Below are 56,994 nucleotides of genomic sequence, written 5' to 3'. Positions count from 1 at the left end.
TCACCACCTATGACACCCAGGCGGATATCCTCGCCGCGGTCGAAGCTGGCGCAATGGGCTACCTCCTCAAGGACGCTCCTGAGGAAGCCCTGCATAACGCGGTCCTCGACACCGCTGCGGGAAAGCGCACGTTAGCCCCCGAGGTCACCAACCTCCTGGCGGAGCGCCTAGCCCAGCCGGAGACGGCACTCTCTGCCCGTGAATTGGAGATCCTTCAGGCCTTGTCCACGGGACAGTCCAATAAGCAGATTGCGCAGGAGCTGTTCATCTCTGAGGCCACGGTCAAGACCCACCTGATCCACGTCTACCAGAAGCTCGGAGTGGAGACCCGTACCGCTGCGGTGTCCGCTGCCCGCGAGCGCAAACTCATTTAAGCCAATGCATACCTATGACTGCATCGTCGTCGGTGGTGGCCAATCCGGCCTCGCCACCGGCTACTACTTGCGCAAAAAGAAGCTCGACTTTCTCATCCTCGACGCCAACCCCTCCCCCGGCGGTGCCTGGCAGCACGTGTGGGACTCGCTGACGCTGTTTAGCGATGCTGAGTCCTCCACTCTTCCCGGCTGGCCCATGCCGCACTACCCCGGGTTTCCGCCGGCAACCCATGTGGTCGACTACCTCACGCGCTACGAGGAGCGCTATGACCTGCCCGTTCGGCATGGGGTAAATGTCACCGATGTACTGTACGACGCTCCGTTCTTCCGCCTCACCACGAACCGCGGGGAGTTCCTAGCCCGCACCGTTGTGGCGGCCACGGGTACGTGGTCCGCGCCCTTTATCCCCTTCTACCCCGGCGCGTTTGCGGGCCGCCAATGGCACACGGCGAATTACCCCGGCCCCGCGCCGTTTCTCCCCGACGCACAGCACGATGCGGGGCGTGTCGCCGTCGTGGGCGCAGGCAACTCAGGTGCCCAAATCGCCGCCGAGCTTGCCCTGGAAGGCGTGGACACCACGTGGTTTACCACGCATCCGCCGCGGTGGATGCCGGATGACGTGGACGGCCGCGTGCTCTTTAGCCGCAACCGGCAGCGCATGCTCGCCTTGGCAAAGGGGGAGCCCGATCCCGGATCGGAGTCGGAACTGGGTGACATCGTCATGGTCCCGCCGGTGCTCAAGGCCCGGGATAGCGGGCTGTTAGGCGCTGCCCCGATGTTCGATTCCCTCGATGAACTCACCGAGCAGGGCTTTAGTGATCTCATCTGGGCTACCGGTTTTAGGCCCGCCCTGCGCCCTTTTACCGGGCTGCTCCGTAACGGAAAGCCCACGGTGGAAGGTTTCTTTCCCGTGGGCTACGGCTCGTGGACTGGTCCTGGTTCGGCCACGATTACCGGTGTTTCTCCTTATGCGCGACAGGTAGCGACCACCATCGCCGAACGCATAAGTTAGCAAACGCCTAGTTCAGCAGCATGGCTCCGATAAGCGCCACTGATGCCAGTGCTAGGAGAAAGCCAAGGCGTTGCAGGATCTTCATTCGTGCCTCACGGCTCAGCCGCGCCATAAGAAGTGCCCCCAGAACACTGCCCACGGTGTTGTAAAGGACATCATCAATATCGCTAAAGCCTAGGCAGAAGACGTACTGGGCAGTTTCAATCCCCAGGCTCACCATGAGACCTGCCAGTAGTGCTCCACCGAGACCCCAGCGAATCCGGCGCAGAGAGCGCCCCACCACGTACACGGCCGCACCGAAGGGCATAAAAAGAAGGATGTTGCCAAAGAGATCGCTCCACGCTCCATACCACACCGAGGCCGTCTCAAAACCGCCAAAGAGGTGCAGGTTCACCTTGCGTACCGCATGCGCAGAGCCATCCACGACTCCCGGGATCTCCATGAAGGGCTTGCCCAGCGTGGCTAGCCCCACGGTGACAAGGGCGAGGAGGGTGACTAGGAGGGCGTCGCGAAGCACATGCCGGTACGGATCCGGCACGGGCGCAAGCCGGTTTCGAGTGTGGCGTAGCTCTGTGGTGCTCATGGTGGCCACTGTAAGAGGAAAAGCTGACAAGTTCCTAGTGCATTTGCTGCCAAGAGGCTGCTTCACAGTGTCGGTAGGATAGTGCGCATGAGCACACTCATTGTCACCCGCACCGAGTCCGGCGTTTCCCAGGCTTTCCAGGACGAGCAGGTTCTGGCAGAAGGGGACACGCTGGTCAATGTTCAGTTTTCCTCCCTTAACTACAAAGACGCCATGGCTTTGGAGGGCGATAAGGGCGTCATGCGCATCGACCCACTCGTGCCCGGCATTGACGTCGTCGGCACCGTGGAAGAAACCACGGATGAGCGTTTGAAACCGGGCCAGCTCGTCGCAGCCTTCGGCGACGGCCTGGGCGAGTTCCGTCACGGCGGCTACACCACCCAGCAGCGCGTCAACGGTGAGGCCACCATTCCCGTTCCGGAGCGCTTCAGCGCCCACGATGCTGCTGCCATCGGCACCGCCGGCTACACCGCGGCTATCTGCGTGAACCAGCTGCGCACGCACGGCACGACGGAAGGTCACATCCTCGTCACCGGCGCGACAGGCGGCGTGGGCTCCATCGCCGTGCAGTTGCTCAAGTCTGCCGGCTACGAGGTCACCGCTGTGACTGGCCGCGTGGACTCCCAATCGGAGTACCTCACTCGGCTGGGTGCGGATCACATTTTGGACCGCGCTGCGCTCTCGGAAACTGGGCGTCCGCTGCAAAAGGCGCTTTACGACGGCGCCATCGACACCGCTGGCTCCACTGTTTTGGCTAACGTTCTGGCGCAGGTGCGCTGGGGTGGTGTTGTCGCAGCCACCGGCATGGCGGCCGGCCCAGACTTGCCGGCTTCGGTGCTGCCGTTCATCCTGCGTGGCATCGTGCTGGCGGGTGGCAACTCCGTCGATGCTCCGCGCGCGGTGCGTGAGGCTGCTTGGCAGCTTCTCGACGATCACCTGGACCTCGACCTGCTGCACTCCATTACGGAAACCGTGCCGCTCGACGCCGTCACCGCGGCCGCCAAGGAACTGCGTGCCGGCACCCGCCACGGACGCACAGTGGTGGAAATTTAACTGCGCTGATGAACGCGATGTGACAGGGCTTCGTCATCCGTACCGGGGGCGGAGCCCAGCTCGCCCGTAGTGTCATCGTCAGTGCGGGCTAGCCAGATGGAGGACACCACTAGTCCACCCCAGATGACGACGACGAAGAGGATAAAGAGCAGGATTGCGCTGGTAGTCATGGTCATTCTCCTTTCCTACTAGTTGTTATTTCTGGCCTGAAACGGGCACGGCATTGTGTCCGGGCGCGGCTGCGCTCTCGGTGCTCACTTCTGACACAGTGCCAGCAGCCAGCGGGTTTGGAGTACCTGCGGGGCGCCCGCCGACTGGGACGCCGTAATCCGAGGTCTCTATCCCGTCGAGGTACTTGTTGCCGCGGAAAGCTACGAGCGGCATAAGCAGACTTCCCAACAGGATGAGGCCGAGGGCTGCCCAACCAAAGAGCCCAATCTGGATAGAGGCATAGCCCTCATAACCTTCACGCGCGATGGTGAGAATCTCGTTGACAAGGAAGTACACCAGAAGCAGCGGCGTAGCCACGAAGGTGAGAATCTGCCAGAAGCCACCAACCTTGAACTGGGACACGGCGTTGAGGTGCTGCTGGATTTCACGGCGACGGCCGGTAATCCAGCCCACCACAATCAGCGCGCAGATAGAGCCAAAGACGATACCCAGGTTATTGGTGAACTTATCCATGATGTCCAGCGTGACCAGCCCGGAAGACGTGGAGAAGAGGAAGCAGGACAGAACCGCCATGACGCTGCCGACGAAAATCGCGGATACCCGGCGGGACACATCGAACTTATCGGCCACTGCGGAAACCACGACCTCCATGATGGAAATCAACGAGGTCACACCGGCCAAGAACAGTGAGCCAAAGAAGAGGACACCGAAGAATCCGCCCCACGGCATAAGGTTGATGATGGTCGGGAAGGCGATGAACGCCAAGCCGATACCGGAGGAGGCCACCTCATCCACGGCCACGCCCTGCTGCGCCGCCATGTAGCCCAAGGTGGCAAAGACACCAATTCCAGCGAGGACCTCGAAGGAGGAGTTCGCAAAGGCGGTAACCAGGCCGGTGTTCGTAAGGTTGGTACGCGGCTTGAGGTAAGACGCGTAGGTGATCATGATGCCGAAGCCGATGGACAGCGAGAAGAAAATCTGGCCGTAGGCCGCAATCCACACTGAGGGGTTGCTCAGTACGGACCAGTCCGGAGTAAAGAAGGCATTCAGGCCAACCGTGGCGCCTTCCAAGAAGAATGCGCGCACCACGAGGATGATGAACATAACCGCCAGAACCGGCAAGAAGATCGACGTCAGTTTGCCAATTCCCTCGTTAATGCTCGTGGCCAACGTCGCAATGCAGATGATCCACACGAGGATCATGACGATGAGGATGGAGGGAACCACGTCGCCGGAATAAGTGGTCTCTGGGTCTGCTTGGAGGAAATCACTCATGAAGTAGGTGGCAGGATCGTCACCCCACGCCTGCTTTACCGACTTCACGGTGTACAACGCCGCCCAGGCAATGATGGCGGCGTAGTAGATCGCAATGAAGAAGTTCACGCCGACCTTGAACCAGCCAACGCCTTCCCAGCTTTTACCAATGCGGCGGAAGGCCAGCGGTGCTGAACCACGGAAGCGGTGACCAATGGCCAGGTCAAACCAGAGAATCGGAATACCCGCGGTCAGCAGCGCCACCATGTACGGGATGAGGAAGGCGCCACCACCGTTGTCATAAGCAACGTAGGGGAAGCGCCAAATATTACCCAGGCCCACAGCGGAGCCAATAGCAGCCATAAGGAAGACGAAGCGGGTGTTAAACGTATCGCGCGTTGACGTAGTTTTTGTCGTGGTTGTTGAGGACATGAGAGCACCTTCTTGTAGAGCACATCCCGTCCGCATGAGCCTGAAAGTGGAACCTTCAGCATCCACATGCGGACGAGTATTAGCGAGGAGTTTATACTACCTGCCGACCAATAGGTACCCTTTTTTGAGAATTGTGTCTCATTTTTCGCCACCTTTAAGTTAGGTCGCTCTCCTATCCCGTCTCTGGGATGACGAAACGATAACCCAACCCAGATTCTGTGAGCAGGTACCGTGGGTGGGCGGGGTCATCCTCCAACTTGCGCCTCAACTGGGAGGTGTAAATGCGGAGGTAGTGACCCTGCCCCTCAAAGCCGGGACCCCAGATCTCAGAGAGCAGGTCCTCCTTGCGCACCAAGCCACCGTGGGCGCGAAGTAGCGTGGTGAGCACGCCCCACTCGGTGGGTGTCAGATGCAGCGGCTCGCCACCTTTGGTGATGGAATGGTGCGGAACGTCAATCACGATATCCCCGGCGCGAACCACAGCGATCTCAGTGCGCCTCACCGGACTCTGTGGGCTACCATGCCGCAACGCCACTCGCACACGGGCTAGAAGCTCCTCCATAGAGAAGGGCTTGGTCACGTAGTCGTCCGCGCCACGGTCGAGAGCTGCGGCGCTAAACAGTGGATCGGAGCGCGCCGTCAGGATGATGACCGGTACCGCAGACCACCCGCGGATTCCTTCCAACACGACGGTGCCATCCATATCCGGCAGCCCCATGTCCAAAATCACAACGTCTGGCTGCTGCTGCGACACCACCTGTAGTCCCTCTGCGCCTGTACGCGCCTGGTGAACCTCGTAGCCACGAGCCTTGAAGTTAATACTCAACGTATTAAGTAGGCGGGGGTCATCGTCCACAATGGCGATGCTGGTCTTTTTCGTCGTCATTTTTGTTCTCCTCCCGCGACGGGAAACCGCAAAATAAAGGTTGCGCCCGGGGTGGCAGCCACCTCGATGCTACCGCTCATGGCCTCTACAAAGCCTTGGACAACAGAAAGGCCAAGGCCTACACCGTTGTCGTTGCTGGTATCACCCAAACGCTGAAACGCTTGGAACAGTTCCTTCTGCTTCTCCGGTGGGATGCCCGGGCCTTCATCGACAACGATCAGTTCTACCTGTTCGGTGGTGGTCTGGGCGCTCAAGGTAACGTCGCCGGTTGGTGCATAGCGCAAGGAGTTATCGAAGAGATTGGCCAAGACGCGCTCCATGAGCGCCGTATCCGCGCAGCACGTAACTCCACGCACGCTAGGGTCAAGGTGAATGCGCCCAATTTGCTCTCGGGAATGCCCGAAGGCACAGGAAGCAATGGCGCGATTAGCCACTTCGGCTACGTCGACGATGTCTCGGCGGGCGGTTATGGCGCCGGCTGTGAGCCGGGAGTAATCCAGCAAATTGGTTACCAATCCGGTAAGTTCCTCGATGCTCGCCGCAGTTTCTGCCAAAAGCATGTCCTGGTCTTCGGGAGTGAATTCAATGTCAGCGTTGCGCAACGAGGACACCGCCAACTTGGCCGTGGCCAGCGGGGTACGCAGGTCGTGGCTCACACTAGACAGCAGCGCTCGGCGCAACTCGTCAGCAGCGGCTATCGCATCTGCGCGCGCGGCCTCAGCAGAGAGCTTTTCGCGGCGAACAATGCCTGCGAGATAGCCCGCTACCACGGTGACCAGACCTCGGTCACGAGCAGACAATGTCGGGCCCTCGAGACGCAGCTGAACCGTGCCATCTGCGCTCGCAACAACGGTGTCCACTTCCTGTTCATGGCGCACTTTTTCGGGAATATGAAGGTGTTTCGAAGTGCGTTCGGGGGTAGCTGCGCGCCAGGTGGCAAGAACGTCACCGTTTTCATCCAGCAGCTCTGCTCTACGACAATTAAAAGCCTCCCCCACCTTGCGCATCACGGCATCCTTCGGAGAAGAATCCGCGCGGCGATTCAAGGCGGCGCGGGAAAACACCGTGAGTAGCTCAGCATCACGCGCAGCAATAGCCGAGTTCGCACGCTCAATCTTGGCGCGGCGCACGAGCATGCCGACGGCCAGCGCAATAGCCACCATGACTACGGCGATCACGGCGTTAGCGGGATCAGCAATATCGAAGGTATGGATCGGCTCGGTGAAGAACCAGTTGACCGCTAGGCCGGAAGCCACCGCCACCACTACGGCCGGCCACAGGCCTCCCAGCAAACTGACAAGCAGGATGAGCGCAAAGTAGAACGCGGAACAAGTACCTGTTCCCAAATCCTGGCCGTCAGCTTGCACCAACAGCGCAGTGAGCCCCACGAAAGCCAACGCTGAGCTAAGCCACGCGATGGCGCGCTGCGGGAAAGGGCGGAAAGGATGCAGCATCCGTGTGAGCGGAAGTGGTTTTTCCGGGGGAAGGTTGACTATGTGACAGTCAATTGAGCCGGATTCACGCAGCACCGTTTCCGCTACCGTACCGTGCCAGTGCACGCCGAAACGACGCCGCGGCGAGACCCCCACTACGAGCTGGGTGGCGTTGACACTCCGGGCAAAATTAAGCAGGGCTTCTGGGACGCTGTCCCCGGTAACCTGGTGCAGTCGTGCGCCCACATCCTGGGCTAAGGACTGCAGCCGGGCGAGCTGTTGCGCTGATCCCCCCACCGAGGAGGAACGAGAGGTGAAGGAATCACCGAAAACAACGTGGACCACGTGCAATTCCGCCGAGGATTTTGTCGCGATGCGCCGTCCGCGGCGGATAAGAGTCTCAGCATGGGCAACGTTTTGGATGGCCACAACCACCCGCTCACGCGCTTCCCACGTTTCGGTGATTTTCTGATCCGAGCGATAAGTGATGAGTGCCTCATCAACCTGATCCGCTAGCCACAGCAGTGCCAACTCGCGCAGCGCGGTGAGATTTCCCACGCGGAAGTAGTTGTTGAGTGCAGGCTCAATGCGCGCCTCGCGGTACACGTGGCCGTCGCTCAGACGGGTGCGCAACAGCTGTGGGGAAACGTCAACAAGCTCGATCTCATCGGCAGCACGTACTACCTCGTCCGGCACCGTTTCCTGCGGCGCGATGCCCGTGATCTGCTTGATAACGTCATTGAGACTCTCCAGATGCTGGATATTGAGAGTCGACATGACATCAATTCCGGCGTCCAGGATCTGCTCAATGTCTTCCCACCGCTTCTCGTGAACCTCGCCGCGCGGATTAGAGTGCGCGAACTCATCGACGAGAACGATCTCCGGGTGCCGCTGGATAACCGCCGCGGTGTCCATTTCACCCGCGGAAATGCCCTCGACAGTGCGCCTCGGAACAATCTCCAGCCCCTCGCACAGGGCCTTGGTGTACGCGCGCCCGTGGTCTTCCACTACCCCAACGACAACGTCGCGGCCTTGGTCGACCAGCGTGTGCGCTTCGCTGAGCATGGCGCAGGTTTTGCCCGCGCCGGGAGCGGCGCCCAACAGAATCTTCAGGGTGCCGCGTTTGACCCGCGTCGGGGGTGTCGTCGGTTCGGTCAACATTGCTTCATCTTATGAGCTGATCTTTATGAGCAAGGGGTTGGCGTGGGCAATGCAATGTTGAGTGTGGTCACATTTACCGTGTCCTCGCCCAAGAAACCCAGGCTGGCATGCTCAGTATTGTCTGCAATCAGCTTCTTCACGTCTTCGATAGGCATACCCTGTTCCCGGGCCACACGCGGAGCCTGCAGCTCCGCGTACTCAGGACTGATGCCGGAATCCACGCCGGAACCGGAGCCGGTAACGGCATCGGCAGGCACGTGCTCCACTGATACGCCTTCGCGCTGAGCAATCTCCTCTCGGCGTTCCCGGATGGCCTTCTCTAGCTCCGTACTTGATGTGCCGTAGTTACTCATACCTTCCGCGCGGGCGAAGAAGTAGGGGCCATCTTCCAAGCCATCCTGAATCTGAGTGGAACCGACCAGGCATTCACCCTGGTAGATAAGGTTTCCATCGGCAGATTTCGGGGTGATGCGAGATATTCCCCACACCGCGGCCGGATAGATCATGCCCAGCGCGACGACGCATAAGAGCACGGCGACGAATCCGGCGATGAGATTACGCAGATAAACACGCATTATTGCTTCCTTTTTCTTTGCAGGTTTTCTTTATAGGCCTGGAAGGAGGGAGACGACATGGTCGATAACCCAGATGCCGATGAAGGGGGTAATAACACCGCCGAGACCCCAGATGCCGAGGTTTCGACGCAACAGTGAGGACGCAGAGGCCGGCTTGTAGGACACACCCTTGAGCGCCAAGGGGATGAGCGCGACGATGATGAGCGCGTTGAAGACAACTGCGGAAACAATGGCGGACTCAGGGGAATGCAGGTGCATGACGTTGAGGCGCTCCAAGTGCGGCAACTGCGTGGAGAAGAGCGCCGGCAGGATGGCAAAGTACTTCGCCAGGTCATTGGCCAAGGAGAAGGTAGTCAACGCGCCGCGGGTGATAAGCAGCTGCTTGCCAATTCGAACGACATCGATGAGCTTTGTCGGGTCAGAATCCAAGTCCACCATGTTGGCAGCTTCCTTCGCCGCGGAGGTACCAGTGTTCATGGCCACGCCCACGTCCGCCTGGGCCAGCGCTGGGGCGTCGTTAGTACCGTCACCGGTCATGGCCACCATGCGGCCTTGTGCTTGCTCCTCACGGATGCGGGCGAGCTTGTCCTCCGGAGTAGCTTCGGCGATGTAATCATCGACGCCGGCTTCCTTGGCAATGGCAGCTGCGGTCAGCGGGTTGTCACCGGTCACCATGATGGTCTTGATACCCATCTGACGCAGTTCAGCGAAGCGCTCGGCCATGCCAGGTTTGACGACGTCACTCAGTTGCACCACCGCAATAACCGTGCGGCTGCCATCGGATTCTTCCACAGCGACGGGCAGCGGGGTGCCACCGTCTTGTGCAATTCGGGTTACGGAATCCTCGATCTCTTGCGGCCAGGTGCCACCTGCTTCAGTAACCCACTTGCGTACGGCATCGCCAGCGCCCTTGCGCAGCTTGCGGTGAGCCAGGTCAAGGCCGGACATCCTCGTCGACGCGCTGAATGGAACGACCTCCGCACTCCGCGCTTCTGCATCTCCTTCGCTGGACAGAGAGTAGTTTTCAGTCAGCCAGGCCACAATGGAACGGCCTTCTGGGGTTTCATCCGCTAGGGAGGAAATGCGAGCAATCGCTGCAGCCTCGCGCTCATCAACGCCCGAAGCCACAATCAGGCCGGTGGCCTGGCGGTTTCCGTAAGTGATGGTGCCCGTCTTGTCCATGAGGAGCGTGGCGACGTCACCAGCCGCCTCCACCGCACGGCCGGAGGTGGCCAGAACGTTGTGACGAACGAGGCGGTTCATACCGGCGATACCAACTGCCGAAAGTAGGGCGGCAATGGTGGTAGGGATTAGGCAGACCAACAGAGCGATAAGGGATAGTGGCGAAAGCTCCGCGCCGGTGAATAGACCCATCGGGGCAAGCGCAGTGACGGCGACGAGGAAGAGGATGGTCAGCGTGGAGAGCAGGATGCTCAGCGCAATCTCGTTCGGAGTCTTGCGGCGTTCCGCGCCCTCCACCAAGGCGATCATGGTGTCAACGAAGGTGGAGCCCGGTTCGGAGGTGATTTTGACCTTGATGGAATCAGAGAGCACCACGGTGCCGCCGGTCACGGCACAGCGGTCACCGCCAGCTTCGCGGACCACAGGAGCCGACTCACCAGTAATAGCCGATTCATCCACGGTGGCAGCACCTTCGATGACGTCACCGTCACCCGGGATGGTCTCCCCTGCTTCTACACGCACGATGGCACCCTTGGTCAGCTCGGACGCGGGGACCACTTCAATGCCAGAGTCAGTAATGAGATTGGCAGTTGCATCATCGCGCACAGAGCGCAGACTGTCTGCTTGGGCCTTGCCACGGCCTTCGGCATATGCCTCGGCAAAGGCGGCAAAGGCAATGGTGAACCACAACCATACCGTCACGACCCATCCGTAAAAGCTGGGGTTGAGGATGGACCACACAGTGGTCAGTGCCGCGCCTACCCACACCACGAACATCACGGGGTTGCGTGCTTGGGCGAGCGGGGACATTTTGCTCGGCAGCGTTTTCAGCGCCGCAGCCGCGAGGCCACTGCTCTTCTCCGGAGCGTTGCGGTGAGGAGTCTTATCCGGCTCAGCGGTGATGGTTTGGGTTGTCATGATAGTGCCTCCGAAATGGGACCCAGGGTGAGGACAGGGAAGAAAGTGAGCGCTGCAACCAGCAGGATTACTCCGATAGTCAACAGCGAGAAGGTAATGCCGGAGGTGGGTAAGCTGCCTGCGGTGGTGGCCTGGCGCTTCTGTCCTGCCAGGCTTCCGGCTAGGTAAAGGGCGAAGACGATGGGCAGGAAGCGGCCCAACAGCATGGCCAAGCCCAAAGTGATCTGCCACCAGGGCTCAGTCACCGTCAGTCCGGCAAAAGCAGAACCGTTGTTATTCGCCGCCGAGGTAAAGGCGTAGAGAACTTCCGACAGGCTGTGGGCATTATCAGCCGTGCCCGGCGCACCGAAGTTGGTCGCTGAAGCTTCCACGAGTTTGCGCTGCGCCACGGAAGCGCCGACGCCCACGAGGACCAGAACCGGCATGGTGAGGATGTACAAGCTAACCGCTGAAATTTCCTTGCGGCCAATCTTGTTGCCCATAAATTCCGGTGTGCGGCCCACTAGGAGGCCACCGATGAACACCGCGAGGATGGCCACAACCAACAGGCCATAGAGGCCAGTACCCACACCACCCGGCGCGATTTCACCCAGCAGCATGTTGAGGATGAGCAGACCACCGCCCAGTGGCGAATAGCTATCGTGCATCGAATCCACCGCACCCGTCGAGGTACCCGTGGTAGACACGGCGAACAGTGCTGAGGCATCAATGCCTAGCCGCTGTTCGATACCTTCCATGTTGGTGCCTGCCAACTGAGACGCGCCGCCGACAAGGGTGTGCTGTGCCCAAGTCACCAGAACAACCATCACGGTCCACAAACCACCAGCCACGCTGAGCAGCGTCCACGCGTGCTTCTGCGACTTGAGCATCACACCATACGTGCGAATCATGCAGAAAGAGATGACAAGCAGGGAGAAGATCTCCACCAAGTTGGTAAAGCCGGTCGGGTTCTCAAACGGGTGCGCAGAGTTGGCACCGAAGATGCCACCGCCGTTGGTACCCAGGAGCTTAATGGCTTCCTGGCTGGCCACGGGAGCACGGGAAATATCTACACCGGACTCCGTAACCAGGTTCGAGCCAAAGGTTTGCATGGTTCCGCCGAGGACGAGCACGGTGGAGATGAATAGCGACAGGGGAAGCAGGATGCGGACGAGGCCGCGGGTGAGGTCCACCCAGAAGTTGCCGATGAGGTGCTGACCATTCTCGGTTGCCAACGTATCGCGGCTGTACCCCAAGTGACCGATGCCGCGGATCAAGGCGACAGCAACACACATGCCCACTGCGGCTGAGGCGAAGTTTTGCACGGTCAGGCCCAGCATCTGCGAAGCGTTCGTCAGAGTGTCTTCACCGGAATAGGACTGCCAGTTGGTGTTGGAGGTAAAGGAAGCCGCGGTGTTGAAGGCCATCCACGGCTCCACGGCTTCCTCGCGGGGGTTTCCAAAACTTGGCAACACCGCTTGGAGCCGCTGCACTGCGTAAAGGACGAGGACTGAAGCCAGGCTGAAGCCCAGCAGAGCGCGAGCGTAGTTCTTAGCGTTATGGCCCCGGTTAGGGTCAATACGCAAAATTCTGTACACAAGGCGCTCCACGGCCCAGTCTTTTTCAGAGGTATATGTGCGGGCCATCCAATTGCCCAGCGGCACGTAGGCCGCTGCTAGAAGTGCAAGGAGGGCAAGATACTGCGGCGCCACCGCCGCAATGCTAGCGATCATGCGAAACGCTCCGGGTCAATAAGGGAAATGATGAGATAAGCCACGAGCGCGACAACAATGATGAGCCCGATGACTGCTGTGATGGTGTTCATGTTCTACGCGTCTCCGTCCATAAACTCGTTGATGGAGGAAGGACCGCTGAACGCAAGGACCACGATCACTATGACCAGAATGTCCAACATGTGGGAGAGACCCCCTTGTGCGCGTGCAATGTTCTGCACTAGTCCGTGCTCAGTGAAGGTTGTCACCGAGCATCAGTGCCTCCTAATCGGCATCTGACATCTAGTGACGTTAGGAGCACACCCCGCCGTACTTACCTTTTCTTTGCGGCATCTTTACACCTTCAGCCTCGAATCTTTACGTCCTCTTTACGCCCCCATTTACCCCCAACTAACAAATGCCGAAACTCCATTGTTTCTGTACATCTTCCTGAATACTCCCCCTAACTGTTCTTTCATCGCGTAAAGTTTCTTTCCATGAACGAAACCTCCGTCATCATCGTGGGCACCGGCCTCGCCGGCATGGTCGCCGGCTACGAGGCCCTCAAAGGTGGCAAGCACGTCATCTTCCTTGAACAAGAAAACCGCAATAACCTCGGCGGGCAGGCTTTTTGGTCACTCGGCGGGCTGTTCTATGTCAATTCTCCCGAACAATCCATGATGCGGGTCAAGGACTCCGAAGAGTTGGCGTGGCGGGACTGGACCAACTCAGCCGATTATGACCCAGTGACCGAGGAGGACCGTCACGACTATTGGGGTGAGAAATGGGGACGCGAATACGTGCGCTTCGCCGCCAATGAAAAGCGCTCCTATCTCAAAGGCCTAGGCCTCAACGTCCTGCCCACCATCGGATGGGCAGAGCGCGGCTCCGGGGATGCCTCCGGCCACGGCAACTCCGTGCCGCGCTTCCACCTCACCTGGGGCACGGGCCCAGAGGTCGTGCGCGTCTTCCGTGAGCCGCTCCTTAATGCAGAAGAAAAAGGCCAGGTAGAGTTCCATTTCCGCCACCGCGTGGATGAGCTCGTCGTCGAGAACGACGAGGCGGGTCGTCCGCGTGTGGTGGGCGTGCGCGGCAGCGTCCTCTCCCCCACCAATCAGGTACGTGGCGAGGCCAGCCCGAGGGACGTCGTCAAGCACTTTGAACTGCGCGGCTCCGCCGTGGTGATTGCCACCGGCGGCATCGGCGGCAATCTGGAGAAGGTACGCAAGATGTGGCCCACTGAGCGCTGGGGCGAATGCCCGAAGGAGCTGGTCACGGGTGTTCCCGCGCATGTCGACGGCCGCGGCATCGACATCGCCCAGCAGGCCGGCGCCTCCGTGGTCAACACCGACCGCATGTGGGCCTACACCGAGGGCATGACCAACTGGAACTCCATTTGGCCCGGCCACGGCATCCGCATCATCCCTGGGCCCTCGGCGCTGTGGATCGACGCCGAAGGCAACCGCCTGCCCACCACCCTCTTCCCCGGCACCGATAACCTGGCCGCACTCGCCCACATTGGCCAGACCGGCCACGGCTATTCCTGGTTCGTGCTCAACAAGGCCATCGTGGACAAGGAATTCATCTTCTCCGGCTCGGAGCAGAACCCGGATCTGACGGATAAGGAATTCAAGAAGCTCGCCGGCAAGCTGGGCCCCGGCACGCACGTGGCCGTCAAGGCCTTCATGGACAACGGTATCGACTGGGTCGTAAAAGACAACCTGGAGGATCTCGTCGCCGGAATGAACGACATCTCTCCGGAGGGCTCCCCCACCATTGATGTGGCCCAACTTCGAAAAGTCCTGGAAGACCGCGATTCTCAGCTTGATAATCCCTTCAGCAAGGACACCCAAGTCAACTACCTGCGCGTGGCCCGCGGCTTCTTGGGTGACAAGCTCATCCGCGTGGCTCCCCCGCACCGCATCCTCGATGAATCCAAGGGCCCGCTCATCGCGGTGCGTTTGAAATTCCTGACCCGAAAGACGCTGGGTGGCCTGGAGACCAACCTCGATGGCCAGTGCCTCAACCCCGACGGCACGGTACTCCCCGGCCTTTACGCCTGCGGTGAGGCCTCCGGTTTCGGCGGTGGCGGCATGCACGGCAAGAATGCGCTGGAAGGCACCTTCCTCGGCGGATGCATCCACTCGGGCAAGCGCGTGGGCGAAGCGTTGGCGCGCGGCTAGCACGGTTTTCTAATACTGTCGGTCACTATGAACCTCGCTAGGAACGTCCGCATCGACGTGGAGAATCCCTTCTTCACCACGTCCCGCTTCGTCGCCGCCCCCGCGGAACTCACCGTGGGCGAGATGATGATCATCGTCCACGCCGCACTCGGCCTCGAGCCCTCTCATCCGGGAATCCTCGTCGGTGGGGACGATACGCCAATCGACGTCCTCAGCATCATTGACCAGGACTTTTTCGAGACTTTCCGGGAGGTAGCGCACTACCACCCCTCGGACGGCGCATGGAATATCAGCATCAGCGTGGCCGATAGCTCGCGCGTCGTCATGGGCCTTCCCGCGCTTATCGCCGGTGAGGGTCCCGATCTCATGAGTGAGCTCGGAAGTGCCGAGGCGATGTTCAAGGTGGTCCTCGACGTCCAGGCCACCATGGCCTACATGGCCGTGCCCACGGATAGTATGGAGCGCATCTTCGCGCTCTTCCCCAACTACACACTGGACCAAATCCACCAACGCCTCACCACGTTCTTCCCGCCAGCAGTGGCGCAGCGCCTGGCCACCATGGGCACGGAGGCCGCCAACCTCGAGGGCGGCACCAAGCCCGCGCTGCCTGGGGATCTCCCGCTCGATCCCTTCCGCTCCACCCCCTTCGAAGACATCCCCGTGCCCTCCCCGGAGCTGCTGGAGCAATGGCGCGCGGACATCCACGAGGCCTACCCGGAGCTGCGCCCCGACTATGAGCTGCCGGCGCTTGACGACGCCACCGCCGCCCACGTAGGCCAGCGCATACGCGAATACCTCGAGGTCATCGAGGAATTTCCGCGTCTCACCGGGGCCGGCTACCTCAAGCAGGCGGCCGTCGCGCGCCTCAAGGAGGGACTGAATAGCCCCAATGATTTTGATGAGGTCAAGCGCGAGGACTACCACCAGCCGTTGCTGAACTTGCGGGGTTTCTTGACGGACTTGGATTGGATCAAGACCACGACGACGGATATCAAGCTCACCAAATATGGCCGCAAGGCCATGAGCGATCCGCTCTGGGCAACGCAGGTCGTCCTGAACAACATCCCCTATGCCTACGCCGAACCGGAGGGCATTCCTCAACTGTCCTTCGAACTAGTCCATTTATTCCGCGGCGAGTGGGAGTTCAACCCGGAATACGACTACACGCACGCCATCACCCGCGACCTGCTGTTCACGCTGGGCGTCCTTGAGGATGATTCCACGTTTCCCATGATTACCGATGGCTGCGAGGGCTTCCTCGGCGCGATCATCACCAAGGTGCGCGAGGAGCTGAACCAAGAGCTGGATTAGCTCCAAGCCGCGACCATGTAGACGACACTCATAACACTGCTCCCTGGTGTTGTTCGGCGGTGAGGTGGGATTGTTGCGCACTAAATCCGCCTAGGTCAGGAAGGCGTCCTGCAAAAGGCATCTGGTAAAAGGCATCTTTGGGTCTAAAAACGCCATCTGCACTGAGTAAATGGCGTTTTTGGTCGCGAAAACGCCATTTGACTGATGCCTTTTGTAAGACGCCTTTTGTCAGTTGCCTCCTGCATGTCAATGGAGGCACGCAGACGTTGCGCGCTGCGAGGGGAGTGACGAAGGTACACGCCTAGGCGCAAAACTGCCCTAACTGACAATTTTCCCCACGATCCTTCGCTGGAAGGGCGCTGGTTTCGTCAACTAGGGCAGTTGCGGCCGCCATCTAACGGAGCCACGTTGGTTTTACTTCACCACCAGGTTGACCATGCGGCCCGGGACGTAAATCTCCTTGACCACGTTCTTGCCGGCGGTCAGCTCGGCGATGCGCTCATCGCTCTTTGCCACGCCCACGACGGTGGCTTGGTCGGCATCGGCGGGCACCATGACGCGGGCCTTGACCTTGCCGTTGATCTGTACCGGAACCTCAATCTCATCGTCGACGAGGTACTTCTCATCGAACTCCGGGAAGGACTCGTAAGTAATGGTCTCCTCGTGACCGAAGCGCTTCCACAGCTCCTCCGCAATGTGCGGGGCAACAGGGGAGACCAGCTGCGCTACCGGCTCAACGGCCGCGCGCGGCGCTCCCTTCGGGTAGGTCTTGGTCAGGTAGTTGACGTACTCGATGAGCTTGGCCACGACGGTGTTGAGGCGCAGGTTCTCATAGTCGTCACGCACGCCGGCGATGGTGCGGTTGAGCTGCTTCAGGTCATCGTCGGAAAGCGCGGCGTCCGTCGTGGACAGCTCGCCGGAGTTCTCATCGATAGCCAAGCGCCACAGGCGCTGCAGGAAGCGCTGCGCGCCCACCACGTCCTTGGTCGCCCACGGGCGGGAGGTATCCAGCGGGCCCATGGACATCTCGTACACGCGCAGGGTATCGGCACCATAGTCGTTGCAGATGTCATCCGGGGCCACGGCATTCTTCAGGGACTTGCCCATCTTGCCGTACTCCTGGTTGACCTTCTCATCCCCGTAGTAGAACGCGCCATCGCGTTCTACTACCTCGGCGGCCGGGACGTAGACACCGCGGGAATCCGTGTACGCGTAGGCCTGGATGTAGCCCTGGTTGTACAGGCGGCGGTAGGGCTCCTTGGAGCTTACAAAGCCCAGGTCAAAGAGCACCTTGTGCCAGAAGCGCGAGTAGAGCAGGTGCAGCACAGCGTGCTCAACGCCACCGACGTAGAGGTCAACGCCGCCCGGATCGTTGGCGCCGTGCTCTTCTGTACGCGGGCCCGTCCAGTAGCGCTCATTCTCCAGATCGCAGAAGACTTCATCGTTCGTCGGATCGATGTAGCGCAGCTGGTACCAGGACGAACCTGCCCACTGCGGCATGACGTTGGTGTCGCGGTAGTACGTCTTGGGGCCATCCCCAAGACCCAGGTCCAGCTCCACCTCAACCCACTCGCGGGCCTTGGCCAGCGGCGGCTGCGGGGAGGAATCGGCATCATCCGGATCGAAGGCCACCGGCTTGTAATCTTCCACCTCAGGCAGCTCGATGGGCAACATCGACTCCGGCAGCGGGTAGGCCTGGCCGGCCTCGTCGTAGACGATGGGGAAGGGCTCGCCCCAGTAGCGCTGGCGGGCAAACAGCCAGTCACGCAGCTTGTACTGGATCTTCTCGCGGCCTACTCCTTGTTCCTCCAGCCACGGAATGATGGCGGCGATGGCCTCATCCTTGGACATACCGTTGATGTCCAGGGAATCGTTGGCGGAGTTTACGGCCTTGCCGGACTCCGTGTACGCCTCCTTGGTGATGTCGCCGCCAGCAACCACTTCAGTAATCGGCAGCCCAAAGACCGTGGCGAACTCATAGTCACGCGTATCGTGCGCCGGGACCGCCATGATGGCGCCGGTGCCGTAGCCGGTCAGGACGTAGTCTGCGATGAAGATCGGCACCTGCTTGCCGTTGACCGGGTTGGTGGCATAGGTACCCAGGAAGACACCGGTCTTTTCCTTGTTCTCCTGGCGCTCCAGGTCGGACTTCGCGGCGATGGACGCGCGGTAGGCCTCCACGGCCTCCTTCGGATCATCATGACCGAAGGTCCAGCGCTCATCCACATCATCGTCATAAGGGATGGGGGAGAGGAGGGCGTCGACAAGCTCGTGCTCCGGGGCCAGCACCACGTACTCCGCACCGAAGAGAGTATCCGGGCGGGTGGTGAAGACGTCGATGTTGTAACCCTCGGCGTGGAAGCTGACCTCTGCACCACGGGAGCGGCCAATCCAGTTACGCTGCATGGACTTGACCTTCTCCGGCCAATCCAGAAGCTCCAGGTCATCGAGCAGGCGGTCGGAGTAGGCGGTAATGCGCATCATCCACTGACGCAGGTTTTTGCGGAAGACCGGGAAGTTTCCGCGCTCGGACTTGCCCTCCGCGGTGACCTCCTCATTAGCCAGCACCGTGCCCAGGCCCGGGCACCAGTTCACGGTGGAGTTGGACAGGTAAACAAGACGGAATTCGTCGAGCGCGTGGCGCTGCTCTTCCTTGGTGAGATCCGCGTAGTAGCGGCCGTCCTTGGTGGTGCGCTTGCCCACCTCAAGCTCCTTGATGAGCTCAGAGATCGGGCGCGCCTTCTGCTGCTCTTCATCAAACCAGGAGTTATAAATCTGCAGGAAGATCCACTGCGTCCACTTGAAGAAGGAGGGGTCGGTGGACTCCACGGAGCGGCGCGGATCGTGGCCTAAGCCCAGAATGCCCAGCTGGCGGCGCATGTTCTTGATATTCGCCTCCGTCGTGGTGCGCGGGTGCGTACCCGTCTGGATGGCGTACTGCTCCGCCGGCAGGCCGAAGGCGTCATAACCCAACGTGTGCAGGACGTTCTTGCCCAGCATGCGTTGATAACGCGCATAGGTATCCGTAGCGATATAGCCCAGCGGGTGGCCCACGTGAAGGCCTGCGCCCGAAGGGTAGGGGAACATGTCCTGGATGTTCAGCTTCTCCGCGGGAAGTTCCTTACCCTCCTCCGCGAGCGGACCGACTGGGTTCGGCGCGTTGAACGTGCCGTTGTCCTTCCAGTACTGCTGCCAGGCCTTTTCAATCTGCGCGGCGAGCTCCGGCGTGTAGCGGTGGGTGGTGTTATCGCTCGGGTTAGTCATGGTTAGACAGTGTAGTCACCGTACGGACATCACCCCAGTTAGACCCAGCTAGACCGCGTCCTTTCCCGCAGAGCGGCGGCACTTAGTTAGCCTGTGCCGTTGCTTCAATCCGTTCAAGGCGCTTGCGCAAATCCACGATGACATCGGTCTTGTTGTAGAAGATATCGACGACAGAGCCCTCTTCATCAAAGGGCGGCTGGAAAATTTCCTCGTAGGCCACGCCACCGTTGTGAACCAGCACGTCCACCAGCATCTTGATGAAGCGGATTTGGGCGGCGCTGAACGAAGTGTTGCTGAGAAGGTCCGCAAATTGCTCCTGGACTGCAGCTTCATCAAGACCTACCAAGCGGCGAATGAAGGCAGGAATACTGTCTCCACCCATGCGTTCCCGCAGCTTGTCAATGCTTTCCTCGAAGCCCACGCTTCCCCCGCCAGCCTGAGCCACCATGGCTTCCAACGCGGCAACATCCTCTGCGTTAAGCGCACGTGCACTACGCAACTTGATCATCGCGAGATCGTTGTCGTGTTCCTGCAGCACATCACGCAGCTGTTGTTCGGCCTGAGAGGGGTAAGAGCCTGTTCCGGGCAGCCGCCCAGGCATCTCATCATCGATCGTGAGTTCACCCATCTCATCTTGGATGTCGAGGGTCACGGCGTTGCGCTTTCCCTTGGGCACGAACTGGATGAGCGAACGCATGCCGATGCGGATGGTCTCGAGGTCCTCGACCGTAACGTTCTTCCACCACTCCGGATCCAGCGCGCGCTCGAGGAAGGACCGCCGCTCGGCCACCATGGGGATGGTGGAGCTCACGGCCATGAGATCATTCGCCATACCCTCCACGCGTTGGCGCATTGCCGCAAACTCGGGGCTGTGGTCGAGCAACCCCACTTGGAGCTTCAGAATCACCAGATCAAAGCGCTTAGCTGTCTCTGGTTCCTTCATTGTGTTCAGCGGCAGGTGTGCGAGATGGCGGCGCAGCTGCTCAGCCTTTTCCTCATTCACGTCGTCCCAGGCGGAGCGCTCGCGGTAGCGCATCAGGGTTTCTTTGTCGCCGGGCCGGACCATGATGTGGCCTAGCGGCACAGACGCCGTTGAGGCGTGGAGGGAGTCGGCAAGCTCGGCGCGCAGTTCTGGGGCATCGGAGTGCTTGTCCAGCTGCGCGAGCAATCCCACGCGGGCATCAAAAAGCTTTTCCGACAGCGATCGCGGGCGTCCCGTGGCCGAATCACGGGCTTCACCCTTGTAGAACTCATCCACGTTGCCGCAGAAGTCGAAGATGAGGAAGTGCGTCTTGTCCATCCCCGGCCCGAAGAGGTCCGGGCGCAATCGCGTCCCTCGGCCCACCATCTGCCAGAACTTGGTGGGGGAGTAGATGGGTTTGAAGAAGACGAGGTTAACCACCTCGGGTACGTCGACGCCAGTGTCCAGCATGTCCACGGAAATCGCGATGTTGACGTCCCCGTCCGGATTTGCAAACTCGTCTAAGGCCGACTGCGCATACTTTGTGTGCGTGGTGATCACGGAGGCACCAGTGCGCGAATACTCCGGGAACGTCGCGTCAAAGACTTCCTTGATAAGTTCCGCGTGGCGTTGGGTCCGGGCGAAGATGATGGTCTTTCCCAATTGGTCGCCGCCCACGCGAATCCCGTTCTCCACTACGGTTTTCAACACCTTGCGTATGGTGTCCTTGTTGAACAGGTAGCGGTTGATCTCCGCTGAAGAAATCTGTCCGGGCGGATCTAGGCGCCCACCGTCCTCGTCGGTACCCCAATCGGACGTGTCCCACGCCAGCTGCTCCTCGGGGGAAAGCTCGTCATAGGACATACCCCGGCGCAGGAAGAGTGAGTCCTGCCGAGCCGTCTTGAAGGGAACGAGGTTTCCGTCTGCCACAGCTTCATCGAGGCCGTACTCGAAGGACGGGGTTTTATCCTCCATCTCAAAGAGCGCATATGTGTCATGGTCGATTTCGCTCTTCGGCGTCGCCGTCAGCCCCACCACGTAGGCATCGAAGTACTCCAAGATGCGCTTGAAGCGGTTGTACACGGAGCGATGGGCCTCATCCACGATGATGAGGTCAAAGTCGAACGGCCCAAACTTGGCCGGCTTGTCTCCGTCATCCCCAATCAGGTTCATCATGGTGTTGTAGGTAGTGACGTACACATCACCTACCTGCTCAGGATTTTTGATGAGGTTCACGGGCGTGGACTCCGCGTACATGCTCACAAAGGCCTTGTGCGCCTGATTGACCAAGGCAGTGCGGTCCGCCAGGAACAGCACCTTGCCCACCCAGCCGGCCTGGCGCAACAGCTTGGCGGTGGCCACGGCCACACGCGTCTTACCAGTTCCCGTCGCCATGACCAGCAATGCTTGGCGACGCCTCCGCCTCTCCAACGTCTCCGTCACCGCACGGATGGCCTCGAGCTGATACGTGCGGGCGCCGCCGCCAGCAATCTCCGTATCGACCGCCGTCTCACTCAATAGGGCACGCATGGTGCGCCGCCCGATCATGCGTCGCAATTGCTGCGCGGTGGGGAAACCTTCGACCTCTCGGGCGGGATAGCCCACACCGGAGCCAGGAAGGTTAGCGGCATCATCGATCAGGTCAATGTGATAGCCGTTGGTACACAACATGACCGGCCGTGTGCCGTATTCGCGCTCGATGCAGTCCGCGTACAGCTTCACCTGTTGAGCGCCCACGCTCATAGACTCCATCGATTTCTTCGCTTCGATGACGGCCAGCGGTGTGCGGTCATCATCCCACAAGACATAATCTGCGTAGCCAACGCCGGAGGGATTGGGCATGCCGCGCAGCTCGAGCTCTCGAGTGATTGAATCATCACTAAACCCTGCTGCTTCGAGCATCGGGTCAATGAGCTGTCGGCGGGTCTCGGCCTCGCTGATCGCCAAAGGCGCAGCCGACGGTGCTGCCACCCCGGCGCGCTCTGCAGCGGCTGCTTGTTGCTCAGCCAACTGCTCCTGGAGGGCCTCAATCTTGGCAGCAAGTTCGTCTTTCACCTGCCGTGCAGCTTCGCGCTCCGCTTCGGCTTGCTCCTGGGCATCGGCGATCTCCGCCTTCGCCTTAATCTCCGTGCTCCGCCGCTTGAGCTCGAACTGGGCAGCCTCACGAAGGCGCTTCTCCTCCGCTTGACGTGCTGCTTCCTGGGCTTCGTTGAGCAGCAGCCGGTTCTTCTTTAGCTCCTCATCTTTCTGTTCCAGCTTTTTGAGGTACGCGGCGGTCTGCGCTTGGGAGCGCCCAGCAACGTGAATGCCTGAAGAGTCAGCTGTGGCTTGGCCCAGCAGGTTAGTATCAAAAGCCGCCTGCGGACCCGGTGCGGCCTGAGGGTTGGCCGAGTGGTACCGCACCGCCCAGGCCATGAGGTCATAGAGGTGCGCCGCCGCCTTCCGCGCCCTCTGCGGGGAGGTCGGCGCTTGCTTACCCTCCATGTCATCGGCGTGCGCGGCGTCATTACCGCTCTTACGCAAGATGGTCATCTTGCGCAGCATGGTCTCGTTCTTCACGCACTGAAGGAAACCACGGTCCCTGGTCATCTCCGCCAAGCTGAGATACCGAGTATCACCTAAGCTCCGGAATGCCCAGATGTGGTTCACCACCCGCTCTAGCACCTTGCGCGCATAGAAGCAGGAAATCACGGGGTCCGCATCGACGAACCGCTCTACCTTCAGGCATTCCTCATACGCCGTGGGCCAGACATAACGTACAAAGCTGAAGTTGCTGCGTGCAGGCCCACCTGGCACACCGTTGCGCCCAGCAGTCGGGGGAGTAGTGGTCACCATAGAGTTCTCCAGGGACAAGTTTTCACATCACCAGGGACGTGGTGTCATATCGAATACAGCTTGATTCCAGTAATTCTAAGTCACCGCCCTATACCTAGCTACCAGAATTACTCCGTTCCCGGGTCAATCTCTTCAGCCTCTCTCTTCCCTGACCTATCGCCGTCCTCCCTGGTTAATCACTGCATTCGCCCCTTGTCCTTGCCTAAATACGCCACTAAAATCACCGTTGTCCTGCAGTTCTACAGTTGGCTGTTCCAAGGTCCACCAATCAAAACAAGGACACCAATAAAGAAGGACAAAACACCCGTCCACCGGATGTTCAGACAAGGCAGCTAAAACGATGACCAGTATTTCTTTGCGCGAACTCACCCAGCGTTCTGAGCACATAGTGCGTGCAGTGGCCGCTACGGGTCACAACGTGATCATCACTGACCGCGATCAAGCCATCGTTCGAATTGTCCCCATCTCATCCCCAGATAGCCCCGTGAAGCAGTTAGTGGCTGCCGGAATTTTGAGCCACGCTCCAGAGCCTTATTCACAGCCAGCCGCCACAGCCCCGCAGCCAAGGCACACAGACAATCTGCGTCCTGGAACCGACATTATTTCGCTACTGGACCGTGACGACCGCTTGTGATGGCTTATGTGGATGGCTCGTTGCATGACCCCATCCAGATGCGCCGACAGACTATCCACGCCGAGCCTTCTGCGCCGCTTCCTTGCGGACGTTCTTAAAAATCTGCGTAATGTCAACAGCGCCGTCAGTTTTATCTAGAGTATCTACGTCATAGGCACCAGCACGCTGGGTCTCAGACGCCAGCTCTCGCAGTGCTTTGCGGCGTTCACTCCGCAGCCCATCCCGGTACCGCAATAGGTCAACGAGCCGAACTCTCCTATGCCTTCCACCGGTAGTGCACTCAAATGCTATCGATCCATCCTCAAGCTTCTTCACCAGAGTCGGCCTACTAATGCCCAGGAAATCTGCCGCTTGCTGCGTTGTGAGCAACTGGTCTACGGGCGCAACAGTCACGGTCTTTCCTTGCTGCATCGCGTGAACTGCGTCTAACAACACGCTCAATGCCTCCTCGGGCAGATCTACCGCCTGCCCGTCGGGCCCCACTAGCGCAGTAGGTCCCGACTGCTGCTCTAAAACCTGCTCAATTTCATGCTGCGGCATGCATCGTTTCTTCAAGGCAGCAAGCCAACAAACAAGCAAATCCATAAAAATAATTTTGATTACTAATAACCAAGACTTCAGACACAATCTTGGGCTATAACTACAAGGTCACTATTTCTCTTCTCTGAAAGTTGAACTCTCTCATGACATATTCTCGGCTCGGCCTTGGCGTATCCATTGCCGTTTCGCTCTCTTTGGTTTCTGTCCCTTCCGCTACTGCTCTCGATGCTCAGCTGGACACTCGCAACGGCAAAGAGATTTGTGTGGTCTCCCTCGACTCCGCGGAAAAGGAAATCTCTAAAAAGTACTTCGCTGCGAAACTCGAGGAACAAACCAAACTGCAGAACCGCATGCGCCAGGACTTCCCACAGTATGCGGACAGCTTTGCCCGCCTAGACTCCGCCCCTCAGACCCACAACATGCTAAGTTTCTGGTCTCTCAGCCGCTTTGCGCTCCCCACTGAGGCTGAGCTTGTGGCTCAGGGCTACGACCGCTTGGACGCTTCCTACCTCGTATTCACCAATTCTGACACTGAGGCCGAATACAAGGAATGGGCGGCCAACGGATATCCCTTCAATTGGGAAGTGGCGCGCAATTGGACTCCCAGCGAACTCGCTGAGTATCCCTACGGCGATCTCCCCGTAGTGAACTCACAGAACGGTGAAGTCGAGGATTCTGCCATGGATCTTCGGGCACAGGTGCCCTCGTACTCCACAGGTCTACAGGCTGGTTTCCCCACTACTTCTCAAAAGCTGACCAACCTCATGAAGCCAGGGGAGCTTCGTCTGCAACCTCTCGAGGATGAATTCGAAGCCGTAGCAGGCCTCGAAGTCATGGGCTTTACCTTGCCCTTCAGCTCCACTGTCACCCTTGCTGGTGCTTGCGAAAACGCCTACCTCGCGAAGGAACAGTCCGAAGCTGAGGCCTCTACTACGCCGCCGACCTCTGAACCAGTTCCGTCCACTAGCACAACCACGGCACCGACCACTTCCGTTGTGCCTCCTTCTTCGACGAAACCAACCACAACCCGTCCGGCTAAGACCACCCCGGCAGCTACTCCTACCGCACCCGCGAAGCCGACCACGGCAAAGCCAACTACAACCAAGCCCAAGCCGACCACGACCAAGTCCACCTCTGCGCCGACATCCACCGCGCCCGCAAAGCCGACCACAACCACTCCAGCACCGAAGCCCAACAAGACCAATGACAGCGGTTCCTCAACTGGCGGAATCATCGCCATCGTCTTGGCAATTCTTGCCGCCGCAGGTATTGGTGTTGTGGCCTTCCTGCCGCAACTAGGGTTCAAGCTCCCTTTCTAGAGATTGGCTTCTTAGGTCATCGCCATTAACTCTTTTAAGACAAAAGGGCGGAAATAGTTTCCCTGACCCGACTAATGACAGGCGCCCAGCTCCATTTCGTTGAGCTGGGCGCCTGTCCTTTTTTAAACGCAGCGAAAGGCTGTACTCGCTCCCGCAATCGCAAGAATCCGCCTCTATCTACTCGAAGTAATCCTCGTCCACCTCAACCAGTACCACAGTCCGCTTGACCTGCACGCCCACGCCGTAACGAATCATCAGTTCCGCCAACCTGTCCCCGTCGATTAAAACGACGCGTGACGACACCGCATCCGCATACTCCTGCGCCTTATCCGAAAACGTCGCTGTAGTCAGGAACACCCCTCGATCCGCCTGCGCACCCTGCAGCGCACCCACGAATCCCTGAATAGCCGGTCGGCCGATGCTCTTATCCAACGCATACCGCTTAGCCTGCACGTAAATCCGCGACAAGCCCAGCGCATCCTGGTCAATAATCCCGTCGATTCCACCATCATTGGATAACTGCGTACGCGTGGCCTTGCCCTGCGTTCCGCCATATCCCATAGCCATGAGCAAGTCCAGCACTGCCTGTTCAAAGAACGCCGGCTCATTCTCGTGCAACCGAGTCAGCAGCTCACCAGCCACGAATTCGTTGTTACGAGACACACCGGTTTCCACCTGCTCTACCGGGTCGAGCTCGCTCTCGGTCTCCGGTAAGACGTCTGATTTATCGACTACCTTCTCGTCAACAACCCTGTTTCTCCGACTCGGACCCCGCCAAGTTAATTCCGCTTCTGTACCTGCAATCTCGCCCCGCAGCTGCTTCTCCGTCATTCCCTCTGGATAACGCGCCAGTAGTTCACGGCCGAAATCAGTGATGTGGAAGCGTGCACGCGCCGGTGAGGTGATCGCGTTCGCCTTCTTGAGGAATGTCAACGCCCATCCAATACGGTTTTCATAGAGCGGCTGCCCCGATGCAATGGTCTCAAGGCGTTCCTCATCCGTGATGCCAACGCGCACCGCAGTAGCCTCGATGAGCACGCTACGCTTAAACACCTCCCCATCCACCGCCAACACCTGAAGCACAGGAACCATGTATCCGGGCCATTTCAAAATCGCCATTAGAGTCCTCCTTGGAATGCGCGAGTGGATAGGGAAAGCCTTAGGTCCTCCAAAAGCAATCGCTTTTGGTGAAGAAGCTCTCTCACCGAACCAAAAAGCATTAGGAGACTCGACAGCCTCGCTTGTTCACCAGTACTTAATTGCGGGACAAGAACCTGCAAGAAGGCCGATTGGGTAATGTTTTTCATACTTCCTCCACTCCCACTAGCCTTCGCACTGATGCGTGAGCGAACTACAGCGTTTTGGAGAATACCGACGATGACGGCAGCTTGAGCTCCCTGAGCCAAATTCAGCCGCCATAGTTTGTCAGGTAAATACAGGTTTTGCACTTCATCCACTACAAGAGCGGAGGCACCAACAAGTTCCGCTGTATTCGCCCGGCTCACCAAGACATCGCCTTTTTGGACTCGGTGCGCATCAGCTGGGGTGTAATCATCAGGTAGAGGCTTAGATTCGCCTGGTTCGAAGATTCCTGATGTCACTGCACTGATCTTTAAAACTCGATTGCACACTTCATCCGTAGAAGCCTCTTTCACGCTTTTTCCTGATTGAATAGAATCCACATATGTTTTGAGCGGAACCTGAGGACTGCGCCGAAGCACCTCATCCAACCGCGAATGTTGAACTTTCTGCAGAACCGACAATTCAGAGTCGACTTTTTCAATTAGAGCGCCCATTTCATCCAAAATCGCCGCGATGCGGCGCTGCTCTTCGAGGGGAGGGAGCGGAATTTGAATCGATTGAAATGCTTCTTTTGTCAATGAGCGTCTGCGAGCTGTCGTTCCTCGAAGACGAAGTTTGTACTGTGCGACTGCAGAATCAGATCGAAGGTATTTTCGCAGATACTCCATGTCGACACGCTGCTCATCCAAGAGTTTCCAGACACCATATGCTGGACTGACAATCCCAGCTTCACAAATTGTCTGAAAATCGATAACGGCTTCATCAATGGGGAAACCCACCACCAATTGACCTTTATCTATTATTTTATAGTTCGAAAGATCGGCCCCAGCTATTCGCTTTTTAAAGCGAGAAGATTGAAATACCAACCCATCATCACGAGTAATTGACAAAACAGGATACTTATCCTGCCCGGCGCGCTTAGATCTAACAGGCGCGATCAAACTACCCAACGGCACAAATCTAACCATGCTATTTCCCCTCGCTGAGCATGGCCTTGAGGTTGGCAAGGCCTTGGGTAATGTCGCGGTCGAGTTCTTCGATTTCGGCGATGATGTCCATGGGGTCACGGGTTTCTTGTACTTCGAGGACGATCTCCTTGTAGCGGTTCATGGAGAGGTCGTAGTCGGCTTGGGCGATCTCCTCCTTGGGCACGGTGAAGGAGTAGTCCGTGCGGGCGCGCTCACGCTCGGCGGTGGTGCGGGAGTGCCAACGGGCAACAACGTCTGGAAGGTTGTTGAGCTTCAGCTGCTCGTCGGTGAGGGTGACGGGAGTGGGGTCGTCGGCACGCGCGGGATCGCTTAAGTCCTGGATGTGGGAGGTAGGGGAGGGGCCGAGCAAGGGGCGCTCGAGAAGCGGAGTGCGCTTGTCATCCAGGGAGTAGCCATCCGCCGTGACGTCATAGAACCACACCTCGTCGGTGCCGCCGGAATCCGTCCGGGTGAAGCATAGGACCGCGGTGGACACGCCCGAGTAGGGCTTGAATACGCCGGAGGGAAGTTTGATGACAGCATCCAAGCGCTGATCCTCAACCAAGGTTTTGCGAAGGGCCTTGTGCGCCTTGGTGGAGCCGAAAAGGACGCCTTCGGGGACAATCACTGCGGCGCGGCCGCCCGGCTTGAGCAGCTGCAGGAAGCGGTGGACAAAGAGGATCTCCGTCTTCTTGGCCGTGGTCACGGACTTGAGCTTGGGATCGATGGAGTCCTTATCCAGGCTGCCCGCGAAAGGCGGGTTGGCCAGGACAAGGTCGAAATCGCCAAAACTCGTGGGTAGCTTCTGCAAGGAATCGTGGTGCGAAATGTTGGGCTCTTCAAAACCGTGCATGAACATGTTCATCGCCGCGATGCGCACCATGGTTTTGTCAAAGTCGAAGCCCGTCAGGCCCTCTTCGGTGAACTTAGTGCGCGTGTCCTTGTTGTAGAGGTCTTCGCGGTGATGCTGAGCAACCCAATCGTTGGCGGCCACCAGGAAGCCTGCGGTGCCACAGGCCGGGTCAATGATCCGCTGCGATGGCGTCGGCTCCATGAGCGCAACGAGGAGTTCGATGATGTGGCTCGGTGTGCGGAACTGACCATTCGTGCCCGAGGTAGACAGCTTGTCCAGCATGTACTCATACAAGTCGCCCTTCATGTCCTTGTTCGGAAAGCGCAACTGGTCAATGAGCTCCATGACTCGCGAGAGCGTGGCCTCAGATTCAATCTCGAAGGAGGCGTTAGCCATGTGCTCCTGGAAGCCGGTGCCGCCCATCTCCTTGAGGAAGGGGAAGACCTTGGTGATGATGGTGGCCTTCCGGCGGGCGATGTCACGGTCCTCGATGAGATTGCGCCACCGCAGATCCTGTTGGCTGGCATCAAAGATGTCTTCCGTCGCGGTGGGATCTCCTAACGCCCGGCGCTTATCAATCTGGACCTGACGCTCGTCCAAATCCTTGATGAAGAGCAGGTAGGTGAACTGCTCAATGACGGAAACGGGGTTAGAAATGCCGCCGGACCAGAAGGTGTCCCAGATGCGGTCGACATTATTTTTGAGTGCGCCGGTAATCATGTAATTCAGCGTAACTGCTGAGTCCGACATGCTGGCGATGAGGCCGCGGTGGGACGGATGCCGCACACCTTCGTGCCGGCCTTTAGCGGCTGCTGCGCGCCCTTGACCTTAAGGGTTTTGGTGATGGTGACCGTGTCGCCGTCAGCAAGCGCGTTGCCCACGGAGTCGACGATGGTCAGGGCAGCAGCGTTGTGCCTGCAGTATCAGTCATAAGGAACAGTCTATCCCGCGTGCCGCAAAAAGATGATCCTTCTCTCATTTCTTTGATTGATACCCCGGTGGGGTATAGGCTTGGGTCAACACAATCGGACCCATTCGGAAGACTTATGAAACGCCTCATTTCTCTTGCTGCTGCCTGCGCCGCAGCCATCACCCTGTCCTCTTGCTCTACTGACAGCCCCGTACCGAGTGAAGCCTCGAAGGGCGACGCTGCCGCCACTGACATCCAGCAGGTACCCGCCGAGGAGATCCTCGCCGAGTTCGATCTCGAAGGGTTGGATGGCCCGGAGATCATCGACAAACTGGACCACATGCCCAAGGAGGAGCGCAATAGCGATCTTCACGCATCCGTGCGCCCGAACGAGCTCATCCTCGCTACTGAACAGGGTCAGGCCTCCCTGCCGCTGCCGGAGGACAAGTTCTACCTCTCTATTGCGCCGTACCTCTCCCGTACGCACGACTGCTTCAACCACTCCCTGACCACCTGCACCGGTGAGCTCAGCCAGGAAGACATCCACGTCACCATCACGGATGACGAAGGAAATGAGCTAGTCAACGAAGACACCACGACGTTCGACAACGGCTTCATTGGCTACTGGCTGCCGGCCGACAAGAAGGGCACCATCACCATCGAGCAGGACGGCAAGACCGGCGAGGTTCCCCTGGATACCTCTGACGAAGGCGGTACCTGCGTGACCACGCTGCAGATGGCATAATCTGCCCATTCACTCACCACGGTGAATCCCACCTCCTGGGGTTCACCGTTTGTCGTTTTATGGTGTCCACGCAGTGCTTGCCGACGTCAACAGTGTTCTGGGCAAGTCCCCATACGGCCACTCCCTGAAGAATTCTCCGAGCAGGCAATTGACCACAACAAGTCCGCTGGTGTCGTCAACTCTGTTCCTTTTAGCCACGCCACCCCGTCGGCGCCGGCTTCTTGGGCGCAGGCGTTGTGGCTGCCCTGCTCGGCGCCATCGCCGCATTCCTGCAGTCTGTCGGCGTGGTCAAGGCTGACTTCTCCGCTCTGCAGAAGATGTTCCGCTAAGCACTACAGCACTATGCACTAAAGGATGCGCTGAGCATTCAGCCCCCCACGTCGGCCCTCCGCTTCGGAAGCGGAGGGCCGACTGCGCTTACTGGGAGGACTCCTCTAGGCAGTCATACAGGAAGTCCATCAAGGTCGTAGCGTCATCGGATCGGAACAGTTCATCGAGGGCAAGGTTGAATTCCAGCCTTCTCGCATTAGGGGTATTAAGTGCTGCGTAGCCATTGCTCATCAAGAGGCCTGACGCCACAAGCCGTGCGGTTCGCTTGTTTCCATCGAAGTAAAACTGGCTACGCGTGGCAGAGCAGAAATAGGCCAACGCTTGCTCGACTGGGTTTTCAAGCCCTTGGAGGGACACCAGCAAATCGGCATGGGCTTCACCCAATTCATCAGCAGGGTCGAAAGGGATGAACCCGCCATCCATGAGCCGCACTCCACCGCCATCTCCCTCCACGTGCCCTTCACCACGGAAAAGACCAGCGTCCAGGGCCTCGTTCCTTGCAAGCACGGCATGGAGTGCATCACTGATGCCTTTGTCCACCGCGAATTCTTGTTGGCTAACCAGCTCATGGAGCAAGTTGAAAGCCTCCGACAAGTCCAAGATCTGTTGCTGTTCAGCAAGTGCTTTCCCACCCACAGTGACGCCATCGAGCAACGTACGGACTTCTGGGAGGGTAAACGTGTTTCCTTCCAGCGCGGCAGCGTTCCACACCAAGTCAGGAAGTTGCTTGGTTAATCGAAATAACGCACGGTCAGTCCCTAACTCCGAAACATGCGGCCGCTCATGGTGCTCCCAGCTCACTCGGCTCGTTGCCCTTCTCATCACCTATGCCCCTCCGATGTAGTTTTCTGCGCACACATCAATGGCAAGCTGATGCGGTGATACGTAGTGTATTCCGGCTTCATTAGTTGCGCCGGTGAGCTCTTCACCAGCGACAGACACGAGGGTGATTCCTCCGGATACGGGCTCAGAACTGGCACGGATCCGAGTGGGCAATGAAGACACGATGTCTGCTGGATTTGTGCACCAGATCAATGTTGATTGAGGTTCTTCTTCACCTGCGATCTGCCCCGCGACTCGTTGCGCTGCAAAAGCACCCGACATCGCCCAAGTTTGCCCACTCGCATCAACCGCTGAAGCAATCGTTATGGGATTTGACGGTAAGAAGTGGAGAGCCCCGTGGCGACCATATGGGTTGGAGGCCCACGCGGCCCGTTCCATGAGAGCCTGGTAGCTGCCACCGACGGCCGCAGCGTCACCCCACTGCACAAAGCGGTCAATCCAGGCTTTAACGTCTGGTTCTTCGCTGCTGAGCTCCCCCAGGAGAACTCGGGCGGCTGTCGCGGCGGCGGCATCGCTCATGCGGTGCACCTGTACGGAAACCTCGTATCCGAGCACGCGCATTACCTTGTCCAACCCGGCCAAACTCGGTTGAGCTGCCCCACGCAACCACAGATTGAGCGTATTTCGTGACACTCCCGAGCGCCGCGAGATTTCACTAAGGCTCAGCGGGCTTTTCTTGAGGAGTTGTAGTGCGTCCATAGCCCCACTATAGCCATCTGTCCTATCTTTAGGACACCTGTCCTGCACATAGGACAACAAGGCCGTCTACCAGCAACATGGCAACCGCACCCCGCTGTGTCCTATGATGAGGCAAATGAGCGCGGAGATTTATTCACTTCCCACAACACCTGTGGTCACTACTGACATCGTCGAGCAGGGCCCCCGGATTTCACTGCGCCGGGGCAGCAACATCCTCATGCTGGAGCTGCCCGCTACCTACCCAGAGGCAGACCTGACGGATCCGCGGTGGGTGGTCAAGTCTCATTTCATCGACCGCCCGCACTCAGTGCGCGAATTCGCCACCGAAGAGCCGCTGGAAGTCGGCATCCCTGGGCCTTTTACCCGCATCGAAGTCACCCTGCGCGATGGCGACGAGGACCTCATCGAGACCGTCACCTTTACCGGCATCACCGATGAGGCGCCGTTTATCGTCTATGACCGCACCACGCTCATCGCGCCGCAGGGCACGCTGGAGGCCGCTGAGCCCCTCGGCATCTGGGCCGGCTGGGAAGCGGGCCCGCTGCCGGATCAGGTCAGGGTGCCGCAGAGGGAGCCGGTGGACGTCGCCAAGCACGGCGATTTCGAGTGGGACTTTGACGTCGCCATCCTGCCCAACGCCCGGGGCCTCGACAACGAGCCCGTGTTCACCAAGTCGCCGCGCGTGCACCTCATCGCGGAAGGGGAGTGGCGCATCGATCTCACTTACGCGCCTCTCGGCGGCGAGCAGGAGGAGATTTCGGAGCAGACCTTCGACGCGGGCATCGCCGAGCCTTTCCCGGGCGATCTCTACGAAGACCCGTGGGTGGGCCGGTACAAGGTGTCGCTGTGGCACGACGAGGAGCTTGTCGACGTCCGCTTCATCTCCCTCGCCGAGGGTCTCCACATGCGCGCCACCAACGACGGTCCGCGCGGCATGGACTTCCGCATCATCGACGCCCTCGGCGCGCACTCAGCCTTCAGCTATACGCTTGCCTCCCCGCCAAAGAAGCCCATCGCGCTGGAGAAGGGACTACGCACCCTCGAGGACACCGAGGTCTCTCGCCGCGAGGTCGTGGCCAGTGAAGCCGGCTATGAGCTGGAATTCGACGTCTGGCCCGAGGCTTTGTTCAGCCGCGTCAAGCGCATCGGCTTGGAGCCCACCGAGCACTCCGATAAGCCGGTGATTTTCGCGGGCCAGCTTGATCAAGATGACATGTTCACCGTCCACTCGCCGCGCCCACTCCCGCTGGCCAAGTTCGTCACCATCGATGGCAGGCAGAAGATCAAGGAGCTGGCCCGCACGTCGAAGACGACGCAAGCGGTCACCAGCCTCGCCGTGCCCAATGCCGCGCTGGCCAACGCCGTGCGCAAGCAGCCAACGGCGGAGCTTTTCCTCATGTGGTCCACGCTGTCCTATGAGGACTACCTGGACTCCCTTCCGGCGGAGGAGCGCGCGGCCCACCAGGCCCGCAGCTTGGAGCGGCGCATCGTGGAGTATGAAGCTTCCGCGTCCACCAGCCTGATTTACGCGGCGCTGGCAACCATCCGCAAGTCTCCCTTCGTCAGCCGCGGCCTCCTCGATGCCGATGCCAACATCGTTATCGAACAGAACGCTGAGCCGCCAGCAGAAGTAGTGGGTTGGGCCTGGCCATTGGCTGAACCAACAGTTGCACCGACCCAGCTCACCGCAACCGAGGACGGCTTCGAACTGCCCGCAGACCTCGCTGAGCAGGGCTCATTGCTTGTCGACGTCCGCGAGCTCCGCGCCGACTCTAACCTCGCCGCCCCCGCTCGCCCCTCCAGCGCCTCCATCGTGGTCACGCCGGAAGGCTCACCGGCCGCTCTGGCTTCGAAGGACTGGACCCCGGAGCAGCTCTGGGGCACCTTCCGCGCACTCCACGTGCTCTCCCAGCGCAGCCCCAACCCGAAACTGCAGGCGATGTTCGACAGCACCATCGACCGCCTGCGCGCCCAACCGGAGGCCGCGCTCCACGCCCTGGCGCGCACCGGCGTTAGCGTGAACCAGCAGGCCCGCTCGCTTGCGCGCACGCGCTTGTTCCACTCTCCGCTGGAGCCCACCGCCGAGTCGAGCGCCGATAACTACCTGGATCTTCTGCTCGATCCTTCCGCCAGCGAGAACGCGGAGCTGAACGCCGTGCGCGAATCCGGCGCCGATGGCCTAACCCGCCCGATGCTGCTGAATGCTGCGACCATTCACAGCCCCACACCGCCCGTCGATGACCTGATGGGGGAGGCCGCCCGCGTCGCCGCTCTGCGCGAGTGCTTTGCCAACAACGGCGCACTCGATGCGCTGGGCACCATCGAGCACCTGCGCAAGGACGCCACCGCACTCGCATCCCTGGTGCAAAACGCGGGCGTTGACATGTCCGTCAGCCATACCCTCATCGCGCTGGGCGCCTTTGCCAGCGGAAACACGGCTGATGAGCTCAATGCCGCTGCGTGGATGCCTTACATCTCCTATGCCTTCGCCCTGGCGTCTCGCGCCGCGGCGAACGACATCATCATGGAAAGCCCCCTTCTCAAGGAGGACATGCCCATGCTTGCCGACGTCCTCCCTCTCGCCCCCCGCCTCTTCTTCTACGACCTCGTGACCGCTGAAGCTCTCTTCCGCGATCGCGACGTGTAAGCGCGTGAGGTGTGCCACAATGAGTGAGCATGAAGGTTATCTCCACGAACGTCGCTGTCCGCCGCCCCGAGCCGCACGGGCGACACGAGTACACGGGCATCGATAAGCAGCCGCGCCCCTTCCTGGACTTGGAGGTCCCCGGGCCCGCCTACGGTGACGGCTCCGGCGTGGTGGGGGATTCCATCGGTGACCACGCCCACCACGGCGGCGCCGAGAAAGCCGTCTACGCCTATGCCCGCGAGGAGCTTGACTACTGGGAGGGCACGCTCAACCGCGTTCTGCGTGACGGCTACTTTGGGGAGAACCTCACCACCGAGGGTATTTCCTGGCCGAATATGCTCATCAACCAGCGCATTCAGGTGGGGGAGTGCGTGCTCGAGGTCTCTATCCCGCGCCAGCCTTGCGCTACCTTCTCCGGCTGGATGGACGAGCCCGGCTGGCTCAAGTCCTTCACAGAGCGCGGCGATTGCGGCTCTTACCTGCGCATCATCGAGCCGGGCCGCATCAATCCCGGCGATGAGATCACCCTCATCAGCCGCCCCGACCATGGCATCACCATGGGCATGGCCTTCGCCGCCAAGATGGGGGACAAGGACCTAGCCCGGCGCGTCGTCGACGCCGGCTGCCTCGCCCCCGTTCACCACGATCAGCTGGTTAAGCGTCTGCAGCCCCGCGGTTAGCTAGCCATTCATAGGTTGTCGCTTGTGAACCGCGCGTGCCATCCATACGCACGAATCGTGCCTTCACCAGTGACTTCAGCGCATATCGGACCTGCGCTCGAGTAAGGTTTGTGGCTGTTTCTATTTCGCCGATAGACAGCGGTTGTGCCGCCGTACGCAGCGCCTCCGCTACGCGCGGGGCGTTAACACCCAGGCGTTCCAAGGTCACTGGTGCATCCACTCGTCGTTCCGGGCCGGTGCCTGATTCCTCCTTGCGTAGTGGCTCCCAGATACGGGCCTCTCCACGAGTGTCCGGCCGCCACATTTTCACCGTAAATTGCACGCCAGAATCTATCAGGTCAGGCTCCGGTAGTCCTTGCTCTCGCGCGGCATCCAGCATGAGCTGCACGCCGCCGCCTTCGCCCTCAATAACAAAAGAGCCATCGTCTGCTTTGAGATATCGGCACAGTCTATAGAGCCGCTGGTTAATCTCCTGGCGCGCCAGATCTCTCGACTTGAGCTGTTCAACCGTCAGATCCCGTAGGCCTCCTGGACTGGAGATAACCATCTTGTCCGGTAATAGGCGGACATCAATCGATTTACCCGCACCCAACGTATTTGGCCCAAGATCACGGTGCACCAATGCATTAGCCACGGCCTCTCGAATGGCCGGAAGGGGAAGTTCAGGAACTTCCACCATTGATCCGTCCTCTCGATATCGCCGTACGGCGGCTAAACGTTGCCTTACCCATCCCATTACCGAGTTCAACAGCACCGGAACGGGCCCCTCAAAGGTCTCCAACCCCAACACTCGCCCGTGCTTCGAACCATTTGGTAGCCTTTGCGCCACCGTTACTGCTAAGGAGGGAAAATGCCCTTGGGGATAGAAACCCAGCGCATACAGGCCAGCAAGCGTCAGCTCTCCAGTCGCGGTCGTCACCGCTAGCGCCCGTAAGACGTCCTCATCTTGAGTAAGTCCCGATAGTCGCCGATTCTTTTTCCGCGCCTGAACCAAGAAATCTTGCACCACGTCGCTATCTAGGTCTGCAAGGCTCGTACCTTCCACAATCGTCGTGTCATAGGACACTGCCTCTTCGGCATGCAGCTTTGCCACGTCCATCATGCGCAGCTCCGAGGCACTCATACGGTAGTCCCCATCAGCCATTCGAAGATACGCTTCTCCCCTGTAGATAGCAGGCTTATCAATAATCGGAAGACCCGTAACCTCCGCAATCACGACATGCGTGCCATCTATTGCCACACTGTCGGTATGCACTGTGACTGGAGGGGTGATGGCATGACGCGCCTGCGAGGCCAGAGCAGCCTCCATCTCCGAAGGATTCTCAATGCCAGTGACAATGAATCCTTCCTTCTCATTGACACCGAGAATGATAAGGCCGCCACTCGGCATGTTTGCGAACGCGCACAATGTCTGCGGTAGAGAGTCCGGAATGCCCCCTTGAGCGGTTTTGACCTCGACTGTTGTTGAATCACCGCCGCGCAACTCAAGCTCAGCCAATAGCTCTCTCAGCTGATTCTCGGACCAATTGTTCACGATGAATACCCGCCCTCAATATTAACAATGACGGCTCAATGCTAACTTCATTCCTCTTCAATGACAAGAGTTCTCATTGATCTTCCCATTGAGGTGTCATTGACATTCTCATTGAGGCCAAATTATGGCCCTGAAACCCCGTATGTTTAAGCTTTATCTAGCGCATAAACCGCAATGAGTGGTTGGATAAGAGTTATCCAACCACTCATTTGCTGTCTGACGAATGGATAGCCTCTACAAGCCTCACTACGTTACCGAGAGCTGGATCCCCGAATCAGGCTCCGGCATTCCCCGGCGCGATAAGGCCGGAGGCCCTTTTTAGGTCTATGTCCCTGACCATCTTGTAAGTAAGGCATGGAGTTTTCCCCAGAGCTCACCAGCCGGGCAGCACGTATCGAGCGAGAGATCTTGGATCTCAACCGTCATGCTGCTTCTGGCCAGTTGGAATCTGTGGCCCGCTTACTCATGCGTTCTGAGGCGATTTCTTCCTCACGCATTGAAGGTATTGCGCCCAACGTCGACAAGGTTGTCCTCGCGGAACTCGCCCAAAAGGAGGAAGTCCGCGGCTTTAAGGAAAGCGCGGAAGAGGTTGCGCGTAACCTCACCGTTCTGTGTTCCATTGAGAAGAGCTTTGCCACCGAACCAACATCTCCATCGGCCTTCTTGAAAAGCTCCAAAGAGAGTTGATGGGGGAGAAGGGCTCTATCCCCACTGGTCTCCGCACTATTCAAAACTGGATTGGTGGAAGTAACCACACACTCTTTGGGGCCGAGTTCATCCCAGCGCCCCCACGTCTAGTCCATGACCTCGTAGACGACTTATGTCTTTACCTCGATGGCGCTTCGCGCGGTGCTCTCATCCAGGCCGCGATTGCTCACGCTCAATTCGAAACGATTCACCCATTTGCAGATGGCAACGGCCGTGTGGGCCGTGCTCTCATTCATGGGATTCTTCTGCGTCGCGGACTTACTGAATACACCATTCTGCCGGTATGCCTCGTCCTCGGTACGTGGTCCAAATCGAAAGCTACCTGCCTTTTCGCACCATCAAGCGTGGGAAAATCCTCACCATGAAGCGCACGTATAAGTGGGAGCATGTCGAGATTCCCCTCATCCGGAACTAGGCCGCAGTTCATTTTTTAAGAGCCGGTTTGACCGCTTCCGGAGTGCAATACGGCGATGGATACGAGGCCACGTGGGAGCGGCGCGCCACGGAGAACTGGGTGACTGAACGTGTGTCGGTGAACGTTGAAGGCGACGGATGGGGGCGAAGCCTCGAGCTGTTTAGGTCCGAGCAAGGCGTGTGGTCGGCGGAAACCAATGAAGAGGGCGCCCAGCCTGGAGATCTGCCCTCCCCCGGTATCGTCCAGTCAGCCGATCTGAAAGCCGCACTCGATTGCGATCTCGGTCTGTGCCCTCTCACCAACACAATGCCTATTCGTCGCTTGACGCTGCTTGAGACTCAGGTTCCGAAAACGCAGCTGATCATGGCTTGGATTGATATACCGTCCCTCCAGGTGATCGCATCAGACCAGTACTACAGCTCCATCGATTCTGAAACTGTCCGATACGAAAGCGGAACACGGGGAGTCGACGTCGAGTTGGAGGTCGACGGTGACGGAGTGGTCGTACACTACCCTGATCTCGCACGGCGGGTCTGATCCGGAAGCAACTCTAACTAAGCTGGGCGGTATGAACGACCTGACCATCGCGCCTGGCCCAGGGATCCCCGGGGGTCTGGTCATCGTCGCCGCCGACCTGACGGAGCGGTTCGCGAAGTCGTCGGGACCAGGTGGCCAAGGCGTCAATACTACGGACAGCAAAGTGCAGCTTTCCGTCGATATCGCTACGTGCTCATCGCTTTCCGACGCCCAGCGTCGCCGCGTCCTTCACAACCTCGAACACCGCCTGGACGGCACAGTGCTCACCGTGAGCGCGTCGACGCAGCGCTCGCAGGTCCGTAACCGCACCGAGGCGCGAGAGCGCATGGCCGCCCTCTTGCGTGAGGCGCTCGCTCCGCTTCCTCCCCCGCGGCGCAGGACCAAGCCGACGCAGAGCTCGGTGCGACGCCGTCTCGAAGCGAAAAAGCGGCGCTCGGAACTCAAGTCCACGCGACGGCAGCCCCAAATTTCCTAGTTCGAACCATCCGCGTGCATATCCTCACGCTGACGGACCTGGTTCGGGTAACCGCTACGCTGAGACAGCTTGGACCGGTTGAATCCGCTCGATTTCCGAGAGGATCTTGTCTTCCGCCACGTCCAAGTCATATTGAGCCTGTAACCCGAGCCAGAACTGGGGGCTCATTCCGAAGAACTTAGCCAAGCGAAGAGCAGTGTCCGCGGTTACAGCCCGCTTTCCGTGGACAATCTCGTTGATCCGGCGGGGCGGAACGCCAATGGAGACGGCGAGCTTGTGCTGGGTGATCCCCATTTCCTTGAGAAAGTCCTCCATGAGGATCTCACCGGGGTGAACCGGAGGGAGCTTGTCAGTGGTAGTCAACGATCTCAACCTCCTCTGGCCCCGCGGCGGACCACCGAAAACAGATCCGCCACTGGTCGTTGATTCGAATGCTGAACTGACCCCGCCGATCACGTCGCTCCCGCGTTGGGTGGCAGCCGAACCACAAAGGATCAGTCATCTGCTATCCCATCGACTAATTCCTGCAGGTCGCAGGACCTTCGCGGAACCGTCAGTTCAGTGCATTTTGAATAGTTCAACACACGTTGTATTGTTCAGCACATGCTGACTATTGCTTCGCGCCTCGACGTCATGAACCGGCTCGGCCGGGCCATGGCTGATCCGACGCGTTCCCGAATCCTGATGACCCTACTCGACGGTCCGGGCTACCCGGCCGAGATTTCGCAAAGCTTGGATCTGACCCGCTCGAACGTCTCGAACCACCTGTCCTGCCTACGCGATTGTGGCATCGTCGTCGCTGAGCCGGAGGGCCGTAAGACCCGCTACGAAATTGCCGATCCGCACCTCGCGGCGGCGCTCGAAGCGCTGGTCAACGCGACGCTGGCCGTCGACGAGAATGCCCCCTGCATCGACACCGAGTGCTCGGTGCCCGGCTGCGGCGAGAAAGGAACGGACGCATGAGTTCAGCATGTGGATGCGAACACGAACCCGCCACGGAGATCGAAGAGCTCGATCGGCCATGGTGGAAGGACCCCGAGCTACTGCTACCGATCTTCTCCGGCGTAGCCCTCATTACAGGACTGGCGCTGGACTGGTCCGACTTGGAGACGCCCGCAACGGTACTGTATTGGCTTGGCCTGCTGTTGGGCGCTTACACGTTCGCACCTGGAGCGATCCGGAACCTTGTCACGAAGCGCAAGCTCGGCATTGGCTTGCTTATGACGATCAGCGCGGTCGGCGCGGTGATCCTTGGTTTCGTCGGAGAGGCCGCGGCGCTGGCGTTCCTGTACTCGATCGCCGAGGCGCTTGAAGACAAGGCGATGGACCGGGCCCAAGGCGGACTGCGGGCACTGTTGAAGCTGGTACCGCAAACCGCGACCGTGCTGCGCGACGGTACGACGGCCGAGGTCGCTGCGAAGGACCTTGAGGTTGGCGAGCTAATGGTCGTACGCCCCGGGGAGCGGATCGCCACGGACGGCATCATTCGGTCCGGACGCTCCAGCCTTGACACCTCAGCGATCACCGGAGAATCCATTCCGGAGGAGGTTGCGCCCGGCGACGAGGTACCCGCGGGAGCGATCAACTCCGCCGGTGTGCTGGAGGTCGAGACGACCGCAGCTGGAACGGACAACTCGCTGACCACACTCGTCGACCTCGTCGAGCAGGCGCAGGCGGAGAAGGGTGACCGCGCCCGGATCGCCGACCGAATTGCCCAACCCCTAGTGCCCGGGGTGATGATCCTGGCGGTGCTGGTCGGCGTGATCGGCTCGCTGTTGGGCGACCCCGAGACTTGGATCACCCGTGCGCTGGTGGTCCTGGTCGCAGCGTCGCCGTGCGCGCTGGCAATCTCCGTGCCGCTGACGGTCGTGGCCGCGATCGGCGCGGCCAGCCAGTTCGGAGTAGTCATCAAGTCCGGCGCGGCGTTCGAGCGACTCGGCGGCATCCGTCACCTAGCGGTAGACAAGACCGGAACCCTTACCCGCAACCAGCCCGAGGTTACCGGAGTGGTCCCGGCAGACGGATTCGATCGGGCGCAGGTGCTTTCCTTCGCGGCGGCGGTTGAGCAGCAATCGACGCACCCCCTCGCCGCGGCGATCGTGGCAGCGGAGCCCGAAGCGCCCACCGCCTTGGATATCAGCGAGGAAGCCGGTCATGGCATCGGCGGCACCGTCGAAGGCCGACGGGTGCTGGTCGGCAGCCCCCGATGGATCGACGCCGGGCCACTGAAGGCGGACGTTGAGCGCATGGAGTCCGAAGGCCAGACCTGCGTCCTAGTCACCGTCGATGACGCTCTCGCCGGGGCGATCGGGGTGCGCGACGAGTTGCGGCCCGAGGTGCCCGATGCCGTGCAGTCCCTGCACGACAACGACGTGGAAGTGAGCATGCTCACCGGCGATAACACTCGCACCGCCCGGGCGCTGGCTGAAATCGCCGGAATCGACGACGTGCGCGCCGAGCTGCGACCGGAGGACAAGGCAAGCATCGTCGCCGAACTCTCCTCCAAGACGCCGACGGCGATGATCGGCGACGGCATCAACGACGCGCCGGCACTGGCGGGCGCAACGGTGGGCATTGCGATGGGAGCAACCGGCTCTGACGCCGCGATCGAGTCCGCTGACGTCGCCTTCACTGGCCACGACCTCCGGCTGATCCCGCAGGCGCTGCAGCACGCCCGCCGAGGCAGCAGGATCATCAACCAAAACATCGTGCTGTCTCTGGCCATCATCATCGTGTTGATGCCACTGGCGATCAGCGGTGTACTGGGCTTGGCCGCCGTCGTGTTGGTACACGAAGTCGCCGAAGTCATCGTGATCTTGAACGGCCTGCGGGCTGCACGAGCGAAACGCTGAGGCTGTGACCGGCAAGTCTTATAAGGGTTAAACCACGCGCCGAGCGCACACACGTTGGACCAGGCGAGTCATTCGAGTTCACCACCTGGTCCTTCTCGATGCGTGCAGGCACGGGAACTGTGGGGGAACCTAATAGTTCAACGGTTCGATACCGCTTGCAGATTCTTCACACGAGGTAGCGGAATGGACCGAGGCCGAACGAAAACCCGAGTTAGAGACAGCGCTCTTCAACCTACCCCCAATAACGCGAAACGTCATTAACGCCTCGCGTTACACGTTGAACTTGAACTCGACGGAGTGTCGTCGATAAATAACCATTTGATGCGCGCGTGCGGAATTAACAACGAAATACCGCTAAAACAGACAACATATGGGGTGCACAGAAACACATATAAGTTCTGCGGAAAACCTATAGGGTGCGTCGCTAAAAACCGCTGTGCGCGAAAAACATAAAGGGTTTACGGACCCGGTCCCAGACCCCTCAATACTCTGAGCCGGAAGAATGGAAAGTGGAAGGTTGATGTATCCCCACTATTTATTTTTTCCGTTTTTCGGAGTACATCGGGAGCTACAACTGCGGACCAGCTCTGTGTGAACTAGATGAGAAGGCGCAGCAGCGAATCATCGACGCTGGACAGTTGGTGCTGCGGGCACGCGAGCGGCACCCCCAGCGGTCACTCGCGGAGCACTACAACCCGTTATCGATGGACCCAATTCTGCTCAAGGCTCACAACAACTTGGACCGGGAAGTCGATAAGGCTTTCGATGTGGCACGCAAACTCACCAACGAGCGCCAGCGCCAGGAGCTACTGTTCGCCAGCTACGGGGAGTTGGCGAGGGGCTATGTCTCCTCGCTTTCATCAAAATCGAAACCACCAGCAGGGTCGTTCCCCGTGCGGGTGATTTTGATCGGTCCCGCTGCTGGGTGTAGAACCCTGTCGCTGGCAACGCCGGGAACTATGACTGTGCCCGACGAGAACACGTCACTGCCATAACGCGGCTCACGGTAGACGAACATGGGTCGTTCACTACTACTGGTGGATTTCGGTTTTGGTGGTGGGGGGATTACCGCCGCCGGCCTCGATTTTTCCGTTGAGGAGGTCGTTGACTACTTCCCGATGGTGAAATGGGCCGATGGTGAGGTAGAGAGGAACCAGTCACCTGGAAGAGATCGATCCAGTCGCTGGTGTGCAATCTGGGAGGTAGGGTCGCGGGGTCGATTCCTCGCGAGCGCAACCATGATTGTGTCTCTGAACGTGATGAAAACAACCCTGCCCTTCGGAGAATTTCCCCTATCCCGCGTCCCCGGGCAGTGAAAACGGTGTGCACCATCGCCTGAAAGGCTTTGCGCTGCTCTATCGGAATCTTCGGGTCACCCACCCGGCGGATCACTAAGATCCCCCCGTCAACGTTTGGCTGTGGCCGGAAAGCAGACCTTGGTACTCGGGAACCAAGGTGAAACGTGAACCATGGGGACCACTGAGCCGTCATCATCGTGCTTGCACCTACCCCGGCCCGGCGGCGAGCGACTTCCCACTGCATGAGGAGTACAGCGTCAGTCCATGCCGGCGCATGCAACAACTTTCGAAGAATGGCAGTGGTGAGGTGAAAGGGAATGTTTCCCACAATGACGCAGGGAGTGGCGGGTAACCGGAAGTTAAGGAAATCATCATGGACCACTTCGACCGCCGCCGAGGCGGTCTTTTTTGTGAGTTTGGCAGCTAGTTTTGCGTCTACCTCAACTGCCGTTATCGCCCTCCCCAAGTGGGCCATCGGGTGAGTGAGGGCACCGCTTCCTGGCCCGATCTCAATGATGGGGCCGGAGGTTTGTTTCACAAGATCGACGATGGAGTTGATGATCTTGTGGTCTGTGAGAAAATTTTGGCCATGCTCGTGACGGCCGTATCCGTATGCAGACATCAGGTGTGCTCCTTGGAGTTGAAACGGAGCCGGGCATGACAAATAGCCGCCCGGCTAAAGGACCGGAGCGGTTTCTAACCTGCGGGAGGGAGAAAACCGCCTTAGCGGCTGGTGAGCGGCCGCATGAAAACGGAACCTGAAATCAACATGGGCCTATCGTATCCAATTAATTTCGCAGGGTCCAATACGGTGAGAAAGAAGACAACCGCACCGCAACAGTGCAAGACCTCTCTGGATTGGAATTTGTCCTACCTTCGGCTCGTCGTACAGACGCCACTGGCGTATTTTGTCTCTGGGCAACGAGGGGGAGTTACCCCCACCTCCGGATGTTTTTAAGGTGCACCCCTTATTACGCTGTGGTGCGGGAGTAGTTTTGTCCGACTGATCGGACTACCCACCGACGTGGGGCGGGTAGTTCGAGGTCCCAGCAGATGATCGCGTCGATTTCGCCGCGTTCAAAGGATGCCACCATGGCGTCGTAGTCGGGGCGAGCCACATTCTTCTTTGACGCGGAAATGGACTGATCGACGTAGTTATGTCCTATGTCCAACGTCCAAGCCACGCTGCTTTGCAATGGCTTCACAGTCCTGACGCTGCCGATCGATGGTGAGGCCATCCACGTCAGCGTCTCGCGAGATACGAAGGTAAATAGGAGCGCGTGTTGCCAAACGCTTTTAATAAGGCCCTTAGCTAACATTGAACTTAAACTCGACCACGTTCCGTAGCCGAATAACCTTTGGAGCCGCGCCGTCAGTTAGCAGAGATGTGGCACCGCAGCGCCTAGGCAAGAGGAGGCAGATGAGTATCGACGATATCGCGGACCACGTCGATGTCGACGCCGAAATACTGGTGCACCAGGATGTTGCGGAAATCCCGAATCTGAGGCCAGACGATCTCAGGGTGCGCGCCGGTGATCTCATCGGGAAGATGGTTCACGGCTTCGCCGGACTGCGACTCACAGCGGCACCGCCTCGGCGAGCGTCGAAGCGGATACCGGGTGCCTGAGCAACTGGGCAGGAAACACGTCGATGCCATCGCGCCCGAACAGAGCGCGACTCTCCTCGAGCAGACCAGACGCACGCATCAGGAGACGTCCCTCCGCAGGGTCCATCCCGACGAGGATGTCGATGTCCGATCCTGCAGACGCGGTGCCGCGCGCGACGGACCCGAACAACTTCGGGTTGGTCGCGCCGTACCGATCGATGAGCACCTGGAACTAGTCAAGACGCGCAACGAGAATCCCGCGTAGGGCAAGCGTCTCAGGCGTCATGACGGTCTCAGACATGCTTCCGGGGGAAACGGGCCCGGCAGCACGTCGACATGGAGCTTTGACATTGAAGCGGAACTCCACCGCGTTCTTAAGGGCCGACGACATTCTCCCGTCTCACCGCCGCACCAGGCGGCACTGACGCGCTGCCACCACTTACAGCCGGTCGTCTCGCCCGCCCGCCATGACGCACTCAACGAACGAGCGATAGAGCAGGCTTACACGCGTCTCGCACTAAACGACCGGGCAGCAGCGTCACGGAGGTTCCGAAGTAGCGGCTATCGCAGTGCACCTAAGGGTTTGGTGAGGGAACCAGCCATTCGGCAGCGGTACGGAACGTAGCCCTCAGTTGCGGGTGCTCCCGCACGATCTCTCGCTGCCGCTCCGCCGGCAACCCGAGCTCGTGCAAGACGTTGAGGATTACGACCGCGGTCGTCACCTCGACGACGGCGATCAGCTCCTCGATGGAATGGTTGGGCGTTCTGCCCTCGTGCGCGAGGTCATTGCGGGCGCGCGTCGTCCACTTCGCCCAATGGTCGACATCCGGTAAGAGCTGTGCGATCGCTTCCTGATCGGGTCGCGCGGCGAGGGCATGGAGCCGATCACGGAGGGTCGGGTCGTTGCGGATCGCCCCCTTGAACCTGTTTCGGTGCTCATCGGGAACCTGCGCCAGCATCGCCTCTCGCATCGCCCTGAACTCCGCGTTGGGGAACGGTTTCTCGTCGATGCGGAGGTTGCGGTGCAACACCTCGGCAGCATCGACTGCCGTCAGAAGATTGTTCTCAACAAAACGGGCCGGTGCGTAGCGCAAGCCCAAGATCATGTTTGTCGCTGCCTCCAGGCGGCCATGGGCCTCGCACCATCGGGGCATGACCTCCTCAAATGGGATCGAGCCGCAGGTGAAGAACATTCGGTGGTGATCGACGACTTTCGCGTCGTGTTTTCCAAGCGCGGCCGGTGAGTAGAGCACATCGGCACGTCGGCGCGGCAGCGGGCGGCCATCAGGGAAGTGCGACTCGGTCCCGGCAACTTCCAGTCGGAGCCAGATCACTCCGGCCGCGCGATGCGTCGCCAGGGAGATCAGGTCCTGCACCAGGCTCGCCTCCTGCAGAGCAACACTCAGAGAGAATGGTTCGGCTGGCACGACGCAGATGGACACCGTGTCCCGCATACGTCCGACGCTTCCTCCCTTGCGCTGGTCGAAGAATGGAAGCGTGTGCGTGTGCTGAAGGCGATACTCAGTGTCGTCGACCACGACCGATTGCGCCTCGACCGGCTTCACCGAGATACGCCCGGTCCCATCGATCTTGCCGTCGGGAGCCCCGAGGGATCCTTCGAACACAGAAGACGCCGCCCAGAGACTCAGATCCTCGACTGAGACTTCTGCCCTAGCGAACGCCGGATCCGCGTCACCGCTGACATGCGCGCCGATGATGGCGACCGTCGCGGTCACGGTCTGCTTATCAGGGCTCGCCACTCGCGCACCCATGGTCCTTCTGGTGCTCCTAGGAACACAGCCAAGCAGTGTGATCTCCCTGAGCTCGGCCACACCGTGCATGACTTCCCAGGTGCGGGTTCCTTCGTGAACAGCAGTCCATCCAGACGAGTCCGTCGTCAAGATCCGATCCTCGAAGGTGCCGATCAGCGACAGAGAGAGACCATCTTCCGGGTCGTACCGTAGGACACCCGGGACCTTCTCGCTAGGGGCTTCCGGCAGCCACCACACGCCAGCCCACTCGCCGGCCTTGTCGAGGTTGAGAAGATCATTAGGCATCGTACTCCCGGTCCCGGGCTCCTTCCTGTCTTGCGGCCAGATGTCAGGTCGAAAATCTTTACTCCACCACATGCCCCCCACGTAGGACAATCTACAGCGAGATCATGGTCAACTGAGATCGGATGCGGCGACTGGCACACAATCGCAGTTCGACGCGACGGCACAGCCCTCGCAACTGGCAACAATCAGCGAGGGCAGACCGACGTCGCCCGGTGGACACACGTGTCCGGGGTCTTTGCCGGCTACCTACACACCGTCGGCTTACACGAAGACGGCACCGTCGTCGCCGTCAGCGACGACAGCAGAGGCCAGTGCGATGTCCAGTCATGGACCGGCATCACAGCGATCGCAGCCGGAGCGAGACACTCGCTCGGGCTGCGGGCGACCACACCGAGCAGCAATGCAATGTCAACGCCTGGGCCGCTCGACCACAGATGAACTGAAGTCCAGCGTGCCCGATAATCGGCGGTCGATCACACGTTGAATCTAAACTCCACGCAGACGACATCCTCAGCCTGCTAGACCTCGCAGACCGCCAGCTCGCCAGCAGCCGCTTTGACACGAAGCTCTCACCGCCTACCGGGCGCGCAGTTCCACGGGCACAGCCTTAAAGCTTGCGGATAAGCTCTGCATCAGCCACGAGGTTTTGCGTGAGCTTCTCAGCTTCAAGCCCACTCAAGTCACAGCTGTCGAAACGGGCCAGCCAGTCGGCCCGAACAGCGGGGGAGTCGAACCAGGTTGCGCGCTCGGCTTCAATATCCTCGATGCCGCTCAAGGTACGGCCGTCGCGGGTGCGGATCTCGAGGTCGTCGACAAGCGGGGCAATCGCTTGAAGCCCTGGGACGATGGCTTTAAAGCCCGACGTATGGGAAACCTCATTGGTCCAGCGCGGGTAGCGGCTCACACGCTGCGCCTCCAGGTAGCGCTGGACGACGCCCAGCCTTGAGACCTCCTGCGCCACCGCCAAGCCCACGACCTTCACGCGGAAACCCGCAGACCGAAACTTGGCTATCTCACCCGCGATGAATTCCGGGTTGGACAGCGTGTTCTCAATGATGAGGGAGTGCCCGTGCTGCCGACCATATTCAATCAGCGAGGACATCCAATAGGGCACCGGTCCATTGGTGAGCACGTCCATGCGCAGGGGGTCGCGCTCCATGATCTCGTCGAGGGCGGGGTGCAGCTTCCGAACCTCATCGGAATCAAGGACCGCGTGACCATTCTTTACAGATTCAATAGCCGTTGATTTGCCTGACGCTGGCTGCCCCGCCACATAAATGACCTCTGGAACAGCCGGACCATGAGCATTCGACCGACCAAAATAGCTAGTTTGCAGAGTCTTTAGCCGTTGCTCCATGACCTGCGGATCAACGGGGAAGTCAGCGGCGGAAAGCATAGGCTATGCCGCTTTGTGCTCGGAGGAGAGGGCTTCAAGCCGCTGCGCAAAGAGAGCCGCAGCGGCGCGGATGGCTTCAATGTCGGTTGAATCAACACCACTGACTATGTCCTCTACCAGCCAATTCTGACGAATCCACCATTGTGATTCAACATCGTTGCCTGCTTCAGCGGCCCGAGTGAGGTAGGCAGCTTTCAGCGAGGACGCAACCTCCTTCATGGCGTCGAAGGCTGCGTACTCGATCTCCGGGACTTTGGCGGTGCTCATGGCGCTAAGAATAGCAGCGCCATGGCGGTTTTAGCCGTTGATGATCTGCGGGTACGCCAGGCCCTTGAGGCCCTCGGTACCGAACTCCACACCGTAGCCGGAGGACTTGATGCCACCGAAAGGCACGCGCGGATCCACAGCACCGTGGGCATTGATCCAGGTAGTGCCTGCCTCCAGCTGCGCAGCGACGTCCAGAGCGCGCTCACGGTTGGAGGACCACACGGAGGAGCCCAAGCCCACGTCAAGCTTGTTGGCCTGCTCGATGGCCCATTCCAGGTCTGTGTACTTCACGATCGGCAGCGCAGGACCGAACTGCTCCTCGACGACCAGCGCGTTATCCGGGTCGATATCCGCCACCAGGGTGGTGGGGTAGAAGTAGCCCGGCGCGTCGTAGTCCGGGTCACCACCCAGCAGCACGCGGGCGCCGGAATCCTTGGCGGCGCTGACAAGCTTGTCCACGATGTCGAACTGCTGCTTGTTCTGCAGCGGGCCGAGCACGTTCTCTTCCTCGAGGCCCACGCCCATCGGGGAGGCCTTGGCTACCTCGACGAGGGCTTCGCAGACGGCGTCGTACAGCGACTCCGGCACATACACGCGCTTCATCGCCGCACAGGTCTGGCCGGTGTTGATGAACGCGCCCCAGAAGAGGTCGCCGGCGATCTCCTTCGGGTCAGCGTCATCCAGCACGATACCGGCGTCATTGCCGCCGAGCTCCAGCGTGAGGCGGGTGAGGTTGTCCGCGCTGGCCTCCACGATCTTCTTGCCGGTGGCGGTAGAACCGGTGAACATGATCTTGTCGACGCCCTCGTGGGTAGTCAGCGCCGCGCCAACCTCACCGGCACCGCTGACGACTTGGAGCACACCCTCCGGCAGCACGGAGTTGACCACCTTGAGCAGGCCCAATACGGAGAGCGGGGTGTACTCGGAGGGCTTGACGACGACCGCGTTGCCCATACGCAGCGCTGGCGCAATCTGCCAGATGGTGATCATCATCGGCCAGTTCCACGGGCCGATAGCACCGACGACGCCGAGCGGGCGGTAGTTGACGGTGGCGGTGATGTCATCATCGACGGCGGTGTAGTTGGGGTGCTCGAAGGAGGCGGTAGCATTCAGCCAGCCGGAGCAGGCACCGACCTCGAAGCGGGCGTTCGGGCCGTTGAGCGGCTTGCCCTGCTCACGGGAGAGAAGCTCAACGAGTGCCTCTGCATTAGCGTCGATGGCGGCGGCGGCCTTGGTGAGAAGCGCGCACCGTTCTTCGTCGCTAAGCTTGGCAAAGTCCTTCTGCGCTGCGCGTGCGGTCTCCACCGCAGCGTTAAGGTCCTCAACGGTGTTCTCTGGCGCGCGGCCAACAACCTCTCCGGTGGCGGGGTTGAGGATTTCGCGTCCGTTCTCGTCCGTGATGGCGTTGAGCAGATCAGCGTAGGTGGCGAACTGAGTCATGAGATCTCCTTGTGAAGAAGTCGTGGGCCCGCGAACAAAGCCCGAAGAAACTTTTATTCGGCATGTTACCTGCACCACATCAATCCGCTTGACTCTGCGTGCATACAATTTGTCCACAAATGTGTGAGCTCTCACGATATGATTCCAGCTATGTCTGCTTCAGCCGTTGAGCATTTCGATATCGCGTCATGGCGCACCGCGTCTTCCGATTCCTTTGGTCAACTCGACGTGGACACCGAAGACCCCGCTTCCTTTCACGCCACGCTGCGGTCAACGAAGGTGGGGGATATTTCCCTCTTCGATATGTGCACCTCGCCCCATACGGTGAACCGATACAAGGTTTCTACCGACGAGGCTCCCTTTTGCAAGCTCAGCCTGCAGATTTCTGGCTCATCAACCATGAGCCAGGACGGGCGAACGTGTGAATTGCATCCAGGGGACCTAGCTCTGTACGTGACCCAACGGCCCTACACGCTGCGCTATCCGGAGGAGCAAAACACACTCATCGTGCACTTCCCGCAGAGCTTCCTCGATATTTCACCAGCGCAGATCCAACGCCTCACAGCGAACCCCATCTCCCGCTCGCACGGCTTGGGTGCGGTGGCAGTTCCCCTCTTTGAGCAACTGGCCAAGAACCTGGACCTATTGAAGGGCCCGCACGCCACCGCCTTGGTCCGCTCCGCGCTCACCATGCTGGTTTCGGTCCTCGCCTCCGATGTGGCCGATGAACCCTCAGCGGGCACACTGTTGTTCAACCAGGCAACCGCCTACATCGAGAAGCACCTGGGCGACCCGGACCTAGGCCCCAGCACCATCGCCCAAGCACTCTTCGTGTCGGTGCGCCACCTCCACGCCAAGTTCTCCGAACAAGGCCTCTCGGTCGGCAGCTACATCAGAACCAGGCGCCTCGAGCACATCCGCCGCGAACTCGTGGACCCGCGGCACTCCGAAGAATCAATCAGCCACATCAGCGCCCGCTATGGCCTGCACGATCCCTCGCACCTCTCGCGCATCTTCAAGGCGGAGTATCACGAATCACCGAGTGCGTATCGTTCATACAATCAGGCGCAGTAACTTTTCCCATTTAAATTGGCCTTCATTAATGCAGCTACACTGCTATTTGCACCGAAGGCAATGCCCACATGTAGCCGCAAAGAGCCCTCACCCTAATAAGTATGTCGCGGCCTTTTCAGCGATCATGATAGAGGGCGCATTAGTGTTTCCCGTCGGCACGAGTGGCATTACAGAAGCATCGGCGATTCGGATCCCCTCAAGCCCATAGACCTTAAGAGTGCGCGGATCAACTACAGCCATCGAGTCAATTCCCATCTTGCAAGTTCCAACTTGGTGGTGATACGTGATAGCGGTGCTGCGAACATAGTCCTCAAGATCCTCGTCGGCTACATCTGGACCTGGGTAGACTTCCTCGGGCCCCCACTCGGCCAATGCCTGCTGGCGGCCAACTTCGCGGCACTGCTTTACGGAAGCTACCAATGCATCGACGTCTGCCTGCACCGACAAAGCGCCGAAATCAATAGCAATGGGATCCGAGGGATTTGGCCCCGTCAGGGTCAACTCACCGCGACTGGCAGGCCTAACAATGCCACCCATTAGCGTAAATCCATTATCTGGCCCCTCCATGCCTTCGTTGTACATGGGGATTGAGAAATATAGCGGCTGAGTATCAGGGACGGCAGCCTCAGGACGCGACTTTGAAAACACGTGTACCTCGGCTGGCAGAACTTCCGGGACGGGTACTTCCTTCTTCGTCGTAGTGAAGATAACAGGGGAGAGTAAGTGATCATGGAGATTCTTGCCTACGCCAGGAAGATCATGAGTCGAGGTAATCCCCAACGCCTCGAGTTCTTCTGCCGGCCCAATACCGGAACGCAGGAGGATTTCCGGCGAATTCAACGCACCCGCACAAAGAATCGTCTCATCAGCACGAAGCTCCTGAAGTTCACCAGCAACTTCGACATTAACGCCAAGGATGGCACCACTTTCAACGAGCAGTCCGTGGACGTGCGCGCTTGTGATAATGGTGAGATTGGGTGCATCCTCGACTGGTTTCAGGTACGCGTGCCAAGTGTTGAAGCGGTTTCCGTTGCGAACATTTGCCTGAATCTTGCCCACGCCTTCCACGTCACCGGAGTTGTAATCCTCGTTAAGTGGAATACCCGCTTCCTGAGCTGCTTGGAAAAAGTCATTTTGAAGCGGGTGACGAGTGTAATTCTCCATTACATCAAGCAATCCCTCGCTTCCACGGACCTCCGAAGCGCCACCATCGTAGTTTTCAATCGATTTGAAAACGGGCAGCACGTCCTCCCAGGACCAGCCGTCATTGCCTAAATAGGCCCATGTGTCGTAGTCCTGCTTAGCGCCACGGACCCAAATGGTGGCATTGAGCGCATGCGAGCCGCCCATTACCTTTCCGCGGGGAATGTGCAGGCTCCGGCCAGCTGCCCACGATTGAGGAACCGTACGATAGTTCCAGTCTTGAGGTGAACCCCAAAGGAGTCCCAAGGTGTGCACCTTCTCAATGTCGGGATTGACGTCATAATCGCCAGCTTCAAGAACTACGACATTCTTTCCCGCGTCAACAAGCCGACGGGCAATAACGCACCCGGCTGACCCAGCTCCTACAACGATGTAATCAAAGCTCTTGGTTTTTTCTTGAGACAAATTCAAACCTCCCTGGGTGCAGACGACTCCGCGTGAGCCGATGACTTGGAATATATTCTGCGACACATCAACAGGGCTTGAGTGATAGCGCACACACTTTGGCTAAATGTGCAGAATGCATACCAAGAAGAGATTGAAGAAAAAGAAAGCCGCCCCGTAGGGCGGCCTTCATCAGTATCGCGAAGCTATTGCACTAGTTATGCATTCGCATAAGGGTTAGGCATGGCAATGTACTGCAGCGACGTGTACTCTTCGATGCCCTCGGCACCGCCCTCGCGGCCCATGCCGGACTGCTTGACGCCACCGAACGGGGCGGCGGCGTTGGAGATGACGCCAGCGTTGAAGCCCATGAGGCCGAACTCGAGGCCGTCGCCAACGCGCCACATACGGTTGGAATCCTCGGTGAACACGTAGGAGGCCAGGCCGTACTCCGTGTCATTCGCAAGCGCGATGGCTTCCTTCTCATCGGAGAAGGTCAGAATCGGAGCGATCGGTCCGAAGATCTCCTCCTGGGCAACGCGGGCATCACGGGAGACGTTCGTGAGAACAGTAGGGGAGTAGAAGTAGCCCTTGCCCTCGCCCGGCTTGCCACCGATGAGGACCTTGGCACCCTTGGCCACGGCGTCGTCGACAAGCGCGGTGATGTTATCCAGTGCCTTCTTCTCCACAAGCGGACCGCAGGTAACGCCCTCATCAAGGCCATTGCCCACCTTGAGCTCACCGATGCGCTTGGCGAACTTCTCCGCAAACTCATCAGCGACGGACTCGTGAACGATGAAACGGTTAGCCGCGGTGCAGGCCTCACCGATGTTGCGCATCTTGGCGCCCATTGCACCCTCAACGGCCTGGTCGATGTCAGCGTCCTCAAAGACGATGAACGGAGCGTTGCCGCCCAGCTCCATCGAGGTGCGCAGGACGTTGTCAGCGGCTGCCTTGAGCAGGGTCTTGCCCACCGGGGTAGAGCCGGTGAAGGAAATCTTGCGCAGGCGGGAATCCGCCATGATCGGCTCAGAAATGGCAGAGGCCGACTTACCGGAGACCACGTTCACCACGCCTGCCGGAACGCCGGCATCAATCATGGTCTGTGCGAAGTACTGGGTGGTCAGCGGCGTCAGCTTGGCCGGCTTCACCACCATGGTGCAACCAGCGGCGATGGCCGGGGCAATCTTGCGAGTAGCCATAGCCAGCGGGAAGTTCCACGGGGTAATAAGCAGGCACGGACCCACGGGCTTGCGGCGGGTAATCATGCGCAGGGTGCCCTCCGGCGCCGGCAAGGTGCGGCCGTAGTTGCGTACGGCTTCCTCACTAAACCAGCGCAGGTACTCAGCGCCGTAGGTGACCTCACCATAGGACTCCGCCAGCGGCTTGCCCATCTCAAGGGTCATCAGCGCAGCGAACTCATCCTTGCGCTCCTGCACCAGGTCAAAGGCGCGGCGCAGCAGGTCGGAACGTTCACGCGTAGACGTGCGTGCCCACTCATCCTGCACGGCGCAGGCGGCATCCATAGCCTTCTTCGCGTCCTCAGAAGTAGCGGACGCAAGGGTGGCAATAACCTCACCGGTTGCCGGGTTTTCTACATCGAAGGTGGAGCCATCGGAGGCGTCCACCCACTCACCGTTAATCAGCAAGCCGGTCGGAACCTTGGCCAGCAGCTCGTCAATATTGACCTTGTTGTTTTCACTCATGGTTCTTTTTTACCCTCCCAAATGGAATTTGTCTGCCAGTTGGCGCGCCGCACCTGAAAGAAGCTGAACATCAGCCCCAACCAGGGCAAATGATGCTCCAGATTCTAAATATTTCTGGGCCTGCTCAAGGTTGAAAGCGTTGACGCCTACCTTCTTTCCGGAAGCGCGGACTGCTTCAAATGTGTGATTGACCGCCTCGAGTACATCCGGATGGGTCTGCTGGCCCAGAAGCCCCATCGAGGCCGCTAGGTCCGAGGGCCCGACGAAGATGTTGTCCACGCCTTCGACGGCCACGATGTCTTCCACGTTCTCCACTGCGGTCGCAGACTCGATCTGCACCGTGAGGCTCACCGTGTCCGAAGCGTTGGTGAGGTAGTCCTCCACGCCGTTCCACCGCGAGGAGCGGGCCAGAGCCGAGCCGACTCCGCGTACACCGCGGGGCGGGTAGTGCATAGCCGCGACTGCCGCCTCAGCTTCCTCGGCCGTATCAATCATGGGCACCATGAGGTTTTGTGCGCCCAGGTCCAGGTACTGCTTGATCAGCGCCGTGTTGTTCACCGGCACGCGAACCACGCGCGTCAGGCCATAGGCATCGGTGGCGCGCAGCAAGGAGAGGATGGTTTCGAGGCCATAGGGCGAGTGCTCGCCGTCGATCAGCGTCCAGCTAAAGCCAGCTGAGGCGATGATCTCTGCCGCGGCCTCCGAGCCAGAACAAATCCATGCGCCAACGAGTGGCTGCTCGGCCTTCTCGAGGACGTCCGCGAAGGTGGGCGGCAACTTTACTGGAATCGGCATGTGATGGACCCCAACTTTCCGTAGTCTGCGTGGACGGTATCGCCCGGTTCGACCCACATGGGCTTGGTGAAGGAACCGGCCAGGATGATGTCGCCGGCGGCCAGGCTATCGCCGTGCGCGTGGAGCTTATTGGCAAGCCATGCCACACCCATGGCCGGGTGGTTCAGCACAGCCGCGGCCACGCCCGTATCTTCGATGGACTCGTTGCGATAGAGCAGCGCGGACACCCAGCGCAGGTCGACGTCCGCGGGATCCACCGGGTTGCCGCCGTAGATCATGGCGCCGAGGGCTGCGTTATCCGAAATCGTGTCGACGATCGTGCGGCCCTCCATCTCGATGCGGGAGGAGAGGATCTCCAGCGCCGGGATGACGTACTCCGTCGCGCGCAGCACGTCGAAAATGCTGCAATTCGGCCCCTTCAGCTCTTCCTTGAGCACGAAGGCCAGTTCGACCTCGATGCGAACATTGGAGAACTGTGCGTGCTCGATGGTGGAGCCGTTCTCGTAGACTTGGTCCTCAAAAATCGCGCCGTAATCGGGTTCGGTGATTCCCGTGGCCTCCTGCATGACCTTTGAGGTCAGGCCAATTTTGCGGCCCACGAGGCGGCGCCCACTTTCCTCACCGCGGCGTACCCATTCGCGTTGCACCGCATAGGAATCCTCGATGCTCATCTCCGGGAAACGGGCAGTCAGCAGCGGGACCATCGTGCGGTCCTTTTCGGCTTGCGCCAGTTCATCTGCGATAGCGATGTGCTGTTTCTCATCCAGCATGTACTTCGCTCCTTAAGGTGTTGTAGAACGTGTTTGTTCTGTTTAACAGGTTTGTTGAACCTGAAGGTTTCACGTGAAACGACAACGCGGCCCCGCGATATGTGCGCTTGCTTCTCGACGCCACGGGGCCACGTTCATCAACCTGAGTACTTAGGTCGTTTTAGAGCTGGTGTCCCAGCTTGTACTCGCCTTGCTTCCACTCCGGCATCTCCTCCGCATCTTCCTTGCGGGTGTAGGAGAAGCCATCCGCGCCAATGGTGGCCTCCAGCTCGGACTCATCCTCACGGGCAACCAGCGGCACCGGGTTTCCATCTAGGTCGAGGACCGTGGAGCCATCGCGGTACCAAGAAGGAACAACCGGGGTTCCCCACCAGTCGCGGCGCTGGTTATCGTGAACATCCCAGGTCACGACCGGGTTATCCGGGTCGCCGGTGTAGTAGTCCTGGGTGTAGATCTCTACGCGGTGGCCGTCCGGGTCGCGCAGGTACAGGTAGTACGCGTTGGAGACACCGTGGCGACCCGGGCCGCGCTCAATGCGGTCGGACTCGCGCAGCGCACCCAACTTGTCACAAATCGCGATGATGTTGTGCTTCTCATGGGTAGCAAATGCGATGTGGTGCATACGCGGGCCATCGCCACCGGTCATGGCGGTGTCATGCACCGTCGGCTTACGGCGCATCCATGCAGCGTAGACAGTTCCCTCCTCATCGCGGATGTCCTCGGTGGTG

General features: G+C 59.5%; 52 protein-coding genes and 2 pseudogenes (2 of these 54 running past the window's edge). 19 read left to right on the top strand and 35 right to left on the bottom strand.

Annotation, left to right across the window (positions count from 1 at the left end; all coding sequences use genetic code 11):
• Both HMPREF2912_RS05900 and HMPREF2912_RS05895 read left to right on the top strand, forming a co-directional pair.
• Positions 1-374 carry the 3' portion of a response regulator gene (locus tag HMPREF2912_RS05900; RefSeq protein ID WP_070533713.1) on the top strand. It extends 244 nt beyond the left edge of the window, so 374 of the gene's 618 nt are visible here — the last part of the coding sequence; its start codon lies off the left edge, out of view; the stop codon is at positions 372-374.
• 4 nt (positions 375-378) lie between these two features.
• Positions 379-1,386: an NAD(P)-binding domain-containing protein gene (locus HMPREF2912_RS05895; RefSeq protein WP_070563935.1), complete on the top strand. Its 1,008-nt coding sequence runs from the start codon at positions 379-381 to the stop codon at positions 1,384-1,386.
• Between the two features lie 7 nt (positions 1,387-1,393).
• Here HMPREF2912_RS05895 and HMPREF2912_RS05890 read toward each other — a convergent pair whose 3' ends face one another.
• Positions 1,394-1,969, bottom strand: a complete 576-nt coding sequence (locus tag HMPREF2912_RS05890; RefSeq protein WP_070533709.1) for a VanZ family protein — start codon at positions 1,967-1,969, stop codon at positions 1,394-1,396.
• Positions 1,970-2,056: 87 nt separating this feature from the next.
• Here HMPREF2912_RS05890 and HMPREF2912_RS05885 point away from each other — a divergent pair, with 87 nt between their 5' ends.
• Positions 2,057-3,022 carry an acrylyl-CoA reductase family protein gene (locus HMPREF2912_RS05885; RefSeq protein ID WP_070563933.1) on the top strand — a complete coding sequence of 322 codons (966 nt, stop codon included), beginning with the start codon at positions 2,057-2,059 and terminating at the stop codon, positions 3,020-3,022.
• Here HMPREF2912_RS05885 and metS read toward each other — a convergent pair.
• The 9 genes from metS to HMPREF2912_RS12990 form a co-directional block, all read right to left on the bottom strand.
• Positions 3,019-3,192 carry a methionine/alanine import NSS transporter subunit MetS gene (gene metS, locus HMPREF2912_RS05880; protein ID WP_070533705.1) on the bottom strand — a complete coding sequence of 58 codons (174 nt, stop codon included), beginning with the start codon at positions 3,190-3,192 and terminating at the stop codon, positions 3,019-3,021. The two genes, HMPREF2912_RS05885 and metS, sit on opposite strands and share 4 nt — an antisense overlap.
• A gap of 25 nt (positions 3,193-3,217) precedes the next feature.
• On the bottom strand, positions 3,218-4,879 hold the full coding sequence (locus HMPREF2912_RS05875) for a sodium-dependent transporter (RefSeq protein ID WP_070533704.1): 1,662 nt from the start codon (positions 4,877-4,879) through the stop codon (positions 3,218-3,220).
• Between the two features lie 172 nt (positions 4,880-5,051).
• Positions 5,052-5,765, bottom strand: a complete 714-nt coding sequence (locus HMPREF2912_RS05870) for a response regulator (protein WP_070533703.1) — start codon at positions 5,763-5,765, stop codon at positions 5,052-5,054.
• Positions 5,762-8,359, bottom strand: a complete 2,598-nt coding sequence (locus HMPREF2912_RS05865; protein ID WP_070533701.1) for an ATP-binding protein — start codon at positions 8,357-8,359, stop codon at positions 5,762-5,764. The genes HMPREF2912_RS05870 and HMPREF2912_RS05865 overlap by 4 nt, the downstream gene beginning before the upstream one ends.
• 23 nt (positions 8,360-8,382) lie before the next feature.
• Positions 8,383-8,934 carry a potassium-transporting ATPase subunit C gene (locus tag HMPREF2912_RS05860; RefSeq protein WP_070533699.1) on the bottom strand — a complete coding sequence of 184 codons (552 nt, stop codon included), beginning with the start codon at positions 8,932-8,934 and terminating at the stop codon, positions 8,383-8,385.
• Between the two features lie 30 nt (positions 8,935-8,964).
• Positions 8,965-11,034, bottom strand: coding sequence for a potassium-transporting ATPase subunit KdpB (gene kdpB, locus HMPREF2912_RS05855; protein WP_070533697.1), 2,070 nt, complete (start codon positions 11,032-11,034; stop codon positions 8,965-8,967).
• Positions 11,031-12,743 (bottom strand): potassium-transporting ATPase subunit KdpA, encoded by a 1,713-nt coding sequence (kdpA, locus tag HMPREF2912_RS05850; protein WP_369822001.1) that lies wholly within the window; start codon positions 12,741-12,743, stop codon positions 11,031-11,033. Before kdpA ends, kdpB begins: the two co-directional genes overlap by 4 nt.
• Positions 12,743-12,838, bottom strand: coding sequence for a K(+)-transporting ATPase subunit F (kdpF, locus tag HMPREF2912_RS05845; RefSeq protein WP_039672809.1), 96 nt, complete (start codon positions 12,836-12,838; stop codon positions 12,743-12,745). Before kdpF ends, kdpA begins: the two co-directional genes overlap by 1 nt.
• Positions 12,839-12,841: 3 nt before the next feature.
• Complete coding sequence (locus HMPREF2912_RS12990) at positions 12,842-12,994, bottom strand: hypothetical protein (RefSeq protein ID WP_158011604.1); 153 nt, start codon at positions 12,992-12,994, stop codon at positions 12,842-12,844.
• Between the two features lie 228 nt (positions 12,995-13,222).
• Here HMPREF2912_RS12990 and HMPREF2912_RS05840 point away from each other — a divergent pair, with 228 nt between their 5' ends.
• A complete protein-coding gene (locus HMPREF2912_RS05840) occupies positions 13,223-14,908 on the top strand; it encodes an FAD-binding dehydrogenase (RefSeq protein ID WP_070563929.1) in 1,686 nt (561 codons plus the stop codon).
• Positions 14,909-14,935: 27 nt separating this feature from the next.
• Positions 14,936-16,219: a hypothetical protein gene (locus tag HMPREF2912_RS05835; protein ID WP_070561867.1), complete on the top strand. Its 1,284-nt coding sequence runs from the start codon at positions 14,936-14,938 to the stop codon at positions 16,217-16,219.
• Positions 16,220-16,633: 414 nt separating this feature from the next.
• Here HMPREF2912_RS05835 and leuS read toward each other — a convergent pair whose 3' ends face one another.
• Both leuS and HMPREF2912_RS05825 read right to left on the bottom strand, forming a co-directional pair.
• Entirely contained in the window at positions 16,634-19,483 is a 2,850-nt protein-coding gene (leuS, locus tag HMPREF2912_RS05830) for a leucine--tRNA ligase (protein WP_070596473.1), read from the bottom strand.
• Positions 19,484-19,565: 82 nt separating this feature from the next.
• A complete protein-coding gene (locus HMPREF2912_RS05825; RefSeq protein WP_070683557.1) occupies positions 19,566-23,279 on the bottom strand; it encodes a type I restriction endonuclease subunit R in 3,714 nt (1,237 codons plus the stop codon).
• 340 nt (positions 23,280-23,619) lie between these two features.
• Between HMPREF2912_RS05825 and HMPREF2912_RS13405 the strand changes: the two genes are divergently transcribed.
• Positions 23,620-23,913, top strand: coding sequence for a type II toxin-antitoxin system Phd/YefM family antitoxin (locus tag HMPREF2912_RS13405; protein WP_083306435.1), 294 nt, complete (start codon positions 23,620-23,622; stop codon positions 23,911-23,913).
• A 51-nt stretch (positions 23,914-23,964) separates the two neighbouring features.
• Here HMPREF2912_RS13405 and HMPREF2912_RS05820 read toward each other — a convergent pair whose 3' ends face one another.
• A complete protein-coding gene (locus HMPREF2912_RS05820) occupies positions 23,965-24,453 on the bottom strand; it encodes a helix-turn-helix domain-containing protein (protein WP_070683556.1) in 489 nt (162 codons plus the stop codon).
• A 143-nt stretch (positions 24,454-24,596) separates the two neighbouring features.
• Between HMPREF2912_RS05820 and HMPREF2912_RS05815 the strand changes: the two genes are divergently transcribed.
• Positions 24,597-25,772: a hypothetical protein gene (locus HMPREF2912_RS05815; protein ID WP_070683554.1), complete on the top strand. Its 1,176-nt coding sequence runs from the start codon at positions 24,597-24,599 to the stop codon at positions 25,770-25,772.
• A 177-nt stretch (positions 25,773-25,949) separates the two neighbouring features.
• Here the strand turns inward: HMPREF2912_RS05815 and HMPREF2912_RS05810 are convergent, their stop codons facing one another.
• The 4 genes and pseudogenes from HMPREF2912_RS05810 to HMPREF2912_RS13205 form a co-directional block, all read right to left on the bottom strand.
• Positions 25,950-26,891 (bottom strand): restriction endonuclease, encoded by a 942-nt coding sequence (locus HMPREF2912_RS05810; RefSeq protein WP_070683552.1) that lies wholly within the window; start codon positions 26,889-26,891, stop codon positions 25,950-25,952.
• On the bottom strand, positions 26,891-28,024 hold the full coding sequence (locus HMPREF2912_RS05805) for a restriction endonuclease subunit S (protein WP_210396374.1): 1,134 nt from the start codon (positions 28,022-28,024) through the stop codon (positions 26,891-26,893). Before HMPREF2912_RS05805 ends, HMPREF2912_RS05810 begins: the two co-directional genes overlap by 1 nt.
• A gap of 19 nt (positions 28,025-28,043) precedes the next feature.
• The gene (locus HMPREF2912_RS05800; protein WP_070683563.1) at positions 28,044-29,615 is read right to left on the bottom strand and encodes a type I restriction-modification system subunit M; all 1,572 of its coding nucleotides are present in this window, start codon (positions 29,613-29,615) and stop codon (positions 28,044-28,046) included.
• Between the two features lie 32 nt (positions 29,616-29,647).
• Positions 29,648-29,788, bottom strand: a pseudogene (locus HMPREF2912_RS13205) (PhnA domain-containing protein); the annotation flags it as partial.
• A gap of 153 nt (positions 29,789-29,941) precedes the next feature.
• Here HMPREF2912_RS13205 and HMPREF2912_RS05795 point away from each other — a divergent pair.
• Positions 29,942-30,550 carry a CueP family metal-binding protein gene (locus tag HMPREF2912_RS05795; protein WP_070683548.1) on the top strand — a complete coding sequence of 203 codons (609 nt, stop codon included), beginning with the start codon at positions 29,942-29,944 and terminating at the stop codon, positions 30,548-30,550.
• A 417-nt stretch (positions 30,551-30,967) separates the two neighbouring features.
• Here HMPREF2912_RS05795 and HMPREF2912_RS05790 read toward each other — a convergent pair whose 3' ends face one another.
• The gene (locus tag HMPREF2912_RS05790; protein WP_083299192.1) at positions 30,968-31,591 is read right to left on the bottom strand and encodes a Fic family protein; all 624 of its coding nucleotides are present in this window, start codon (positions 31,589-31,591) and stop codon (positions 30,968-30,970) included.
• Positions 31,592-31,705: 114 nt separating this feature from the next.
• Entirely contained in the window at positions 31,706-32,422 is a 717-nt protein-coding gene (locus HMPREF2912_RS05785) for a helix-turn-helix domain-containing protein (protein ID WP_070533677.1), read from the bottom strand.
• Between the two features lie 115 nt (positions 32,423-32,537).
• Between HMPREF2912_RS05785 and HMPREF2912_RS05780 the strand changes: the two genes are divergently transcribed.
• Entirely contained in the window at positions 32,538-35,069 is a 2,532-nt protein-coding gene (locus tag HMPREF2912_RS05780; RefSeq protein WP_246816467.1) for a hypothetical protein, read from the top strand.
• Positions 35,070-35,098: 29 nt separating this feature from the next.
• The gene (locus tag HMPREF2912_RS05775; RefSeq protein ID WP_070533675.1) at positions 35,099-35,749 is read left to right on the top strand and encodes an MOSC domain-containing protein; all 651 of its coding nucleotides are present in this window, start codon (positions 35,099-35,101) and stop codon (positions 35,747-35,749) included.
• Here the strand turns inward: HMPREF2912_RS05775 and HMPREF2912_RS05770 are convergent.
• Positions 35,724-37,283, bottom strand: coding sequence for an ATP-binding protein (locus HMPREF2912_RS05770; protein ID WP_070533674.1), 1,560 nt, complete (start codon positions 37,281-37,283; stop codon positions 35,724-35,726). The genes HMPREF2912_RS05775 and HMPREF2912_RS05770 overlap by 26 nt on opposite strands.
• A gap of 354 nt (positions 37,284-37,637) precedes the next feature.
• Here HMPREF2912_RS05770 and HMPREF2912_RS13200 point away from each other — a divergent pair, with 354 nt between their 5' ends.
• The 4 genes from HMPREF2912_RS13200 (at position 37,638) to arfB (ending at position 39,418) form a co-directional block, all read left to right on the top strand.
• A complete protein-coding gene (locus HMPREF2912_RS13200; protein ID WP_005530810.1) occupies positions 37,638-37,970 on the top strand; it encodes a Fic/DOC family N-terminal domain-containing protein in 333 nt (110 codons plus the stop codon).
• Entirely contained in the window at positions 37,970-38,356 is a 387-nt protein-coding gene (locus HMPREF2912_RS13195; protein ID WP_083299186.1) for a Fic family protein, read from the top strand. The genes HMPREF2912_RS13200 and HMPREF2912_RS13195 overlap by 1 nt, the downstream gene beginning before the upstream one ends.
• A gap of 77 nt (positions 38,357-38,433) precedes the next feature.
• On the top strand, positions 38,434-38,943 hold the full coding sequence (locus HMPREF2912_RS05760; protein ID WP_246816465.1) for a putative glycolipid-binding domain-containing protein: 510 nt from the start codon (positions 38,434-38,436) through the stop codon (positions 38,941-38,943).
• Positions 38,944-38,974: 31 nt separating this feature from the next.
• Positions 38,975-39,418 (top strand): alternative ribosome rescue aminoacyl-tRNA hydrolase ArfB, encoded by a 444-nt coding sequence (arfB, locus tag HMPREF2912_RS05755; RefSeq protein ID WP_070517628.1) that lies wholly within the window; start codon positions 38,975-38,977, stop codon positions 39,416-39,418.
• A gap of 54 nt (positions 39,419-39,472) precedes the next feature.
• On the opposite strand, the gene HMPREF2912_RS05750 is transcribed toward arfB, so the two are convergent.
• Positions 39,473-39,781 (bottom strand): HigA family addiction module antitoxin, encoded by a 309-nt coding sequence (locus HMPREF2912_RS05750; protein ID WP_083279048.1) that lies wholly within the window; start codon positions 39,779-39,781, stop codon positions 39,473-39,475.
• A pseudogene (locus HMPREF2912_RS12625) lies at positions 39,768-39,872 on the bottom strand (type II toxin-antitoxin system RelE/ParE family toxin); the annotation flags it as partial. The pseudogene HMPREF2912_RS12625 and the gene HMPREF2912_RS05750, both read right to left, overlap by 14 nt.
• A gap of 149 nt (positions 39,873-40,021) precedes the next feature.
• On the opposite strand from HMPREF2912_RS12625, the gene HMPREF2912_RS05745 reads away from it, so the two are divergent.
• The 3 genes from HMPREF2912_RS05745 (at position 40,022) to HMPREF2912_RS13400 (ending at position 43,265) form a co-directional block, all read left to right on the top strand.
• Positions 40,022-40,381 (top strand): Cd(II)/Pb(II)-sensing metalloregulatory transcriptional regulator CmtR, encoded by a 360-nt coding sequence (locus HMPREF2912_RS05745; protein WP_005530797.1) that lies wholly within the window; start codon positions 40,022-40,024, stop codon positions 40,379-40,381.
• The gene (locus tag HMPREF2912_RS05740) at positions 40,378-42,270 is read left to right on the top strand and encodes a heavy metal translocating P-type ATPase (protein WP_016423157.1); all 1,893 of its coding nucleotides are present in this window, start codon (positions 40,378-40,380) and stop codon (positions 42,268-42,270) included. Before HMPREF2912_RS05745 ends, HMPREF2912_RS05740 begins: the two co-directional genes overlap by 4 nt.
• A 641-nt stretch (positions 42,271-42,911) precedes the next feature.
• Positions 42,912-43,265 (top strand): type IIL restriction-modification enzyme MmeI, encoded by a 354-nt coding sequence (locus tag HMPREF2912_RS13400; RefSeq protein WP_016423158.1) that lies wholly within the window; start codon positions 42,912-42,914, stop codon positions 43,263-43,265.
• A gap of 70 nt (positions 43,266-43,335) precedes the next feature.
• Here the strand turns inward: HMPREF2912_RS13400 and erm are convergent, their stop codons facing one another.
• The 5 genes from erm to HMPREF2912_RS05710 all read right to left on the bottom strand — a co-directional run bounded on the left by erm (position 43,336) and on the right by HMPREF2912_RS05710 (position 47,231).
• Positions 43,336-44,190 (bottom strand): 23S ribosomal RNA methyltransferase Erm, encoded by an 855-nt coding sequence (erm, locus tag HMPREF2912_RS05730; RefSeq protein ID WP_070517629.1) that lies wholly within the window; start codon positions 44,188-44,190, stop codon positions 43,336-43,338.
• A gap of 349 nt (positions 44,191-44,539) precedes the next feature.
• Positions 44,540-44,773 carry a recombinase family protein gene (locus tag HMPREF2912_RS05725; protein WP_224784272.1) on the bottom strand — a complete coding sequence of 78 codons (234 nt, stop codon included), beginning with the start codon at positions 44,771-44,773 and terminating at the stop codon, positions 44,540-44,542.
• A gap of 197 nt (positions 44,774-44,970) precedes the next feature.
• Positions 44,971-45,225: a HepT-like ribonuclease domain-containing protein gene (locus tag HMPREF2912_RS13310; RefSeq protein WP_081636726.1), complete on the bottom strand. Its 255-nt coding sequence runs from the start codon at positions 45,223-45,225 to the stop codon at positions 44,971-44,973.
• Positions 45,146-45,400, bottom strand: coding sequence for a nucleotidyltransferase family protein (locus HMPREF2912_RS13185; RefSeq protein WP_232745419.1), 255 nt, complete (start codon positions 45,398-45,400; stop codon positions 45,146-45,148). Before HMPREF2912_RS13185 ends, HMPREF2912_RS13310 begins: the two co-directional genes overlap by 80 nt.
• A gap of 349 nt (positions 45,401-45,749) precedes the next feature.
• The gene (locus HMPREF2912_RS05710) at positions 45,750-47,231 is read right to left on the bottom strand and encodes an ApeA N-terminal domain 1-containing protein (RefSeq protein ID WP_070683542.1); all 1,482 of its coding nucleotides are present in this window, start codon (positions 47,229-47,231) and stop codon (positions 45,750-45,752) included.
• A gap of 30 nt (positions 47,232-47,261) precedes the next feature.
• Here HMPREF2912_RS05710 and HMPREF2912_RS13395 point away from each other — a divergent pair, with 30 nt between their 5' ends.
• Positions 47,262-47,669 (top strand): RCC1 domain-containing protein, encoded by a 408-nt coding sequence (locus HMPREF2912_RS13395; protein ID WP_232745421.1) that lies wholly within the window; start codon positions 47,262-47,264, stop codon positions 47,667-47,669.
• 169 nt (positions 47,670-47,838) lie between these two features.
• On the opposite strand, the gene HMPREF2912_RS05705 is transcribed toward HMPREF2912_RS13395, so the two are convergent.
• From HMPREF2912_RS05705 to HMPREF2912_RS05695, 3 genes are read right to left on the bottom strand one after another with little or no spacing between them, the layout of a single operon-like run.
• Entirely contained in the window at positions 47,839-48,627 is a 789-nt protein-coding gene (locus HMPREF2912_RS05705) for a zeta toxin family protein (RefSeq protein ID WP_070563600.1), read from the bottom strand.
• 3 nt (positions 48,628-48,630) lie between these two features.
• Positions 48,631-48,894 (bottom strand): hypothetical protein, encoded by a 264-nt coding sequence (locus tag HMPREF2912_RS05700; RefSeq protein ID WP_070524133.1) that lies wholly within the window; start codon positions 48,892-48,894, stop codon positions 48,631-48,633.
• A gap of 30 nt (positions 48,895-48,924) precedes the next feature.
• Positions 48,925-50,334, bottom strand: coding sequence for an aldehyde dehydrogenase family protein (locus HMPREF2912_RS05695; protein ID WP_070563603.1), 1,410 nt, complete (start codon positions 50,332-50,334; stop codon positions 48,925-48,927).
• A 150-nt stretch (positions 50,335-50,484) separates the two neighbouring features.
• Between HMPREF2912_RS05695 and HMPREF2912_RS05690 the strand changes: the two genes are divergently transcribed.
• Complete coding sequence (locus HMPREF2912_RS05690) at positions 50,485-51,408, top strand: AraC-like ligand-binding domain-containing protein (protein ID WP_070563606.1); 924 nt, start codon at positions 50,485-50,487, stop codon at positions 51,406-51,408.
• 87 nt (positions 51,409-51,495) lie between these two features.
• Here HMPREF2912_RS05690 and HMPREF2912_RS05685 read toward each other — a convergent pair whose 3' ends face one another.
• The 5 genes from HMPREF2912_RS05685 to hpaD all read right to left on the bottom strand — a co-directional run.
• Complete coding sequence (locus HMPREF2912_RS05685) at positions 51,496-53,016, bottom strand: GMC family oxidoreductase (protein ID WP_070565666.1); 1,521 nt, start codon at positions 53,014-53,016, stop codon at positions 51,496-51,498.
• Between the two features lie 197 nt (positions 53,017-53,213).
• Entirely contained in the window at positions 53,214-54,701 is a 1,488-nt protein-coding gene (locus tag HMPREF2912_RS05680) for an NAD-dependent succinate-semialdehyde dehydrogenase (protein ID WP_070521819.1), read from the bottom strand.
• 9 nt (positions 54,702-54,710) lie between these two features.
• Positions 54,711-55,496 (bottom strand): HpcH/HpaI aldolase family protein, encoded by a 786-nt coding sequence (locus tag HMPREF2912_RS05675; protein ID WP_070563609.1) that lies wholly within the window; start codon positions 55,494-55,496, stop codon positions 54,711-54,713.
• Entirely contained in the window at positions 55,481-56,266 is a 786-nt protein-coding gene (gene hpaH, locus HMPREF2912_RS05670; RefSeq protein ID WP_070563612.1) for a 2-oxo-hept-4-ene-1,7-dioate hydratase, read from the bottom strand. The genes HMPREF2912_RS05675 and hpaH overlap by 16 nt, the downstream gene beginning before the upstream one ends.
• 160 nt (positions 56,267-56,426) lie before the next feature.
• Positions 56,427-56,994, bottom strand: the 3' portion of a protein-coding gene (gene hpaD, locus HMPREF2912_RS05665; protein WP_070563615.1) for a 3,4-dihydroxyphenylacetate 2,3-dioxygenase. 509 nt of this gene lie beyond the right edge of the window; the window shows 568 of its 1,077 coding nt (coding positions 510-1,077); its start codon lies beyond the right edge, outside the window; it ends in the stop codon at positions 56,427-56,429.

The sequence above is a fragment of the Corynebacterium sp. HMSC056E09 genome (genome assembly GCF_001813425.1).
In the GTDB taxonomy this organism is placed as follows: Bacteria; Actinomycetota; Actinomycetes; order Mycobacteriales; family Mycobacteriaceae; genus Corynebacterium; species Corynebacterium hesseae.
The sequence above is the reverse complement of the archived record's forward strand: the minus strand, read 5'-3'. Positions and strand labels throughout refer to the sequence as shown.

Bases quoted from the DNA above. Each gene is read 5' to 3' on its own strand.
- HMPREF2912_RS05895 (WP_070563935.1), top strand. From the start codon at position 379: ATGCATACCTATGACTGCATCGTCGTCGGTGGTGGCCAATCCGGCCTC.
- HMPREF2912_RS05890 (WP_070533709.1), bottom strand. From the start codon at position 1,969: ATGAGCACCACAGAGCTACGCCACACTCGAAACCGGCTTGCGCCCGTG.
- HMPREF2912_RS05885 (WP_070563933.1), top strand. From the start codon at position 2,057: ATGAGCACACTCATTGTCACCCGCACCGAGTCCGGCGTTTCCCAGGCT.
- metS (WP_070533705.1), bottom strand. From the start codon at position 3,192: ATGACTACCAGCGCAATCCTGCTCTTTATCCTCTTCGTCGTCGTCATC.
- HMPREF2912_RS05875 (WP_070533704.1), bottom strand. From the start codon at position 4,879: ATGTCCTCAACAACCACGACAAAAACTACGTCAACGCGCGATACGTTT.
- HMPREF2912_RS05870 (WP_070533703.1), bottom strand. From the start codon at position 5,765: ATGACGACGAAAAAGACCAGCATCGCCATTGTGGACGATGACCCCCGC.
- HMPREF2912_RS05865 (WP_070533701.1), bottom strand. From the start codon at position 8,359: ATGTTGACCGAACCGACGACACCCCCGACGCGGGTCAAACGCGGCACC.
- HMPREF2912_RS05860 (WP_070533699.1), bottom strand. From the start codon at position 8,934: ATGCGTGTTTATCTGCGTAATCTCATCGCCGGATTCGTCGCCGTGCTC.
- kdpB (WP_070533697.1), bottom strand. From the start codon at position 11,034: ATGACAACCCAAACCATCACCGCTGAGCCGGATAAGACTCCTCACCGC.
- kdpF (WP_039672809.1), bottom strand. From the start codon at position 12,838: ATGAACACCATCACAGCAGTCATCGGGCTCATCATTGTTGTCGCGCTC.
- HMPREF2912_RS05840 (WP_070563929.1), top strand. From the start codon at position 13,223: ATGAACGAAACCTCCGTCATCATCGTGGGCACCGGCCTCGCCGGCATG.
- HMPREF2912_RS05835 (WP_070561867.1), top strand. From the start codon at position 14,936: ATGAACCTCGCTAGGAACGTCCGCATCGACGTGGAGAATCCCTTCTTC.
- leuS (WP_070596473.1), bottom strand. From the start codon at position 19,483: ATGACTAACCCGAGCGATAACACCACCCACCGCTACACGCCGGAGCTC.
- HMPREF2912_RS05825 (WP_070683557.1), bottom strand. From the start codon at position 23,279: ATGGTGACCACTACTCCCCCGACTGCTGGGCGCAACGGTGTGCCAGGT.
- HMPREF2912_RS13405 (WP_083306435.1), top strand. From the start codon at position 23,620: ATGACCAGTATTTCTTTGCGCGAACTCACCCAGCGTTCTGAGCACATA.
- HMPREF2912_RS05820 (WP_070683556.1), bottom strand. From the start codon at position 24,453: ATGCCGCAGCATGAAATTGAGCAGGTTTTAGAGCAGCAGTCGGGACCT.
- HMPREF2912_RS05815 (WP_070683554.1), top strand. From the start codon at position 24,597: ATGACATATTCTCGGCTCGGCCTTGGCGTATCCATTGCCGTTTCGCTC.
- HMPREF2912_RS05810 (WP_070683552.1), bottom strand. From the start codon at position 26,891: ATGGCGATTTTGAAATGGCCCGGATACATGGTTCCTGTGCTTCAGGTG.
- HMPREF2912_RS05800 (WP_070683563.1), bottom strand. From the start codon at position 29,615: ATGATTACCGGCGCACTCAAAAATAATGTCGACCGCATCTGGGACACC.
- HMPREF2912_RS05795 (WP_070683548.1), top strand. From the start codon at position 29,942: ATGAAACGCCTCATTTCTCTTGCTGCTGCCTGCGCCGCAGCCATCACC.
- HMPREF2912_RS05785 (WP_070533677.1), bottom strand. From the start codon at position 32,422: ATGGACGCACTACAACTCCTCAAGAAAAGCCCGCTGAGCCTTAGTGAA.
- HMPREF2912_RS05780 (WP_246816467.1), top strand. From the start codon at position 32,538: ATGAGCGCGGAGATTTATTCACTTCCCACAACACCTGTGGTCACTACT.
- HMPREF2912_RS05775 (WP_070533675.1), top strand. From the start codon at position 35,099: ATGAAGGTTATCTCCACGAACGTCGCTGTCCGCCGCCCCGAGCCGCAC.
- HMPREF2912_RS13200 (WP_005530810.1), top strand. From the start codon at position 37,638: ATGGAGTTTTCCCCAGAGCTCACCAGCCGGGCAGCACGTATCGAGCGA.
- HMPREF2912_RS13195 (WP_083299186.1), top strand. From the start codon at position 37,970: ATGGGGGAGAAGGGCTCTATCCCCACTGGTCTCCGCACTATTCAAAAC.
- arfB (WP_070517628.1), top strand. From the start codon at position 38,975: ATGAACGACCTGACCATCGCGCCTGGCCCAGGGATCCCCGGGGGTCTG.
- HMPREF2912_RS05745 (WP_005530797.1), top strand. From the start codon at position 40,022: ATGCTGACTATTGCTTCGCGCCTCGACGTCATGAACCGGCTCGGCCGG.
- HMPREF2912_RS05740 (WP_016423157.1), top strand. From the start codon at position 40,378: ATGAGTTCAGCATGTGGATGCGAACACGAACCCGCCACGGAGATCGAA.
- erm (WP_070517629.1), bottom strand. From the start codon at position 44,190: ATGTCTGCATACGGATACGGCCGTCACGAGCATGGCCAAAATTTTCTC.
- HMPREF2912_RS13310 (WP_081636726.1), bottom strand. From the start codon at position 45,225: ATGGCATCGACGTGTTTCCTGCCCAGTTGCTCAGGCACCCGGTATCCG.
- HMPREF2912_RS05710 (WP_070683542.1), bottom strand. From the start codon at position 47,231: ATGCCTAATGATCTTCTCAACCTCGACAAGGCCGGCGAGTGGGCTGGC.
- HMPREF2912_RS05705 (WP_070563600.1), bottom strand. From the start codon at position 48,627: ATGCTTTCCGCCGCTGACTTCCCCGTTGATCCGCAGGTCATGGAGCAA.
- HMPREF2912_RS05700 (WP_070524133.1), bottom strand. From the start codon at position 48,894: ATGAGCACCGCCAAAGTCCCGGAGATCGAGTACGCAGCCTTCGACGCC.
- HMPREF2912_RS05695 (WP_070563603.1), bottom strand. From the start codon at position 50,334: ATGACTCAGTTCGCCACCTACGCTGATCTGCTCAACGCCATCACGGAC.
- HMPREF2912_RS05690 (WP_070563606.1), top strand. From the start codon at position 50,485: ATGTCTGCTTCAGCCGTTGAGCATTTCGATATCGCGTCATGGCGCACC.
- HMPREF2912_RS05680 (WP_070521819.1), bottom strand. From the start codon at position 54,701: ATGAGTGAAAACAACAAGGTCAATATTGACGAGCTGCTGGCCAAGGTT.
- HMPREF2912_RS05675 (WP_070563609.1), bottom strand. From the start codon at position 55,496: ATGCCGATTCCAGTAAAGTTGCCGCCCACCTTCGCGGACGTCCTCGAG.
- hpaH (WP_070563612.1), bottom strand. From the start codon at position 56,266: ATGCTGGATGAGAAACAGCACATCGCTATCGCAGATGAACTGGCGCAA.